General features: G+C 54.1%; 60 protein-coding genes and 2 tRNA genes (2 of these 62 running past the window's edge). 39 read left to right on the top strand and 23 right to left on the bottom strand.

Going from position 1 to position 55,217, the window contains the following annotated elements; genetic code table 11:
• From lptF to mtgA, 5 genes are all read left to right on the top strand, one after another.
• Window positions 1-686: the 3' portion of an LPS export ABC transporter permease LptF gene (gene lptF, locus ACMVME_RS16660; RefSeq protein ID WP_014171825.1), read on the top strand. Its footprint begins 415 nt before the window's first position; 686 of the gene's 1,101 nt are visible here — the last part of the coding sequence; its start codon lies off the left edge, out of view; it ends in the stop codon at window positions 684-686.
• A complete protein-coding gene (gene lptG / locus ACMVME_RS16655; RefSeq protein WP_014171824.1) occupies window positions 686-1,768 on the top strand; it encodes an LPS export ABC transporter permease LptG in 1,083 nt (360 codons plus the stop codon). The genes lptF and lptG overlap by 1 nt, the downstream gene beginning before the upstream one ends.
• A gap of 135 nt (window positions 1,769-1,903) precedes the next feature.
• Window positions 1,904-4,237 (top strand): aerobic respiration two-component sensor histidine kinase ArcB, encoded by a 2,334-nt coding sequence (gene arcB / locus ACMVME_RS16650; RefSeq protein WP_032679053.1) that lies wholly within the window; start codon window positions 1,904-1,906, stop codon window positions 4,235-4,237.
• A gap of 231 nt (window positions 4,238-4,468) precedes the next feature.
• Entirely contained in the window at window positions 4,469-5,122 is a 654-nt protein-coding gene (gene elbB / locus ACMVME_RS16645) for an isoprenoid biosynthesis glyoxalase ElbB (protein WP_032670144.1), read from the top strand.
• Window positions 5,119-5,844 carry a monofunctional biosynthetic peptidoglycan transglycosylase gene (gene mtgA, locus ACMVME_RS16640; RefSeq protein ID WP_025202922.1) on the top strand — a complete coding sequence of 242 codons (726 nt, stop codon included), beginning with the start codon at window positions 5,119-5,121 and terminating at the stop codon, window positions 5,842-5,844. The genes elbB and mtgA overlap by 4 nt, the downstream gene beginning before the upstream one ends.
• Window positions 5,845-5,882: 38 nt before the next feature.
• Here the strand turns inward: mtgA and npr are convergent, their stop codons facing one another.
• From npr to ACMVME_RS16585, 11 genes are all read right to left on the bottom strand, one after another.
• The gene (gene npr / locus ACMVME_RS16635) at window positions 5,883-6,155 is read right to left on the bottom strand and encodes a PTS phosphocarrier protein NPr (protein ID WP_003861872.1); all 273 of its coding nucleotides are present in this window, start codon (window positions 6,153-6,155) and stop codon (window positions 5,883-5,885) included.
• A complete protein-coding gene (rapZ, locus tag ACMVME_RS16630; protein WP_014171820.1) occupies window positions 6,152-7,006 on the bottom strand; it encodes an RNase adapter RapZ in 855 nt (284 codons plus the stop codon). Before rapZ ends, npr begins: the two co-directional genes overlap by 4 nt.
• 45 nt (window positions 7,007-7,051) lie before the next feature.
• Entirely contained in the window at window positions 7,052-7,543 is a 492-nt protein-coding gene (gene ptsN / locus ACMVME_RS16625) for a PTS IIA-like nitrogen regulatory protein PtsN (protein WP_014171819.1), read from the bottom strand.
• An 82-nt stretch (window positions 7,544-7,625) separates the two neighbouring features.
• The gene (gene hpf / locus ACMVME_RS16620; RefSeq protein ID WP_014171818.1) at window positions 7,626-7,913 is read right to left on the bottom strand and encodes a ribosome hibernation promoting factor; all 288 of its coding nucleotides are present in this window, start codon (window positions 7,911-7,913) and stop codon (window positions 7,626-7,628) included.
• 22 nt (window positions 7,914-7,935) lie between these two features.
• Complete coding sequence (rpoN, locus tag ACMVME_RS16615; protein ID WP_014171817.1) at window positions 7,936-9,369, bottom strand: RNA polymerase factor sigma-54; 1,434 nt, start codon at window positions 9,367-9,369, stop codon at window positions 7,936-7,938.
• 47 nt (window positions 9,370-9,416) lie between these two features.
• On the bottom strand, window positions 9,417-10,142 hold the full coding sequence (lptB, locus tag ACMVME_RS16610) for an LPS export ABC transporter ATP-binding protein (protein ID WP_014171816.1): 726 nt from the start codon (window positions 10,140-10,142) through the stop codon (window positions 9,417-9,419).
• A 6-nt stretch (window positions 10,143-10,148) separates the two neighbouring features.
• Window positions 10,149-10,703, bottom strand: a complete 555-nt coding sequence (gene lptA / locus ACMVME_RS16605; protein WP_068795054.1) for a lipopolysaccharide ABC transporter substrate-binding protein LptA — start codon at window positions 10,701-10,703, stop codon at window positions 10,149-10,151.
• On the bottom strand, window positions 10,672-11,247 hold the full coding sequence (lptC, locus tag ACMVME_RS16600) for an LPS export ABC transporter periplasmic protein LptC (protein WP_014171814.1): 576 nt from the start codon (window positions 11,245-11,247) through the stop codon (window positions 10,672-10,674). The genes lptA and lptC overlap by 32 nt, the downstream gene beginning before the upstream one ends.
• A complete protein-coding gene (kdsC, locus tag ACMVME_RS16595; protein ID WP_068795053.1) occupies window positions 11,244-11,810 on the bottom strand; it encodes a 3-deoxy-manno-octulosonate-8-phosphatase KdsC in 567 nt (188 codons plus the stop codon). Before kdsC ends, lptC begins: the two co-directional genes overlap by 4 nt.
• A 14-nt stretch (window positions 11,811-11,824) precedes the next feature.
• A complete protein-coding gene (kdsD, locus tag ACMVME_RS16590; protein WP_020883527.1) occupies window positions 11,825-12,811 on the bottom strand; it encodes an arabinose-5-phosphate isomerase KdsD in 987 nt (328 codons plus the stop codon).
• Window positions 12,812-12,824: 13 nt separating this feature from the next.
• A complete protein-coding gene (locus tag ACMVME_RS16585) occupies window positions 12,825-13,802 on the bottom strand; it encodes a calcium/sodium antiporter (protein WP_020883528.1) in 978 nt (325 codons plus the stop codon).
• Window positions 13,803-14,033: 231 nt separating this feature from the next.
• Here ACMVME_RS16585 and mlaF point away from each other — a divergent pair, with 231 nt between their 5' ends.
• The 7 genes from mlaF to murA all read left to right on the top strand — a co-directional run bounded on the left by mlaF (window position 14,034) and on the right by murA (window position 18,827).
• Window positions 14,034-14,846 (top strand): phospholipid ABC transporter ATP-binding protein MlaF, encoded by an 813-nt coding sequence (gene mlaF, locus ACMVME_RS16580; RefSeq protein ID WP_068795052.1) that lies wholly within the window; start codon window positions 14,034-14,036, stop codon window positions 14,844-14,846.
• A gap of 7 nt (window positions 14,847-14,853) precedes the next feature.
• Window positions 14,854-15,636 (top strand): lipid asymmetry maintenance ABC transporter permease subunit MlaE, encoded by a 783-nt coding sequence (gene mlaE / locus ACMVME_RS16575; RefSeq protein ID WP_010436044.1) that lies wholly within the window; start codon window positions 14,854-14,856, stop codon window positions 15,634-15,636.
• 4 nt (window positions 15,637-15,640) lie between these two features.
• A complete protein-coding gene (mlaD, locus tag ACMVME_RS16570; RefSeq protein WP_025202923.1) occupies window positions 15,641-16,189 on the top strand; it encodes an outer membrane lipid asymmetry maintenance protein MlaD in 549 nt (182 codons plus the stop codon).
• A gap of 18 nt (window positions 16,190-16,207) precedes the next feature.
• Entirely contained in the window at window positions 16,208-16,843 is a 636-nt protein-coding gene (mlaC, locus tag ACMVME_RS16565) for a phospholipid-binding protein MlaC (protein ID WP_014171807.1), read from the top strand.
• Entirely contained in the window at window positions 16,843-17,136 is a 294-nt protein-coding gene (gene mlaB / locus ACMVME_RS16560) for a lipid asymmetry maintenance protein MlaB (RefSeq protein ID WP_014171806.1), read from the top strand. The genes mlaC and mlaB overlap by 1 nt, the downstream gene beginning before the upstream one ends.
• A gap of 126 nt (window positions 17,137-17,262) precedes the next feature.
• Window positions 17,263-17,517, top strand: coding sequence for a BolA family iron metabolism protein IbaG (gene ibaG / locus ACMVME_RS16555; RefSeq protein WP_008501458.1), 255 nt, complete (start codon window positions 17,263-17,265; stop codon window positions 17,515-17,517).
• A gap of 50 nt (window positions 17,518-17,567) precedes the next feature.
• Window positions 17,568-18,827: a UDP-N-acetylglucosamine 1-carboxyvinyltransferase gene (gene murA / locus ACMVME_RS16550; protein ID WP_020883531.1), complete on the top strand. Its 1,260-nt coding sequence runs from the start codon at window positions 17,568-17,570 to the stop codon at window positions 18,825-18,827.
• Window positions 18,828-18,888: 61 nt separating this feature from the next.
• On the opposite strand, the gene sfsB is transcribed toward murA, so the two are convergent.
• Together sfsB and ispB are read right to left on the bottom strand one after the other, a co-directional pair.
• The gene (gene sfsB / locus ACMVME_RS16545) at window positions 18,889-19,176 is read right to left on the bottom strand and encodes a DNA-binding transcriptional regulator SfsB (protein WP_014171802.1); all 288 of its coding nucleotides are present in this window, start codon (window positions 19,174-19,176) and stop codon (window positions 18,889-18,891) included.
• A gap of 231 nt (window positions 19,177-19,407) precedes the next feature.
• The gene (ispB, locus tag ACMVME_RS16540) at window positions 19,408-20,379 is read right to left on the bottom strand and encodes an octaprenyl diphosphate synthase (RefSeq protein WP_020883532.1); all 972 of its coding nucleotides are present in this window, start codon (window positions 20,377-20,379) and stop codon (window positions 19,408-19,410) included.
• 256 nt (window positions 20,380-20,635) lie between these two features.
• Here ispB and rplU point away from each other — a divergent pair, with 256 nt between their 5' ends.
• The 4 genes from rplU (at window position 20,636) to cgtA (ending at window position 23,474) form a co-directional block, all read left to right on the top strand.
• Window positions 20,636-20,947 (top strand): 50S ribosomal protein L21, encoded by a 312-nt coding sequence (gene rplU, locus ACMVME_RS16535; protein WP_003025032.1) that lies wholly within the window; start codon window positions 20,636-20,638, stop codon window positions 20,945-20,947.
• A 19-nt stretch (window positions 20,948-20,966) separates the two neighbouring features.
• Window positions 20,967-21,224, top strand: a complete 258-nt coding sequence (rpmA, locus tag ACMVME_RS16530) for a 50S ribosomal protein L27 (RefSeq protein ID WP_004385076.1) — start codon at window positions 20,967-20,969, stop codon at window positions 21,222-21,224.
• A 96-nt stretch (window positions 21,225-21,320) separates the two neighbouring features.
• Complete coding sequence (locus ACMVME_RS16525) at window positions 21,321-22,286, top strand: DMT family transporter (RefSeq protein WP_014171799.1); 966 nt, start codon at window positions 21,321-21,323, stop codon at window positions 22,284-22,286.
• 15 nt (window positions 22,287-22,301) lie between these two features.
• Entirely contained in the window at window positions 22,302-23,474 is a 1,173-nt protein-coding gene (cgtA, locus tag ACMVME_RS16520) for an Obg family GTPase CgtA (protein ID WP_014171797.1), read from the top strand.
• A gap of 32 nt (window positions 23,475-23,506) precedes the next feature.
• Here cgtA and pmrB read toward each other — a convergent pair whose 3' ends face one another.
• Genes pmrB through dacB form a run of 3 tightly spaced genes read right to left on the bottom strand, consistent with a single transcriptional unit; the run spans window position 23,507 to window position 26,645 of the window.
• Window positions 23,507-24,550, bottom strand: a complete 1,044-nt coding sequence (pmrB, locus tag ACMVME_RS16515; protein ID WP_251858909.1) for a two-component system sensor histidine kinase PmrB — start codon at window positions 24,548-24,550, stop codon at window positions 23,507-23,509.
• A complete protein-coding gene (gene pmrA / locus ACMVME_RS16510; RefSeq protein WP_014171795.1) occupies window positions 24,547-25,209 on the bottom strand; it encodes a two-component system response regulator PmrA in 663 nt (220 codons plus the stop codon). The genes pmrB and pmrA overlap by 4 nt, the downstream gene beginning before the upstream one ends.
• Window positions 25,210-25,211: 2 nt before the next feature.
• On the bottom strand, window positions 25,212-26,645 hold the full coding sequence (gene dacB / locus ACMVME_RS16505) for a serine-type D-Ala-D-Ala carboxypeptidase (RefSeq protein WP_025202924.1): 1,434 nt from the start codon (window positions 26,643-26,645) through the stop codon (window positions 25,212-25,214).
• A gap of 227 nt (window positions 26,646-26,872) precedes the next feature.
• Here dacB and greA point away from each other — a divergent pair, with 227 nt between their 5' ends.
• Entirely contained in the window at window positions 26,873-27,349 is a 477-nt protein-coding gene (gene greA, locus ACMVME_RS16500) for a transcription elongation factor GreA (RefSeq protein ID WP_014171793.1), read from the top strand.
• Window positions 27,350-27,500: 151 nt separating this feature from the next.
• On the opposite strand, the gene yhbY is transcribed toward greA, so the two are convergent.
• Window positions 27,501-27,794: a ribosome assembly RNA-binding protein YhbY gene (gene yhbY / locus ACMVME_RS16495; protein ID WP_003861814.1), complete on the bottom strand. Its 294-nt coding sequence runs from the start codon at window positions 27,792-27,794 to the stop codon at window positions 27,501-27,503.
• A gap of 127 nt (window positions 27,795-27,921) precedes the next feature.
• Between yhbY and rlmE the strand changes: the two genes are divergently transcribed.
• The 6 genes from rlmE (at window position 27,922) to ACMVME_RS16465 (ending at window position 33,515) form a co-directional block, all read left to right on the top strand.
• Window positions 27,922-28,548 (top strand): 23S rRNA (uridine(2552)-2'-O)-methyltransferase RlmE, encoded by a 627-nt coding sequence (gene rlmE / locus ACMVME_RS16490; protein WP_014171792.1) that lies wholly within the window; start codon window positions 27,922-27,924, stop codon window positions 28,546-28,548.
• Window positions 28,549-28,650: 102 nt separating this feature from the next.
• A complete protein-coding gene (gene ftsH, locus ACMVME_RS16485; protein WP_025202925.1) occupies window positions 28,651-30,585 on the top strand; it encodes an ATP-dependent zinc metalloprotease FtsH in 1,935 nt (644 codons plus the stop codon).
• A gap of 99 nt (window positions 30,586-30,684) precedes the next feature.
• Window positions 30,685-31,533, top strand: a complete 849-nt coding sequence (gene folP / locus ACMVME_RS16480) for a dihydropteroate synthase (protein ID WP_020883535.1) — start codon at window positions 30,685-30,687, stop codon at window positions 31,531-31,533.
• Window positions 31,526-32,863, top strand: coding sequence for a phosphoglucosamine mutase (gene glmM, locus ACMVME_RS16475; protein WP_014171789.1), 1,338 nt, complete (start codon window positions 31,526-31,528; stop codon window positions 32,861-32,863). The genes folP and glmM overlap by 8 nt, the downstream gene beginning before the upstream one ends.
• A gap of 223 nt (window positions 32,864-33,086) precedes the next feature.
• Window positions 33,087-33,419: a preprotein translocase subunit SecG gene (gene secG, locus ACMVME_RS16470; protein WP_020883537.1), complete on the top strand. Its 333-nt coding sequence runs from the start codon at window positions 33,087-33,089 to the stop codon at window positions 33,417-33,419.
• 9 nt (window positions 33,420-33,428) lie between these two features.
• A tRNA-Leu gene (locus ACMVME_RS16465) sits at window positions 33,429-33,515 on the top strand.
• 152 nt (window positions 33,516-33,667) lie between these two features.
• On the opposite strand, the gene argG is transcribed toward ACMVME_RS16465, so the two are convergent.
• On the bottom strand, window positions 33,668-35,014 hold the full coding sequence (argG, locus tag ACMVME_RS16460) for an argininosuccinate synthase (RefSeq protein WP_047743771.1): 1,347 nt from the start codon (window positions 35,012-35,014) through the stop codon (window positions 33,668-33,670).
• 287 nt (window positions 35,015-35,301) lie between these two features.
• Between argG and ACMVME_RS16455 the strand changes: the two genes are divergently transcribed.
• The 12 genes from ACMVME_RS16455 (at window position 35,302) to mtr (ending at window position 48,985) form a co-directional block, all read left to right on the top strand.
• Window positions 35,302-35,378: transfer RNA gene (locus ACMVME_RS16455), tRNA-Met, on the top strand.
• Window positions 35,379-35,585: 207 nt separating this feature from the next.
• Entirely contained in the window at window positions 35,586-36,038 is a 453-nt protein-coding gene (gene rimP / locus ACMVME_RS16450) for a ribosome maturation factor RimP (protein ID WP_014833432.1), read from the top strand.
• 28 nt (window positions 36,039-36,066) lie between these two features.
• Complete coding sequence (gene nusA / locus ACMVME_RS16445; protein ID WP_014171785.1) at window positions 36,067-37,569, top strand: transcription termination factor NusA; 1,503 nt, start codon at window positions 36,067-36,069, stop codon at window positions 37,567-37,569.
• A 24-nt stretch (window positions 37,570-37,593) separates the two neighbouring features.
• Window positions 37,594-40,281, top strand: a complete 2,688-nt coding sequence (infB, locus tag ACMVME_RS16440) for a translation initiation factor IF-2 (protein WP_014171784.1) — start codon at window positions 37,594-37,596, stop codon at window positions 40,279-40,281.
• Between the two features lie 88 nt (window positions 40,282-40,369).
• A complete protein-coding gene (gene rbfA, locus ACMVME_RS16435; protein ID WP_014171783.1) occupies window positions 40,370-40,774 on the top strand; it encodes a 30S ribosome-binding factor RbfA in 405 nt (134 codons plus the stop codon).
• Entirely contained in the window at window positions 40,774-41,724 is a 951-nt protein-coding gene (truB, locus tag ACMVME_RS16430) for a tRNA pseudouridine(55) synthase TruB (protein ID WP_014171782.1), read from the top strand. The genes rbfA and truB overlap by 1 nt, the downstream gene beginning before the upstream one ends.
• Before the next feature lie 155 nt (window positions 41,725-41,879).
• Complete coding sequence (gene rpsO, locus ACMVME_RS16425) at window positions 41,880-42,149, top strand: 30S ribosomal protein S15 (protein ID WP_013098914.1); 270 nt, start codon at window positions 41,880-41,882, stop codon at window positions 42,147-42,149.
• Between the two features lie 242 nt (window positions 42,150-42,391).
• Window positions 42,392-44,530, top strand: coding sequence for a polyribonucleotide nucleotidyltransferase (pnp, locus tag ACMVME_RS16420; protein ID WP_014171780.1), 2,139 nt, complete (start codon window positions 42,392-42,394; stop codon window positions 44,528-44,530).
• A 110-nt stretch (window positions 44,531-44,640) separates the two neighbouring features.
• Window positions 44,641-45,525, top strand: a complete 885-nt coding sequence (gene nlpI, locus ACMVME_RS16415; protein ID WP_013098912.1) for a lipoprotein NlpI — start codon at window positions 44,641-44,643, stop codon at window positions 45,523-45,525.
• Between the two features lie 107 nt (window positions 45,526-45,632).
• Window positions 45,633-45,713: a protein YrbN gene (gene yrbN, locus ACMVME_RS16410; RefSeq protein ID WP_100122156.1), complete on the top strand. Its 81-nt coding sequence runs from the start codon at window positions 45,633-45,635 to the stop codon at window positions 45,711-45,713.
• Window positions 45,706-47,598: a DEAD/DEAH family ATP-dependent RNA helicase gene (locus ACMVME_RS16405; RefSeq protein WP_138614685.1), complete on the top strand. Its 1,893-nt coding sequence runs from the start codon at window positions 45,706-45,708 to the stop codon at window positions 47,596-47,598. The genes yrbN and ACMVME_RS16405 overlap by 8 nt, the downstream gene beginning before the upstream one ends.
• A 142-nt stretch (window positions 47,599-47,740) precedes the next feature.
• Window positions 47,741-48,985, top strand: coding sequence for a tryptophan permease (gene mtr / locus ACMVME_RS16400; RefSeq protein ID WP_025202927.1), 1,245 nt, complete (start codon window positions 47,741-47,743; stop codon window positions 48,983-48,985).
• Between the two features lie 45 nt (window positions 48,986-49,030).
• On the opposite strand, the gene ACMVME_RS16395 is transcribed toward mtr, so the two are convergent.
• From ACMVME_RS16395 to ubiU, 3 genes are all read right to left on the bottom strand, one after another.
• Window positions 49,031-50,038 carry a luciferase-like monooxygenase gene (locus ACMVME_RS16395; RefSeq protein ID WP_250369200.1) on the bottom strand — a complete coding sequence of 336 codons (1,008 nt, stop codon included), beginning with the start codon at window positions 50,036-50,038 and terminating at the stop codon, window positions 49,031-49,033.
• Between the two features lie 89 nt (window positions 50,039-50,127).
• On the bottom strand, window positions 50,128-51,006 hold the full coding sequence (locus ACMVME_RS16390; protein WP_251858910.1) for a U32 family peptidase: 879 nt from the start codon (window positions 51,004-51,006) through the stop codon (window positions 50,128-50,130).
• Between the two features lie 7 nt (window positions 51,007-51,013).
• Window positions 51,014-52,009, bottom strand: a complete 996-nt coding sequence (ubiU, locus tag ACMVME_RS16385; protein WP_047956158.1) for a ubiquinone anaerobic biosynthesis protein UbiU — start codon at window positions 52,007-52,009, stop codon at window positions 51,014-51,016.
• Window positions 52,010-52,220: 211 nt separating this feature from the next.
• Here ubiU and ubiT point away from each other — a divergent pair, with 211 nt between their 5' ends.
• Together ubiT and ACMVME_RS16375 are read left to right on the top strand one after the other, a co-directional pair.
• The gene (ubiT, locus tag ACMVME_RS16380) at window positions 52,221-52,745 is read left to right on the top strand and encodes a ubiquinone anaerobic biosynthesis accessory factor UbiT (protein ID WP_032679042.1); all 525 of its coding nucleotides are present in this window, start codon (window positions 52,221-52,223) and stop codon (window positions 52,743-52,745) included.
• Complete coding sequence (locus tag ACMVME_RS16375; protein WP_020883545.1) at window positions 52,739-53,242, top strand: GNAT family N-acetyltransferase; 504 nt, start codon at window positions 52,739-52,741, stop codon at window positions 53,240-53,242. Before ubiT ends, ACMVME_RS16375 begins: the two co-directional genes overlap by 7 nt.
• Here ACMVME_RS16375 and ACMVME_RS16370 read toward each other — a convergent pair.
• Window positions 53,229-53,558, bottom strand: coding sequence for a GIY-YIG nuclease family protein (locus tag ACMVME_RS16370; protein WP_014171769.1), 330 nt, complete (start codon window positions 53,556-53,558; stop codon window positions 53,229-53,231). The genes ACMVME_RS16375 and ACMVME_RS16370 overlap by 14 nt on opposite strands.
• Before the next feature lie 14 nt (window positions 53,559-53,572).
• Between ACMVME_RS16370 and ACMVME_RS16365 the strand changes: the two genes are divergently transcribed.
• Window positions 53,573-54,007: a YhbP family protein gene (locus ACMVME_RS16365; RefSeq protein WP_020883546.1), complete on the top strand. Its 435-nt coding sequence runs from the start codon at window positions 53,573-53,575 to the stop codon at window positions 54,005-54,007.
• On the opposite strand, the gene ACMVME_RS16360 is transcribed toward ACMVME_RS16365, so the two are convergent.
• Window positions 53,987-54,505: a type 1 glutamine amidotransferase domain-containing protein gene (locus ACMVME_RS16360; RefSeq protein WP_014171767.1), complete on the bottom strand. Its 519-nt coding sequence runs from the start codon at window positions 54,503-54,505 to the stop codon at window positions 53,987-53,989. The genes ACMVME_RS16365 and ACMVME_RS16360 overlap by 21 nt on opposite strands.
• Before the next feature lie 130 nt (window positions 54,506-54,635).
• Here ACMVME_RS16360 and ACMVME_RS16355 point away from each other — a divergent pair, with 130 nt between their 5' ends.
• Window positions 54,636-55,217, top strand: partial view of an NAD(P)H-binding protein gene (locus ACMVME_RS16355; RefSeq protein ID WP_020883547.1) — the 5' portion only. Its footprint extends 63 nt past the window's final position; the window shows 582 of its 645 coding nt (coding positions 1-582); it begins with the start codon at window positions 54,636-54,638; its stop codon lies off the right edge, out of view.

The following is a 55,217-nucleotide window of genomic DNA, read 5'->3' as shown; positions in this document are numbered from 1 at the left end:
CGGGTATGGCCGCACTGGCGCAGGGCCAGTTCCAGCAGGCGACTGACGGGAATTCTGTTCTCTTTATCGAGAGCGTGGATGGCAGCCGCTTTAACGATGTGTTCCTTGCGCAGCTCCGCACCAAAGGGAATGCCCGTCCTTCCGTCGTGGTGGCCGATTCGGGTCAACTGTCACAGCGTAAAGATGGCTCTCAGGTAGTGACGCTGAATAAAGGCACGCGCTTCGAAGGCACTGCGATGCTGCGCGATTTCCGCATCACCGATTTCCAGAACTACCAGGCCATTATTGGTCACCAGACCGTGGCGCTCGATCCAAGTGATACCGAGCAAATGGATATGCGTACCCTGTTCAATACGGACAACAACCGTGCGCGTGCCGAACTGCACTGGCGTATCACGCTGGTATTCGCCGTATTTATGATGGCTCTGATGGTCGTTCCGCTGAGTGTGGTTAACCCACGTCAGGGACGCGTGCTGTCAATGTTGCCAGCCATGCTGCTGTACCTGGTGTTCTTCCTGTTGCAGACCTCAATTAAGTCTAACGGTGGTAAGGGTAAAATTGACCCGTTCGTCTGGACCTGGGTGGTCAATGGTCTGTATCTGCTGCTGGCGGTGGGACTCAACCTGTGGGATACGGTGCCTGTGCGCCGCATTCGTGCCCGCTTCTCGCGTAAAGGAGCCCTCTAATGCAGGCGTTTGGCGTTCTTGACCGCTATATCGGTAAAACTATTTTTTCCACCATCATGATGACGTTGTTCATGCTGGTGTCGCTCTCCGGCATTATCAAATTTGTCGATCAGTTGAAAAAAGCCGGGCAGGGGAGCTATGACGCGCTGGGTGCGGGCATGTATACCCTGCTCAGCGTGCCAAAAGATGTGCAGATCTTCTTCCCGATGGCGGCCTTGCTGGGTGCGCTGTTGGGCTTAGGGATGCTGGCACAGCGCAGTGAATTGGTTGTTATGCAGGCTTCGGGCTTCACCCGTATGCAGGTTGCGCTGTCGGTGATGAAAACCGCGATCCCGCTGGTGCTGTTGACCATGGCAATTGGCGAGTGGGTGGCACCGCAGGGTGAGCAGATGGCGCGTAACTATCGTGCGCAGGCGATGTACGGTGGCTCACTGCTCTCAACGCAGCAAGGGTTGTGGGCAAAAGATGGTGACAGCTTCGTCTATATCGAACGTGTGAAGGGCGATGACGAACTGGGGGGCGTGAGTATTTACACCTTCAATAACGATCGTCGTTTGCTCTCCGTGCGTCACGCCTCTTCGGCCAAGTTTGACGCCGAGCATAAGCAGTGGCGGTTGTCGCAGGTGGATGAGTCAGACCTGACCGATCCAAAACAGATCTCCGGCTCTCAGACGGTGTCGGGCATGTGGAAAACCAAACTCACGCCCGACAAACTCGGCGTGGTGGCGCTGGATCCTGACGCTCTCTCCATCAGTGGTTTGCACAACTACGTGAAATACCTGAAGTCGAGCGGACAGGACGCCGGACGTTATCAGCTCAACATGTGGAGCAAAATCTTTCAGCCGTTGTCCGTGGCGGTGATGATGCTGATGGCACTGTCGTTTATCTTTGGCCCGTTGCGTAGCGTGCCGATGGGCGTGCGCGTGGTGACCGGGATCAGCTTCGGCTTTGTGTTCTACGTTCTCGATCAGATCTTCGGCCCGCTGACGCTGGTTTATGGTATTCCGCCTGTTATCGGCGCGCTGCTGCCGAGCGCCAGCTTCTTCCTGATCAGCCTCTGGCTGATGCTGAAACGCTCCTGACAGACCTCTCCTCGCTTCCGGAGAACCGGAAGCGAGGCTAATCTCCTGTTTCACTCCGCACTTTTTCTCACAACCTTCAACGCCCCGCCGCGAATTTGAGTATTATTGAGCGATAAAGTCGTGAAGGGATCCTCTATGAAGCAAATTCGAATGCTGGCCCAGTACTACGTCGATCTGATGATGAAGCTTGGGCTGGTGCGTTTCTCCATGCTGCTGGCACTGGCGCTGGTCGTTCTGGCCATTGTCGTGCAGATGGCCGTAACCATGGTTCTGCACGGTCAGGTCGAGAGTATCGACGTGATCCGCTCCATCTTCTTTGGCTTGCTGATTACACCCTGGGCGGTCTATTTCCTCTCCGTGGTGGTTGAACAACTGGAGGAGTCCCGACAGCGCCTGTCAAAACTGGTCGATAAACTGGAAGAGATGCGCGATCGCGATCTGAAGCTCAACGTTCAGCTAAAGGATAATATCGCCCAACTGAACCAGGAGATTTCGGATCGTGAGAAGGCGGAGGCTGAGCGCCAGGCGACGCTGGAGCAGCTGAAAATCGAAATGAAAGAGCGCGAGGTGACGCAGATCCAGCTTGAGCAGCAATCCTCTTTCCTGCGCTCGTTCCTTGATGCATCACCGGATCTGGTTTTCTACCGTAATGAAGATAAAGAGTTTTCCGGCTGTAACCGGGCGATGGAACTGCTGACCGGGAAGAGTGAGAAGCAGCTGATTCACCTGAAGCCGCAGGACGTATACTCCGAAGAGGCGGCCGCCAAAGTGATGGAGACGGACGAAAAAGTGTTTCGTCATAACGTTTCGCTGACCTATGAACAGTGGCTGGATTACCCGGACGGGCGCAAAGCCTGCTTTGAGATCCGTAAGGTGCCGTACTACGACCGCGTGGGGAAACGCCACGGTCTGATGGGGTTTGGCCGCGATATCACCGAGCGTAAGCGCTATCAGGATGCCCTTGAACGTGCCAGCCGCGATAAAACCACCTTCATCTCCACCATCAGCCATGAACTGCGTACGCCACTTAACGGAATTGTCGGCCTGAGCCGCATTCTGCTGGACACCGATCTCACCGCAGAACAGGAAAAATACCTTAAAACCATCCATGTCTCAGCGGTTACGCTGGGGAATATCTTCAACGATATTATCGATATGGATAAGATGGAACGCCGCAAAGTGCAGCTTGATAACCAGCCGGTTGATTTCACCGGTTTCCTTGCCGATCTGGAAAACCTGTCTGGCTTGCAGGCGCAACAGAAGGGGCTGAGCTTTGTCATGGATCCCACGCTGCCGCTGCCGCACAAGGTGGTTACCGACGGCACGCGTCTGCGCCAGATCCTGTGGAACCTTATCAGCAATGCGGTCAAATTTACCCAGAAGGGGCAGGTCTCGGTACGTATTCGCTACGACCAGGGCGACATGCTGCACTTTGAGGTGGAAGACTCCGGCATTGGTATTCCGCAGGAAGAGCAGGACAAAATCTTTGCGATGTACTATCAGGTGAAGGACAGCAACGGCGGCAAGCCCGCTACCGGCACGGGAATTGGTCTGGCGGTGTCTAAACGCCTTGCGAAGAGCATGGGCGGTGATATTACCGTCGCCAGCCATCCGGGCAAAGGCTCAACCTTCACGCTGACGGTGCACGCGCCGGCGGTGGCGGAAGAGGTGGAAGATACCTTCGAAAACGACGATATGCCGCTGCCCGCGCTGCATGTCCTGCTGGTGGAAGATATTGAGCTTAACGTAATTGTCGCACGCTCTGTCCTGGAAAAACTGGGCAACAGCGTGGATGTGGCGATGACCGGTAAAGCCGCGCTGGAGATGTTTAAGCCGGGTGAATATGATCTCGTTCTGCTGGATATTCAGTTGCCGGACATGACCGGGCTGGATATTTCCCGTGAACTGACGAGCCAGTACGCTGCCGACGAACTGCCGCCGCTGGTGGCGTTGACGGCGAACGTGCTGAAAGATAAAAAAGAGTACCTCGATGCCGGTATGGATGATGTACTTAGCAAGCCGCTGGCGGTGCCTGCCCTGACCGCCATGATCAAGAAGTTCTGGGATACCCATGATGAAGAGGAGAACACCATGACGTCTGTGGATAGCGCGAAAGCCCAAACGATACTCGATACCGCGATGCTGGAGCAGTACATCGATCTGGTTGGTCCAAAACTGATTACCGACGGTCTGGCGGTATTTGAAAAAATGATGCCGGGCTATCTGAGCGTGCTGGAATCAAATCTGACAGCGCGGGATCAGAAAGGCATTGTGGAAGAAGGGCATAAAATCAAAGGTGCGGCCGGCTCGGTCGGCTTACGTCACCTGCAGCAGCTGGGACAACAGATTCAGTCACCTGATTTACCTGCCTGGGAAGATAACGTAGGTGATTGGGTTGAAGAGATGAAACAAGAGTGGCAGAACGATGTGGCGGTGCTTAAAGCCTGGGTGGACGCCAGAAAAAAATGACCCCGGCTTAACCGGGGTGCGCGAATACTGCGCCAACACCAGGGAAATTGTGGCTGCGCCTGTTTTTTTGTGTTGTTTTCGTATGGACGCCGCCTGAAAATTTAGGCCGCACGCAAATAAGATAGCAAATCTTAAATGGTTTGTTACAGGAATCAGTGAAATGTGTGAAGCATAGCGTTTTAATCAAAATTAATTATGTGCTTCAGCGAGTTGCAGAGAAGGATCGTCATGATGAAAAAGATTGGTGTCGTACTGAGCGGATGTGGCGTTTACGATGGTTCTGAGATACACGAAGCCGTCATCACATTGCTGGCCCTGGCAAGAGAGGGGGCTGAAGTCATTTGCTTCGCGCCAGACAAAAATCAGGCTGATGTCATTAATCATCTGACCGGGGAGCCGATGGCAGAAACCCGTAACGTCCTGATTGAAGCCGCGCGTATTGCGCGTGGCGAAATTCATCCTCTGATTCAGGCGGACGCCGCAGAGCTTGATGCGTTAATTGTGCCGGGCGGGTTTGGGGCGGCTAAAAACCTCAGCACGTTTGCCACGCAAGGCGCCGGGTGTCAGGTTGATCCGCATTTAAAAGCGTTATCACAGGCCATGCATGCGGCGGGTAAACCGCAGGGCTTTATCTGCATCGCTCCGGCCATGCTTCCGACAATTTTTGATTTCCCGCTGCGCCTGACCATCGGGACCGATATTGATACAGCGGAAATCATCGAGGAGATGGGGGGCGAGCACATCCCTTGTCCGGTGGATGACATTGTGGTGGATGAAGACAATAAAATCGTCACCACACCCGCGTATATGCTGGCGCAGACTATCGCGGAAGCCGCTTCAGGCATTGAAAAGCTGGTGGCCAGAGTGCTGGTGCTGACTGAATGAGGCGTCAATTCGCCGCAGGCGCCTGGGTAAAACGTATTCTTTGGCGTGCCGTGCTGGTGCTGGCGGTGTTCTGGGGCGGCGGACTGGCATTATTCAGCATTCTGCCGGTTCCGTTTTCTGCCGTGATGGTTGAGCGTCAGCTGAGCGCGTGGTTCACCGGTGACTTCAGCTATGTTGCCCACTCTGACTGGGTGAGCACAGATGAAATCTCCCCGTGGATGGGACTGGCGGTGATAGCGGCGGAGGATCAGAAATTCCCGGAGCACTGGGGGTTTGACGTGGCGGCAATCGAGAAAGCGCTCGCCCATAATGAACGCCATGAAAACCGCGTGCGCGGCGCATCGACGCTGTCACAACAGACGGCCAAAAACCTGTTTTTGTGGGATGGCCGCAGCTGGGTGCGAAAAGGGCTGGAAGCCGGATTGACCCTGGGGATGGAAACTGTCTGGAGCAAGAAACGTATTCTGACGGTCTATCTGAACATTGCCGAGTTTGGTGATGGCGTGTTTGGTGTCGAAGCCGCCTCGCAGCGATATTTCAATAAACCTGCCAGCCGGCTGAGCCTCTCTGAAGCTGCGCTGTTGGCCGCGGTCTTGCCTAACCCAATTCGCTTTAAGGCCAATGCACCCTCAGGCTATGTGCGAAACCGACAGGCGTGGATCATGCGCCAGATGCGGCAGCTGGGAGGGGAAGGGTTTATGGCGAGAAATAAATTGATGTAAGGCGGGTAAGCGTAGCGCTACCCGCCATGAAAGAGGCGTTAGTCTTCGTCAAACCCGGCGTTAAACAGCGCAATCACCGCCGCCAGCGCTTCCTCTTCCTGTGGACCGGTAGCTTCTACTTCAATCTGGCGGCCTTTGGCGGAGTCCAGCATCAGCAGCGCAATTACGCTGTTCGCTTCCGCCTCGGTACCTTCATCGTTACGCAGCAGAACTTCTGCATCGAAACCCTGCATCAGCTCAAACAGTTTCATCGCCGGACGCGCATGCATGCCCAGCTTATTGGTGATCTCAACGGTTTGTTTTACGGTCATGTTTTACGTTTTTCCAGCGTGCGATGACGGGACTGAACGTTCTTTCCGCGTGAGCGGAAATAGTCGGCCAGCTGTTCGGCGATATAGACCGAACGATGTTTACCGCCGGTACAGCCAATCGCCACGGTCAGGTAGCTACGGTTGTTTGTCTCCAGCATAGGTAACCATAGCTCAAGGTAGCTTCGCGTCTGGTAGATAAAATTGTGAACTTCTGTGTGTCTGTCGAGGAAGGCCGCGACGGGTTTATCGAGACCGGTCATTGGACGCAGCTTCGGATCCCAGTGCGGATTCGGCAGGAAGCGCACGTCGAAAACATAATCCGCATCGATAGGAATACCGTGCTTAAAGCCGAATGACTCGAACACCATCGTCAGTTCACGCTCGCGTTTGCCCAGTAAACGGGTACGCAGCATTTCCGCCAGCTCATGCACGGACATTTCGGATGTATCGACAATCAGGTCAGCACGGGAACGCAGCGGTTCCAGCAGATCGCTCTCTTCGTCGATAGCACTTTCCAGCGAGAGGTTCTTGCTGGAAAGCGGATGCAAACGACGGGTATCGCTGTAGCGACGGATCAGAGTATTGCGGTCTGCATCGAGGAACAGCAGCTGAGGCGAGAATGAATCAGGCAGGTTGCTCATTGCCTGTTCAAAAATTTCTGGCGATTCAGGCATGTTACGAACGTCGATACTAACGGCGGCAGAGATTTGCCTCTCCGCAAGCGTGCGTGCCAGGTCGGGCAGCAGCACGACCGGCAGGTTATCTACGCAGTAAAACCCCATGTCTTCCAGCGCGCGCAGGGCCACGGATTTCCCGGACCCTGAACGGCCACTGACAATCATCAGCACCATGTTCCGTTTCTCCTCAGGACAACAGATGTGAAGGCCATCTCCTGGTTATGCATCATCCTGATTGCCTTCTGCTTCAGTGATAATTTGATATAGCTCTTCATCACTTTGGGCTGCGCGCAGTCGACGGCAAATGGTTTTATCGGCCAGGCGTTTTGCGACCAGCGAAAGCGTATGCAAATGGGTTTTCGTCTGGTCGGCAGGCACCAGCAGCGCGAAGAGGAGATCGACGGGCTGATTATCGATGGCATCGAAGGCGATAGGCGTCTCCAGCTGCACAAACACACCGACGGCACGCAGGGTGTCCTCTTCCAGTTTGCCGTGCGGGATCGCGATGCCGTTGCCGATGCCGGTACTGCCCATTTTTTCACGGGTCAGGATCGCTTCGAACACGACCTGCGGCGGCAGGCCCAGCTGTTTTGCGGCCAGTTCACTGATGATCTCCAGCGCACGTTTTTTGCTCTGGCAGTGAACAGCACTGCGCGTACATTCCTGGTTAAGGACATTGCTCAGTTGAAGAGCGGAATCGTTGTTCATCATAATTTCACCTAAGCGCTAACTGTACAAACGGCCTGTTGTGTTTCACAACAGGCCTTCCTGCACCCGTTAACTGCCCGGACAATTAGTGTTGTTTCAGTTTGTCTTTATGTTTATTGAGCTGTCGTGCAAGCTTATCAATCAAGCCGTCGATAGCAGCGTACATGTCTTGCCCTTCCGCACTGGCATGGAGCTCACCCCCGTTGACATGCAGGGTCGCATCCGAGATATGAGTCACTTTCTCCACTTTCAATACAACATAGACCTGGTTGATCCTTTCGAAATACTGCTCGAGTTTCGCGAATTTAGCATTCACAAAATCACGTAAAGCCTCAGTAATCTCGACGTTATGTCCTGTGATATTGAGCTGCATAGTGTCTTCCTTATCGGTTGTGTCAGACCAGCTGTTTACGCTGGTTAGACGGCGGAATGGATAAAGACTCTCGATACTTCGCAACAGTTCGGCGTGCCACCATAATACCCTGGTCGGACAGTATGGTGGTTAACTTACTGTCGCTCAGTGGCTTCGCGGGGTTCTCCGCGGCGATCAACTTCTTCACCAGGGCGCGAATGGCCGTTGACGACGCTTCACCGCCGCCCTCGGTATTCACATGGCTGGAGAAGAAATACTTAAGCTCAAAAATACCGCGTGGACTGTGCAGATACTTCTGCGTGGTCACGCGGGAAATGGTTGATTCATGCATCTCGACGGCCTGGGCGATATCCGCCAGCACCATCGGTTTCATATACTCTTCGCCCTGCTCAAAGAACGCCTGCTGCTGTTCGACAATACAGCGGCTTACGCGGAGCAGCGTATCATTTCGGCTCTCCAGACTTTTGATCAACCATCGCGCTTCCTGCAAATTGCTACGAATGTATTGATTATCGGAGTCGTTACGCACGCTGGTGCACATGGAGGCATACTGCTGGTTGATTTGCAGGCGAGGGATGCTGTCTGAGTTCAGTTCAACGACCCAGCGGTCATTGTGTTTTCTGACCAGCACATCCGGGATGACGTACTCGGGTTCGCTGGTCTGAATGGACTGACCGGGGCGCGGATCGAGGGACTGAATCAGATTGACCGCCTCTTTCAGCACCTCTTCTTTCAGGCGCGTGACGCGCATCAGGCTGCGGAAATCGTGATTGGCCAGAAGATCCAGATGGTCGCTGATGATCAAGCGGGCTTCATCAAGCCATGGCGTCTCTTTACTGAACTGAGAAAGTTGGATAAGCAGGCAGTCGCGCAGATCTTTTGCGGCCACCCCAACCGGATCGAAACGCTGAATGCGCTTCAGAACGGCTTCTATCTCCTCGAGTTCAATCTCTTCGTCACCCATGCTTTCCAGAATTTCGTCCAGCGTGACGGTCAGATAACCGGTGTCATCCACGGCATCGACAATGGATGTCGCTATCGCGCGGTCGGTATCGGAGAAGGGGGTAAGTTCCACCTGCCACATCAGGTAATCCTGCAGTGACTGGGTAGTTTCACCCTGATAAACCGGTAGCTCATCGTCCTGGTAGTCTGCACGCGTACCGGAAGGGGTTCCGGCGGTGTAGATTTCATCCCAGCTGGCATCCAGCGGAAGCTCGTCCGGCATCTCTTTTTGTTCGAGCGCATCGGCGGTGTCGAGTGCTTCAGTATCCTGCGACTGCTGGGTATCTACCTCTTCATGAAGATCGGCTTGCTCCAGCAACGGATTGCTATCCAGCGCTTGCTGGAGCTCCTGCTGGAGTTCTAAGGTGGACAGTTGCAACAGGCGAATCGCCTGCTGTAGCTGCGGCGTCATCGCCAGTTGTTGGCTGAGCCGTAATTGCAAACCTTGCTTCATGTTCAGAGCATTTTTCTCCGGTTCGGCGTTACATTACCTCTACCCTATCAGAGTCTGAAGTCTTCCCCAAGGTAGACACGCTTAACATGATCATCTTCGAGGATCTGCTGCGGCGTACCGTGGGCGATCAGATTGCCCTGGCTCACGATGTATGCGCGTTCGCACACGGCCAGCGTTTCACGGACGTTATGGTCAGTGATCAGTACGCCAAGCCCGCTGTCGCGCAGATGCTCAATGATACGTTTAATGTCGATAACGGAGATGGGGTCAACGCCTGCAAACGGTTCATCCAGAAGGATAAATTTCGGGTTTGCAGCCAGCGCACGCGCAATCTCAACGCGACGGCGTTCACCGCCGGACAGCGCCTGACCGAGGCTGTCGCGCAGATGTTCGATATGGAACTCTTCCATCAGCTCGTTAGCCCGGTCCTGACGCTGTTCGCTGGTCAGATCGTCACGAATTTGCAGGACGGCCATCAGGTTATCGAAGACGCTCAGGCGGCGGAAAATGGAGGCTTCCTGCGGCAGATAGCCGATACCGCGACGCGCACGCGCATGCAGCGGCAGAAGACTGATATCTTCATCATCAATGACGATGTTGCCCGCATCGCGCGACACGATACCAACGACCATGTAGAAGGTTGTGGTCTTGCCCGCACCGTTAGGGCCAAGCAGGCCTACAATTTCGCCGGAGTTGACGGTCAGACTGACATCTTCTACGACACGGCGGCCCTTATAGGCCTTCGCGAGATTTTTTGCAGTTAATGTTGCCATAACGAATTAGTTACTCTTCTTATGTGCCGGGGCCTGACCCTTACCTTTGTCCTGCAGCTGCGACGGAACCAGCACGGTGGTTACGCGTTTGCCTTTCTCGCTGGAGGCCTGCATTTTTTGCTCTTTCACCAGATAAGTGATCTGGTCGCCGGTGATGTTGCTGTCCAGCTGTTCCAGATAAGCGTTACCGGTCAGGATGACCAGGTCCTTCGCCAGCTCATAGTGCATATGTGTGGCGCGGCCTTTCACGGGTTTGCCGTTATCCTGCATCTGGTAGAAGGTTGCCGGGTTGCCATAGCCATCAATGATCTCTTTGCCTTGCTCGCCACCGGGACGGGTAACGACCACTTTGTCGGCGTTGATTTTAATGGTGCCCTGGGTCATGACGACGTTACCGGTAAAGGTAACGACATTGCCTTGCATATCAAGCGACTGCGTGTCGGACTCGATATGGATAGGCTGGTCAGTATCGCCCGTTACAGCAAGCGCGGGAAGACTGGTCGCCAGCATCGCACTGGCGATAATTACTTTAAGGCTGAGTTTGTTTGTTTTGAATTTCATAGGAGGTTCTAACCTTTTCAATCAGCTCGGCGTTTTTGCTGCGTAAGTTCCCGCGCATTCTTAAACCGCTGGAATTAAATGTTGTGCCATACAGTGTGACCAGATCCTGCGACGTCACGTCCTGGGTCACGAGGTTGATCTGTGCATTATCCGTCGTGATTTTGCGCAGTTGTGAGTCAGCGGTCAGGGCGTTGACTTCAACGTGGCCATACAGATAAAGCATACGGTCATTCGTCAGTTTTGCCCGGTCAGATTTAATCGACCACGTCGGCACTTTGTCTTTATCAAACGTGGTCATGACAGGCTGGGTAAACCACGAAATACCGTCATCTGAAAAATATTCAACATGCTGGGCAATCAGGCGATAGTTCAGCGCACCTTCCGGGCTGTAGACCACGGTGTCACTGTGATCGCTTTTATAGGTTGGCTCGCTCGTATTGACCACTTCCGTCTGCGTATCGTCGCGATCGGCAAGGTTCACGCCAATCAATACCAGTGCGACAAGCGAAAGCAGAATGATAACCCAACGTCTGGTTTTACTCATATCGATTGCCCTTTGGCCTCATCAAGCTTGCCCTGCGCCAGCAAAAGCAGATCGCAGACTTCACGTACGGCACCACGGCCACCGTTAATATGGGTGACATAGTCAGCGCGCGGGATCAGCAGCGGATGCGCATCGGCCACGGCGACACTCAGACCGACTTCAGCCATCACCGGCCAGTCAATCAGATCGTCCCCGACATAGGCCACGTTTTCCGGCGCGACAGCCAGTTTACCCAGTAAATCGTTGAACGCCGCCATCTTATCGGACTGACCCTGATACAGATGGGTAATGCCTAACGTTTCACAACGGTCTTCTACCAGTTTAGCTTTCCGACCGGTGATGATAGCAACGTCGATGCCTGATGTGAGCGCACAACGAATACCGTAGCCATCGCGAACGTTAAACGCTTTCAGCTCTTCACCATTATTGCCCATGTAAATCAGGCCATCAGAGAGTACCCCATCCACATCCAGGATGAGCAGGCGAATGTTTTCCGCCTTTGCCATCATATGGGTACTGACCGGACCATAACAGGTTGCAAGGGATGCACCCGCATTACTCATTGTCTTATCCTTCATTACACTACGCCTGCGCGCAGCAGATCATGCATATGTACCACACCCAGCAACTGGTCGCCATCGGCAACCATCACTGAGGTGATATGACGGGACTGCATCAGGTTCAGCACATCCACCGCCAGCGTACCCGGACGAACACGGATACCGCCGGACGTCATCACATCAGCGATGCCCAGCGTGCGAACATCAACACCCATGTCGAACACGCGGCGCAGGTCGCCATCGGTGAAGATCCCCTGGATCTTCATCAGGTCGTCGCACACAACCGTCATACCCAGATTCTTGCGGGTGATCTCCAGCAGCGCATCGCGCAGGGAGGCCTCTTTACTGACGTGAGGGATCTCATCGCCAGTGTGCATAATATCGTTAACCCGAAGCAGAAGCTTACGCCCGAGCGCGCCGCCTGGGTGGGAAAGCGCGAAATCTTCCGGCGTAAAACCGCGGGCTTCCAGCAACGCAACGGCAAGCGCATCGCCCATGACCAGCGCAGCGGTCGTACTGGACGTTGGAGCAAGACCCAGCGGGCAGGCTTCTTTAGGCACTTTCACGCACAGGTGAATATCCGCCGCGCGCGCCATGCTACTTTCCGGGCGGCTGGTCATGCAAATAAGCGGAACCCGCAGCCGCTTCAGCACGGGGATCAGCGCCAGGATCTCATTAGACTCACCGGAGTTCGATAGCGCGATGACGATATCCTGCGGCGTTACCATGCCCAGATCGCCGTGCGCGGCTTCCCCCGGGTGTACAAAGAAGGAAGAGGTTCCGGTGCTGGCAAACGTTGCCGCCATTTTGCGCCCAATGTGACCGGACTTGCCCATGCCCATCACCACGACTTTACCGGCACAGTAGAACATCTTCTCACATGCCAGACTAAAATCCTGATTAATGTACTGATCTAACTGCGCCAGACCTTCACGTTCAATCTCCAGAACCTCTTTGCCTGCTTTCTGAAAGTCAAAACCCGGCTGCAATTCTATTTGCGACATAATGCGTTTCCGTTTACCCAGAGAGAAGAGGCGAAAGCCAGTACAGCATCGCCATCCATACGATAAATCCACCCGTCAGCAGCGCCCCTGCGCCTTTGCCGATCTGTCGTTGCCGCCGCCAGCAGAGCAGGGCAAAAATGACGCTGACCAGCAACATCACCCCGTAATCGCGTGAGAATGCCAGGGGGTTAAAAGGCCCGGGCGTTATCAGGGCCGGCAGGCCCATCACGATGGCGATATTAAAAATGTTTGAACCGATAATATTGCCTATGGCAATGTCATCTTCACCTTTACGTGCCCCTGCGATAGCGGTGGCCAGTTCTGGCAGACTGGTGCCAATGGCAATGACCGTCAGGCCAATGGTGAGCTCACTCATGGCGAAATAGTTCGCCAGCACCGTGGCGTTATCGACGACCATGCGCGTGGCCATCGGCATGATGATCAGCGCGACGCCGAGCCACAGCAGCGCCACAGGCAGCGTGCCTTCACGCGGGAGCTCGGCGACCTGCTCTCGCGTCAGGCTGTCCTGGCCCTGTTTTTCTGCCAGACGGGCGATTTTAACACTATACAGCAGCCAGATAACGGCCAGCGCCAGCAAGAAAATGCCGTCACCGTAGCTCAGTACGCCATCATAAAATACGCACCCTGCCAGCAGGCTTACGATTAACATTAGCGGCAATTCACGGCGCAGAACATCAGAATGCACGCGAAATGGATGGAGCAGGGCCGCCAGGCCAAGGATCAGTAAGATATTGACGATGTTGGAACCAATCGCGGTGCCGACGGCAAGGTCTAACTGACCGTGCAGTGATGCCGTGACAGAGACGATGATTTCAGGAAGCGAGGTGCCGACACTGACCACGGTCATCCCGATGACGACAGGCGGTACGCCAGTCAGGCGGCACAGGATAGATGCAGCAAATACCAAACGGTCAGCACTGTAGACCACCAAAAGTAAACCAATTATTAACAGTGCTGTTGCTAAAAGCATCAAAAGTCCTTTCTTCAGGTATACTCGTCGGTCCATCGCGCAGGAATGGAATGGCAGGACTGCATACAGTCTGAGGCGTAACGAATTCCTAATTTTGACTTTATGCGCCGGAAAAGTAAAACAAATGCCAGCTTTCGCTAACCTCAACGGCTAATATTCTGTAAAAATGCTGAGTTTAGGGCTGATTCAGTCTGCATGCTTAACGTGAGCAGGGTAAGAAAGGAACCATAAATGAGCCACACTATGGCGAATTTAGTTGATGTCCGGGGTGTGAGTTTTTCTCGCGCCAACAGATTGATATTCGATGATATTTCGTTGACCGTACCGCGTGGCAAGATCACTGCCATCATGGGGCCGTCCGGGATCGGTAAAACGACCCTGCTGCGCCTTATTGGTGGCCAGATCCCACCTGATAGCGGTGAAATCCTCTTTGACGGCGAAAACATCCCGGAGATGTCACGATCGCGCCTGTATACTGTTCGTAAACGCATGAGTATGCTTTTCCAGTCGGGAGCGTTGTTCACGGACATGAACGTCTTTGATAACGTGGCCTATCCGCTGCGCGAACACACCAGTCTGCCGCCAGAGCTGCTGAAAAGTACGGTGATGATGAAGCTTGAGGCCGTGGGGCTGCGAGGGGCTGCAAAACTGATGCCCTCAGAGCTGTCCGGCGGTATGGCACGCCGCGCCGCGCTGGCACGCGCCATCGCCTTAGAACCCGATTTAATCATGTTCGACGAACCGTTCGTCGGGCAGGACCCTATCACGATGGGCGTGCTGGTGAAGCTCATCTCTGAACTGAACAGCGCGCTCGGCGTAACCTGTATAGTGGTTTCTCACGATGTACCGGAAGTGCTGAGCATCGCCGACTATGCCTACATTGTGGCAGACAAAAGGATCGTCGCGCATGGCAGCGCTCAGGCGTTGCAGGAAAACTGCGATCCGCGTGTACGGCAGTTCCTCGACGGCATTGCGGATGGGCCTGTGCCGTTCCGCTATCCGGCGGGCGACTATCGTGACGATTTACTGGGAATAGGGAGTTAAGCCACTGATGCTGTTAAATGCATTGGCCGCTCTTGGACACCGTGGCATAAAAACCATCAGGACGTTCGGGCGTGCCGGATTGATGTTGTTCAACGCGCTGGTCGGCAAGCCGGAATTTCGTAAGCATGCACCGCTACTGGTGCGGCAGCTCTATAATGTCGGCGTGCTGTCGATGCTCATCATCATTGTCTCCGGTCTGTTTATCGGCATGGTGCTGGGGCTGCAGGGCTACCTCGTTCTGACGACCTACAGCGCCGAAACCAGCCTCGGCATGCTGGTGGCGCTGTCGCTGCTGCGTGAACTGGGGCCGGTGGTGGCGGCGCTGTTGTTCGCCGGGCGTGCAGGGTCAGCATTGACCGCTGAAATTGGCCTGATGCGTGCGACCGAGCAGCTTTCCAGCATGGAGATGATGGCGGTCGACCCGCTGCGTCGCGTGATCTCGCCACGCTTCTGGGCGGGGGTGATTTCCTTACCGCTCCTGACGATCCTCTTTGTCGCCGTGGGTATCTGGGGCGGCTCGCTGGTTGGCGTTCACTGGAAGGGCATCGATGCGGGCTTCTTCTGGTCGGCCATGCAGGACGCCATCGATCTGCGAATGGATCTGGTGAACTGTCTGATTAAAAGCGTGGTATTTGCCATTACGGTCACCTGGATCGCCTTGTTCAATGGCTATGATGCGATCCCGACCTCGGCGGGCATCAGCCGTGCAACTACACGTACTGTCGTACATTCGTCGCTGGCCGTACTGGGTCTGGATTTTGTGCTCACCGCACTGATGTTTGGGAATTGAGTTCATGCAAACGAGAAAAAATGAAATTTGGGTCGGCGTGTTCCTGTTACTGGCGTTGCTGGCCGCGCTGTTTATCTGCCTGAGAGCGGCGGATATCACGTCTGTGCGCACCGAGCCGACTTATCGCATTTATGCGACGTTTGATAACATCGGCGGGCTGAAGGCGCGCTCGCCGGTACGTATAGGCGGGGTGGTCATCGGGCGTGTCTCTGACATTACGCTTGATGAGAAAACCTATCTGCCGCGCGTGTCGATGGATATTGAAGAGCGTTACAACCATATCCCGGACACCAGCTCGCTTTCTATCCGCACGTCCGGCCTCCTGGGTGAGCAATATCTGGCGCTTAACGTCGGTTTTGAAGACCCGGAGCTGGGAACGACTATCCTTAAAGACGGTAGCGTAATCCAGGATACGAAGTCCGCGATGGTACTGGAGGATATGATTGGTCAGTTCCTTTATAACAGTAAAGGAGATGATAAGAAGTCCGACGCTGCCCCTGCGCAGAGCGAAGATCCTGCCAGTGTCGCACCGACACCAGGCACGACGAATTAATTTCAGGAGAAGTCATTCATGTTTAAACGACTGTTAATGGTTGCCATGCTGGTCATTGCCCCTCTCACCGCGGCGCATGCTGCGGATCAGAGTAACCCGTACAAACTGATGGATGAGGCTGCGAAGAAGACCTTCGACCGGCTTAAAAACGAACAGCCGAAAATTCGTTCCAATCCTGATTATCTGCGCGACGTGGTTGATCAAGAGCTGCTGCCGTACGTGCAGATCAAATATGCGGGTGCGCTGGTTCTGGGCCGTTATTACAAAGACGCGACCCCGGCGCAGCGCGATGCCTATTTCGCCGCGTTCCGTGAATACCTGAAACAGGCTTACGGTCAGGCACTGGCGATGTATCACGGTCAGACCTATCAGATTGCGCCAGAGCAGCCGCTGGGCGACGCGACTATCATTCCTATCCGCGTCACGATTATCGATCCTAATGGCCGTCCGCCAGTACGCCTGGACTTCCAGTGGCGTAAAAACAGCCAGACCGGTCACTGGCAGGCCTATGACATGATTGCCGAAGGGGTGAGCATGATCACCACTAAACAGAACGAGTGGAGTGACCTGCTGCGCACCAAAGGCATTGATGGCCTGACCGCACAGCTGCAGTCTATCTCGCGTCAGAAAATCTCTCTGGACGAGAAGAAGTAATGTCGGATCAACTGAGCTGGTCGCGTGAGGGTGAGACGTTGAAGCTGACGGGTGAACTCGACCAGGATCTGCTGAACCCGCTCTGGGACAAACGTTTTGAAGCGATGCAGGGCGTGACGGTTATCGATCTGAGCGGCATTTCACGGGTGGACACGGCAGGCGTCGCGCTGCTGGCCCATCTTGTTGCCGTGGGGAAAAAGCAGGGGACAAGCGTTACGCTGCACGCGGCGAGCGATAATGTGGTCACCCTGGCCCAGCTCTATAATCTCCCTCAGGACGTACTGCCTCGTTAATATTTTCAGTGCGTTACTTCTGAAAGCCCTGACAGATTCAACGTCGGGGCTTTTTGCTTGTTTAAGACGACGCCACTTTGCTCTAAGATGTTGGGCTTGTTTTCACTATCAGATGATTAAGAACCCATGGAAAATCATGAAATCCAGACAGTGCTGATGAATGCACTCTCCCTTCAGGAAGCCCACGTCACTGGCGATGGCAGTCACTTCCAGGTTATTGCTGTGGGTGAGATGTTCGACGGTATGAGCCGTGTGAAGAAACAGCAGGCTGTATACGCGCCGCTGATGGAATACATTGCGGATAACCGCATCCACGCCCTGTCGATTAAAGCGTTCACCCCTCAAGAGTGGGCACGCGATCGCAAACTAAACGGTTTTTGAGTTGTGGGCGACACGCCCGCAGCACGGTTGAATTTATAAGAGAGCACACAATGGATAAATTTCGTGTACAGGGGCCAACGCGTCTCCAGGGCGAAGTCACAATTTCTGGCGCAAAAAATGCCGCGCTGCCCATCCTCTTTGCTGCGCTGCTCGCGGAAGAGCCGGTAGAAATTCAGAACGTACCGAAGCTGAAAGATATCGACACCACCATGAAGTTGCTCAGCCAGCTGGGCACCAAAGTTGAGCGTAACGGTTCCGTCTGGATCGACGCCAGCAACGTAAACAACTTCTCTGCACCTTACGATCTGGTGAAAACCATGCGTGCATCCATCTGGGCGCTTGGCCCGCTGGTGGCACGTTTTGGTCAGGGTCAGGTTTCCCTGCCGGGTGGCTGCGCAATCGGCGCACGTCCGGTTGACCTGCACATCTTTGGCCTGGAGAAACTGGGCGCCGAGATCAAACTCGAAGAAGGTTATGTTAAAGCGTCTGTGAATGGCCGCCTGAAAGGCGCGCACATTGTCATGGACAAAGTGAGCGTTGGTGCCACCGTCACCATCATGTCTGCGGCAACGCTGGCAGAAGGTACTACCATCATCGAAAACGCCGCGCGTGAACCGGAGATTGTGGATACCGCGAACTTCCTCGTAGCGCTGGGTGCGAAGATTACTGGCCAGGGCACCGACCGTATCACCATCGAAGGCGTTGAGCGTCTGGGCGGCGGTGTGTATCGCGTCCTGCCAGACCGTATCGAAACCGGCACGTTCCTGGTTGCTGCCGCGATTTCAGGCGGGAAAATTACCTGCCGCAACGCGCAGCCAGATACCCTGGATGCGGTGCTGGCGAAACTGCGTGACGCAGGCGCTGATATCGAAATCGGTGAAGACTGGATCAGCCTGGACATGCACGGTAACCGTCCAAAAGCGGTAAACGTGCGTACAGCTCCGCATCCTGCTTTCCCGACTGATATGCAGGCGCAGTTCACCCTGTTAAACCTGGTGGCGGAAGGGACGGGGTTCATTACCGAGACCATCTTTGAAAACCGCTTTATGCATGTACCGGAACTGATCCGTATGGGCGCACATGCTGAGATCGAGAGTAATACCGTGATTTGCCACGGCGTTGAGAAACTGTCTGGTGCTCAGGTGATGGCAACCGATCTGCGTGCATCTGCAAGCCTGGTGCTGGCGGGTTGTATTGCGGAAGGGACGACGGTCGTTGATCGTATTTATCACATCGATCGTGGCTATGAACGTATCGAAGATAAACTGCGCGCGCTGGGTGCGAATATCGAGCGTGTGAAGGGCGAGTAATCGTTCCGGCAGCCCCCTGCCAGAAATGACCGGGGGGTTGCTGTTCCTGTCAAAAAAACCGCTATTCCTGCGGGTCTTTCTTCACTTTCCTCTGGCGGATCATGCGCGATCTGTCGATAAATTCATGGGTAATGGGATCGTGGTAACGCGAAGGCCAGATCACCCACGGATGCGTATCCAGCGCCGTCGCAATGATCAATTCTCCCTTCGGCCAGGGGCGCGTCAGGGCATTTGCCAGGGTTGAAGAACTCAGGCCATGGCGGCGAGATTCCGCAGCCAGTGATGTGCCTTTTTTGCGCAGTGCCGCAATGATATCTGCTGTGTGCCAGTCGATAAATTTCGTATCCATAACGCTGTCCTTAAGTTCGGATTCACTTACGCCATTTCGTCTGAAACGACTGGCCTTACTATACCCATTTCAATTTCTTGTTCTAAAAAGTTCGCGTTACTGGTAGGGATATTCAGAATAAGGCATGGCTTTATTCATGCGGTCTGTAAACCGGTGCGTTTACGTGAAAGAGGAATATACAGGTGTGTACTGGAATCTCCCCGCGAGGGCCGCGGGGAGGGGAGAGCAGGATTAACGGTCGCGCTGAACGGCGATATGGGCAAGACCAATGAGCGCATCGCGCCATGGGCTGTCCGGGATGACCTGAAGTGCGGCGATGGCTTTATCCGCCTCTTCTTCAGCACGCTGACGCGTCCAGTCCAGCGATCCGCAAATGGCCATTGTTTCCAGCACGGGTTCCAGAAGATGACGACCATTTCCCTGCTCGATCGCTTCACGGATCATTTTCGCCTGGTCGGCTGACCCGTTGCGCATCGCATGGAGTAGCGGCAGCGTCGGTTTGCCTTCGTTCAGGTCATCACCCACGTTTTTGCCGAGCGTTTCGCCGTCTGCACTGTAATCCAGCAAATCATCAATCAGCTGGAATGCGGTACCCAGATAACGGCCATAGTCCTGCAGCCCTTTTTCCTGGGCTTCGCTACAGCCAGCCAGAATGCCGGAACACTGTGCAGCCGCTTCAAACAGGCGCGCAGTTTTGCTGTAAATCACGCGCATGTAGTTTTCTTCGGTGATGTCAGGGTCGTTGACGTTCATCAGCTGAAGCACTTCGCCCTCAGCAATCACGTTAACGGCTTCAGACATGACCTCCAGCACTTTCAGCGAACCCAGGCTGGTCATCATCTGGAAGGCACGGGTATAGATAAAATCCCCCACCAGGACGCTGGCAGCATTGCCAAAGGCGGCGTTGGCGGTGGCTTTACCCCGGCGCATGTCTGATTCATCCACAACATCATCATGAAGAAGCGTCGCAGTGTGAATAAATTCGATCAGTGCCGCGATCGTGACGTGAGCATTTCCCTGATAGCCGACGGCTCGGGCAGCCAGGATGGCAATCATCGGGCGAATGCGTTTACCGCCGCCGCTGACGATGTAATAGCCCAACTGATTGATCAGCTGAACGTCAGAATTGAGTTGCTCCAGGATTGCTGCATTCACACCCGCCATATCTTGCGCGGTTAACTCGTTGATTTTTTCTAAATTCATCGCAAAAGCCGGGCTTTTTATCCTGTTTATCCCATCTTCAATGGGGTAACGAAGGGTTAGGTTTATCAATAGTAGTGCTGATTGTACTGAAAAAACGGCTCAGATAAACGTTACCTTACGCGTTGTGTTTTTTTTCTTCATGTATTGATGGTAGCACTTGTCAAAGGCTCGCGTTTTGCGTAATATTCGCGCCCTATTGTGAATATTTATAGCGCACTCTGATTCATACGAGGATGTGCGCGGAAGCGGAGTTTATATGTACGCGGTTTTCCAAAGTGGTGGTAAACAACACCGAGTAAGCGAAGGTCAGACCGTTCGCCTGGAAAAGCTGGACATCGCAACTGGCGAATCTGTTGAGTTCGCAGAAGTTCTGATGATCGCAAACGGTGAAGAAGTCAAAATCGGCGTTCCTTTCGTTGATGGCGGCGTTATCAAAGCTGAAGTTGTTGCTCACGGTCGTGGCGAGAAAGTTAAAATCGTTAAGTTTCGTCGTCGTAAACACTACCGTAAGCAGCAGGGCCACCGTCAGTGGTTCACTGATGTGAAAATTACTGGCATCAGCGCCTAAGACCTGAGGAGAGATTTAAATGGCACATAAAAAGGCTGGCGGCTCCACACGCAACGGTCGCGATTCAGAAGCTAAACGCCTGGGCGTTAAGCGTTTCGGTGGCGAATCCGTTCTGGCGGGTAGCATCATTGTTCGTCAACGTGGCACCAAATTCCACGCTGGCAACAACGTAGGTTGCGGTCGTGACCACACTCTGTTTGCTAAAGCAGACGGTAAAGTGAAATTTGAAGTTAAAGGCCCGAACAACCGTAAATACATCAGCATCGTTGCTGAGTAAGGTTTTCTCGGTCCGGTAACGGATTAAAGCCCCGCAACCTGTTGCGGGGCTTTTTACATTGGAAACCCGGTAATTTTTTCTGTAGGGAAAACGGGCATGAAGCAGCAGGCCGGCATTGGTATTCTTTTGGCGCTCACGACCGCAATGTGCTGGGGTGCGCTGCCAATTGCAATGAAGCAGGTACTGGAAGTGATGGAGCCGCCAACGGTGGTGTTTTATCGCTTTCTGATGGCAAGTATCGGCCTTGGGGCCATCCTCGCGATCAAAGGTAAGCTTCCGCCGTTGCGTATCTTCCGTAAACCGCGCTGGCTGGTGTTGCTGGCTATCGCGACGGGTGGCCTGTTCGGTAACTTCATACTGTTCAGTTCTTCCCTGCAGTATCTTAGCCCCACGGCGTCGCAGGTGATTGGTCAGCTTTCACCGGTCGGCATGATGGTCGCCAGCGTCTTTATCCTCAAGGAGAAGATGCGTGGCACGCAAATTATCGGGGCGAGCATGTTGCTCTGTGGTCTGGTGATGTTCTTCAACACCAGTCTGATAGAGATTTTTACCCGACTAACGGATTACACCTGGGGTGTGATCTTCGGAGTGGGAGCAGCAACGGTTTGGGTGAGTTATGGCGTCGCGCAAAAGGTGTTATTGCGTCGTTTGGCCTCACAGCAGATCCTCTTTTTGCTGTACACTTTGTGTACAATAGCATTATTGCCGTTAGCAAAACCGGGTGTGATTACCCAGCTTAGCGACTGGCAACTGGCGTGCCTCATTTTTTGTGGGCTGAACACGCTGGTCGGTTATGGCGCGCTGGCCGAAGCGATGGCGCGCTGGCAGGCAGCACAGGTGAGCGCACTCATTACGCTTACCCCGCTGTTTACGCTGTTATTTTCAGATTTGTTATCAATGGCCTGGCCCGATGTCTTCGTCAGACCGATGCTCAACATGTTGGGCTATCTCGGTGCGTTTGTCGTGGTTGCGGGCGCGATGTATTCCGCCATTGGTCATCGTCTTTGGGGGCGTTGGCGCAAAAATGAAGCGGTCGTAGTAGTCCCCCGCTCAGGCGAATGAGTTACGGAGAGTAAAATGAAGTTTGTTGATGAAGCGACAATCCTGGTCGTGGCAGGTGATGGCGGCAATGGTTGCGTGAGCTTCCGCCGTGAGAAATATATTCCACGTGGCGGTCCTGACGGCGGTGACGGCGGGGACGGCGGTGACGTGTGGCTGGAGGCGGATGAGAACCTCAACACGCTGATCGACTACCGTTTCGAAAAATCCTTCCGCGCTGAGCGTGGTCAGAACGGTCAAAGCCGTGACTGTACGGGCAAACGCGGTAAAGACGTGACCATTAAGGTTCCGGTCGGTACGCGTGTGATTGACCAGGGGACGGGCGAAACCATGGGCGATATGACCAAACACGGTCAGCGTCTGATGGTGGCGAAAGGCGGCTGGCACGGTCTGGGTAACAGCCGTTTCAAATCGTCCGTTAACCGTACCCCGCGTCAGAAAACGATGGGTACGCCGGGCGACAAGCGCGATCTGCAGCTGGAGCTGATGCTTCTGGCCGATGTCGGGATGCTGGGTATGCCAAACGCCGGTAAATCGACGTTTATTCGCGCGGTCTCTGCAGCCAAGCCAAAAGTGGCGGATTATCCGTTTACCACGCTGGTACCAAGCCTGGGCGTTGTCCGTATGGATAACGAGAAGAGCTTTGTGGTTGCTGATATCCCGGGTCTGATTGAAGGTGCTGCAGAAGGTGCCGGTCTGGGTATCCGCTTCCTGAAACACCTTGAGCGCTGCCGCGTACTGCTGCATCTCATCGATATCGATCCAATCGACGGTTCCGATCCGGTAGAAAATGCCCGCATCATTATCGGCGAGCTGGAAAAATACAGCGAAAAACTGGCGAACAAGCCGCGCTGGCTGGTCTTTAACAAGATCGATCTGATGGATAAAGCCGAAGCGGAAGCGAAAGCGAAAGCCATTGCTGAAGCGATGGGCTGGGAAGATAAATACTACCTGATCTCCGCGGCAAGCCAGGTTGGCGTGAAAGATCTGTGCTGGGATGTGATGACCTTTATCATCGAGAACCCGGTTGTTCAGGCTGAAGAAGCGAAACAGCCAGAAAAAGTCGAATTCATGTGGGATGACTACCACCGCCAACAGCTCGAAGAGCTGGAAGTGGAAGAGGAAGAAGACTGGGACGACGACTGGGATGAAGACGACGAAGAAGGTGTCGAGTTCATCTACAAGCACTAATCGCAGTTTAAAGCCCCCGGAAGGGGGCTTTTTTATTGCAGGCTGGACGGCAACCAGCAGCTGGCGATTAAGCCGCCCTCAGCACCATTCTCCAGCGTCAGCTTGCCGTGGTGGAGCTGCACGATACGTTGCACAATACTCAGCCCCAGGCCGCTGCCACCGTAGCGCTGGTCAAGACGACGGAACGGTTCAGTAATCGACTGGCGGTGCGCTTCATCTATCCCCGGCCCCTGATCGATAACGCTGACCTGTGTCCCCTCGTCAACGTCGGCCAGAGTCACGCGAATCGTTGTGCCTGACGGACTGTAGCGCCCGGCGTTCTCAAGCAGATTGCGCAGCATCAAACGCAGAAGTACCGCATCACCCTGCACCGTGAGCGGACTTTTGTCCGGCCATATCACTGTATGCTCTTTGGCTTCATGTCCAAGACCGAGCGGCATGATGATATCGTCTGTCCAGTTGACGGTTTCATAGTGACCGCTCGCCATCGCCTGTCCGGCACGGGACAACATCAGCAGTTGCTCAACCGTGTGCATCAGCTGATCGATACGGGTAATTAACGTCGTGGCCTGGGGAGAGCCAGACTGTGCCATCAGTTCCAGATGCAGTCTGATCCCCGCAAGCGGCGTTCGCAGCTCGTGAGCGGCGTCCGCGGTGAAGAGACGTTCCTGTTGAATGGTGTGATCCAAACGGGCGAGGAGCTGGTTGAGCGAGGTTGTGACGGCACCAATTTCTTCCATGTCGGAATAGACAGGGAGCGGGGTTAAGTTATCCGCCGAGCGGTTCGCCAGGCTGACGCGCAGTTGATTCAGGGGCCGGGTTATCCAGGTGACCGCCCAGAATGAGAAGCACAGCGTAAAACCGACCATCACCAGAGAGGGGACCAGCAGCGAGGCAATCGCTTCACGGATCTCTTTCTCGACATGATTATTGCGCGATTTCGCCGAGAGCGTTTCGTTGACCAGAAAACCAATCTGTTCACGGCTTTCATGCCAGAGCCAGATCACGCTTATCAGCTGGAAAAATAACAGAATGACCGCCAGCAGAACCATTAATCGCCGACGCATGCTGTTCATTTCTGGCTCTCCAGACGATAGCCTACGCCACGGACAGTTTTAATCCGGTCTTTACCCAGTTTGCGACGCAGATTGTGAATATGCACTTCGAGGGTATTTGAGCCCGGATCGTCCTGCCAGGAGTAAATATCCTGCTGCAGGGTTTCGCGGTGTACCGTTTGTCCGCTGCGCATAATCAGGCGCGTCAGCAGCGCGAACTCTTTAGGGGTTACTTCAACCGGCAGGGACTGGCACAGCACCTGCTGGGTTTGCAGATTCAGCGTAATATCGCCGTCGGTCAGTAAGTTATCGCTGTGTCCCTGATAACGACGAATCAACGCCCGTACCCGCGCCTGAAGCTCCGCAAGGGCAAACGGTTTCACCAGGTAATCATCAGCGCCAGAATCGAGGCCGTTGATACGATCTTCAATGGCATCACGTGCCGTCAGGATCAATACTGGATTGGCGATACCCCGGCGGCGCCACTGGCTTAGCTGCGTAGCGCCGTCTTTATCCGGTAAGCCTAAATCGAGGATCACCAGACTGTATTCGCCGCTCTGGATCAGGGCATCCGCCTCAGCCGCCGTGGCGGCGCAGTCGAGGGCATATCCTTCATTGGCCAGCGCCAGAGCCAGCCCTTCCTGCAATAACAGATCGTCTTCAACTATGAGTAGTTTCATCGCTAGTTATTCTGGTAGATGTCCTTATAAAGCCTGCTTTCGAAGCGAACCAGTGGAATACGACGATTACGCTGGTCGGTCGGTTCGACGGCATAGCCGGAAAGATACTGCACGAATGCCATGCGTTGCCCGCTGGCGGTAGTGATGAAGCCTGCAAGGTTATAAACCCCCTGCAGTGAACCTGTCTTGGCTGAAACTTTTCCATCCACCCCGGCCGCATGAAGGCCGGCACGGTACTGAAGCGAACCGTCATGCCCGGCAAGTGGCAGCATCGAAATAAAGTTTAGCTCAGTGTCATGTTGTGCAATGTACTGAAGTACTTGCATCATCGTTGCCGGGGAGATCAAATTATGCCGCGATAACCCGGAGCCATCGACGGCAATGGTGTTGCCAAGATCGATCCCCGCCTGTTGGCGCAGGATCTGACGTACGGCGTCGGAACCCGCACGCCAGGTTCCTGGCACGCCGAAACGCGCGTGACCAATCATGCGGAACACCGTGTCAGCAATCATGTTGTCAGACTTTTTCAGCATAATCCGTAGCAAATCGTGCAGCGGCGCAGATTGTTTGCTGGCGATGACCGTACCGGGTTGATTAACCTGCGTCTGGCGCAGCAGGGTACCGGAATAGGTTATTCCCGCCTGCTTCAGTTCATCCTTGAGAATGGCACCCGCATAGCTTGCGCCATCCTGTATCGCAAAGGCCAGCGGCAGCGGGTCGGCGCGCTGTGTCAGGCACCCGGTCAGCGTGAAGCGGTTGAGATCGCCTGGCACCACGTCCAGCTCGCAATATTGCGCATCCGGGGAGCCTTTTGCGAGGGTACGAACCTGGCTGAACATCGTCACCGGGTAGTAAGACGCCACGCGAATAAACGCTAAGTCATCCGGTTTTGGCGCGCTGTAAAGTGAAATGGAGAAGCAGTTACGATCCACAATCGCGGCGGCTGGCGGAGCGCTAAAGCACTGCGTCATGTCGTTCCACGGCCATCCTGGCGCTTTATCGTGGCTGGCAAAAATAGAGGTGTCGATCAATACATTGCCATCAATCTTCTGTACGCCAGATTTTTTCAGCGACGCGACCATGTTGCGGATATCCTGGCGTTTAAACGTAGGATCTCCCCCGAAACGAGCGATAAGATCGCCTTTCAGTTCGCCACCCTCGATGTTGCCTTTGGTCTCGAGCGTGGTGGTAAAACGGAAGTCAGGCCCAAGCTGAAGCAGGGCGGCGAGTGCGGTGATCACCTTCTGGGTACTGGCAGGCAGCGCCATCTGTTGACTGTGATAGTCAATCTCTGGCGACTGCGCCCCGACCTTCTGCACCATCAAGGCAAGGTTGGCACCTGCGGGGAGCTGATTAATGTACTCATCAACATTCGCGGCCTGAACGCTGAACGCTATACTGGTAGTCAATCCGATGATAAATCTGGAAAATCGCATAATCTCGCGCTAACAACCCGAAAACAAACCGTCATACTACGGTGCATAGCACTGCAAAGTAAACGATGACCCATAGTGAACTTCGCGGTAAAATGCGTATCAAATTGAAAATTGTTGCTGACCTGGGGCTTCGCTCCCGGGTCGGTTTTCTTTTTGCTTCTGGCCCGCTCATGGGGGCCGGGGCAGGGAACACTGCTCCCAACAGGAATGTTTAAGAGGTATAACAAATGCAAGCTATTCCGATGACCTTACGTGGTGCCGAAAAACTGCGCGAAGAGCTGGATTTTCTGAAATCCGTTCGTCGCCCTGAAATCATCGCCGCTATCGCGGATGCGCGTGAGCATGGCGACCTGAAAGAGAATGCTGAATACCACGCGGCGCGTGAGCAGCAGGGCTTCTGTGAAGGGCGTATTAAAGATATCGAAGCAAAACTGTCCAATGCGCAGGTTATCGATATCACCAAAATGCCTAACAATGGCCGCGTCATTTTTGGTTCAACCGTTACCGTGCTGAACCTGGACAATGACGAAGAGCAGACTTATCGCATCGTGGGTGATGATGAAGCGGACTTTAAACAGAATCTGATTTCGGTGAACTCCCCGATTGCTCGCGGCCTGATTGGCAAAGAGCAGGATGATGTTGTCACTATCCGCACCCCGGGTGGCGAAGTGGAATACGAAATTATTAAGGTTGAATACCTGTAATTCGCATCTCGACTAAGATGTTGATACATTGTAAAGAAAAGAAAAAGGCCGCATAGCGGCCTTTTATCAACTCAAGGAGCGTGGCATTTTGCTCACCTGCTGACAGAAATCCCTCGTTTTACACAGAAAATGTGTTCGATTCAGGATATCCTTAGCGTGGCAGCGAGATTTTACGCTCTTTAGATGGGCGATAGAGCACCAGCGTTTTACCGATGACCTGTACATTACAGGCACCCGTTTCACGCACGATGGCTTCCACGATCAGGTTTTTAGTGTCTCGGTCTTCAGAGGCGATTTTCACCTTGATCAGCTCGTGGTGTTCCAGCGCTTGTTCAATCTCGGCAAGCACCCCTTCGGTCAAACCATTGTTGCCAAGCATGACTACAGGCTTGAGCGGATGTGCCAGACCTTTAAGGTGCTGTTTTTGTTTAGTACTCAGATTCATCGTATATTTTTGCTTACGTTGGGATTGAAAACGGTTCATTCTACCGCCATCTCCCTTATATCGCCAAATAGCTGCGTAGAAATTTACGTCACAGGCAAGTAACGATGAACCAGGACGGAAATGTTAAATGACAGGTAAAAAGCGTTCTGCCAGCTCCAGCCGCTGGCTTCAGGAACACTTTAGCGATAAATATGTTCAACAGGCACAGAAAAAGGGGTTGCGTTCCCGTGCCTGGTTTAAACTTGATGAAATACAGCAAAGTGACAAACTTTTTAAGCCGGGAATGACGGTTGTCGATCTCGGTGCAGCACCTGGCGGATGGTCCCAGTATGCGGTTACGCAGATCGGCGGAACGGGCCGAATCATCGCATGCGACCTTTTACCAATGGATCCCATCGTCGGTGTCGACTTCCTTCAGGGCGACTTTCGTGATGAATTAGTGCTGAAAGCGCTACTTGAGCGTGTAGGTGATAGTAAGGTCCAGGTTGTCATGTCAGATATGGCACCAAATATGTGTGGAACACCGGCGGTGGATATCCCCCGCGCCATGTATTTGGTGGAGCTAGCGTTAGAAATGTGTCGTGATGTACTAGCGCCTGGTGGTAGTTTTGTTGTGAAGGTGTTTCAGGGCGAAGGTTTCGAGGAGTATCTTAAGGAAATTCGCTCCCTGTTTGCGAAGGTTAAAGTTCGTAAGCCGGACTCTTCCCGGGCCCGTTCCCGAGAAGTGTATATTGTAGCGACCGGGCGAAAATGATAACCCGCGTCTTTCAGACGAAAGTTTGAATGACACGGGATATAGAGTATCCTGACGCTGTTTTTAACACAGTTGTAATATGAGGTTAATCCCTTGAGTGACATGGCGAAAAACCTAATACTCTGGCTGGTCATTGCCGTTGTGCTGATGTCAGTATTCCAGAGCTTTGGGCCCAGCGAGTCGAATGGCCGCAAGGTGGATTATTCTACCTTCCTGCAGGAGGTCAATCAGGACCAGGTTCGCGAAGCGCGTATCAACGGACGTGAGATCAACGTTACCAAGAAAGATAGTAACCGTTACACGACTTACATCCCGGTGAACGATCCTAAGCTGCTTGATAACCTTCTGACCAAAAACGTCAAGGTGGTAGGCGAGCCGCCAGAAGAACCAAGCCTGCTGGCTTCTATCTTCATCTCCTGGTTCCCGATGCTGCTTCTTATTGGCGTCTGGATCTTCTTTATGCGCCAGATGCAGGGCGGCGGTGGCAAAGGTGCCATGTCGTTCGGTAAGAGCAAGGCGCGTATGCTAACGGAAGATCAGATCAAGACCACATTTGCCGACGTTGCAGGTTGCGACGAAGCAAAAGAAGAAGTGGGCGAACTGGTTGAATACCTGCGCGAGCCGAGCCGTTTCCAGAAACTGGGCGGTAAGATCCCGAAAGGCGTTCTGATGGTAGGGCCTCCGGGTACCGGTAAAACCCTGCTGGCGAAAGCCATCGCGGGTGAAGCGAAGGTGCCGTTCTTTACTATTTCAGGTTCTGACTTCGTTGAAATGTTCGTGGGTGTTGGTGCATCTCGTGTGCGTGACATGTTCGAGCAGGCCAAGAAGGCAGCACCGTGCATTATCTTCATCGATGAAATCGACGCCGTAGGCCGCCAGCGTGGCGCAGGCCTGGGCGGTGGTCACGATGAACGTGAACAGACGCTGAACCAGATGCTGGTTGAGATGGATGGCTTCGAAGGTAACGAAGGTATTATCGTTATCGCGGCGACTAACCGTCCGGACGTTCTTGACCCTGCGCTGCTGCGTCCAGGCCGTTTCGACCGTCAGGTTGTGGTTGGTCTGCCGGATGTACGTGGTCGTGAACAGATTCTGAAAGTTCACATGCGTCGTGTACCGCTGGCACCTGATGTCGACGCGGCAATCATCGCGCGTGGTACGCCGGGCTTCTCCGGTGCTGACCTGGCAAACCTGGTCAACGAAGCTGCACTGTTTGCTGCTCGCGGTAACAAACGCGTTGTGTCGATGGTGGAGTTCGAGAAAGCGAAAGACAAAATCATGATGGGTGCGGAACGTCGCTCCATGGTGATGACGGAAGCGCAAAAAGAGTCCACGGCTTACCACGAAGCCGGTCACGCGATTATCGGTCGCCTGGTGCCGGAACACGATCCGGTGCATAAAGTGACGATTATTCCGCGCGGTCGTGCGCTGGGTGTGACGTTCTTCCTGCCGGAAGGCGATGCCATCAGCGCCAGTCGTCAGAAGCTGGAAAGTCAGATTTCAACCCTTTACGGCGGTCGTCTGGCTGAAGAGATTATTTACGGCGCGGAACATGTTTCGACCGGTGCGTCCAACGACATTAAAGTCGCGACCAACCTGGCGCGTAACATGGTGACCCAATGGGGCTTCTCCGAGAAGCTGGGTCCCCTGCTGTATGCGGAAGAAGAAGGCGAAGTGTTCCTGGGCCGCTCCGTGGCGAAAGCGAAACACATGTCCGATGAAACCGCACGTATCATTGACCAGGAAGTGAAGCTGCTGATCGAGCGTAACTACAATCGCGCCCGTCAGATCCTGAACGATAACCTGGACATTCTGCATTCGATGAAAGATGCGCTCATGAAATATGAAACCATCGATGCTCCGCAGATTGACGACTTGATGGCTCGCCGCGAAGTGCGTCCGCCAGCGGGTTGGGAAGACCCAGGCGCTTCCAACAATTCTGACAACAATGGCACACCGCGTGCGCCGCGTCCGGTCGATGAACCGCGTACGCCGAACCCGGGCAACACCATGTCAGAACAGTTGGGCGACAAGTAAGTCACTGCTGTTGAAGTCTATGTTTGCACCTCAAACCCTGGAGCTTGCTCCGGGGTTTTTCTTTTCTGTAAAACCATATTGATACCAGGGATTTTGACCATGAAACTATTCGCCCAGGACTCGCATCTCGATCTCTCACATCCGCATGTGATGGGTATCCTGAATGTCACGCCTGACTCCTTCTCTGACGGCGGCACGCATAACACGCTTATCGAGGCTGTGAAGCACGCAAATTTGATGATTAACGCGGGCGCCACCATCATTGACGTAGGCGGGGAATCGACGCGCCCTGGGGCGGCAGACGTTTCGGTTGAAGAAGAACTGGCGCGCGTGGTGCCTGTGGTTGAAGCTATCGCACAGCGGTTCGAAGTGTGGATCTCCGTCGATACGTCTAAACCTGAAGTGATCCGTGAAGTCGCGAGAGTGGGTGCTCACATCATCAATGATATTCGCTCGCTGACGGAGCCTGGCGCACTGGAGGCGGCCGCGGAGACCGGGCTACCGGTTTGCCTGATGCACATGCAAGGACAGCCGAAAACCATGCAGGAAGCGCCAAAGTATGACGATGTTTATGCCGACGTAAATCGCTTCTTTATTGAGCATATTGCACGTTGTGAACGTGCGGGTATCGCAAAAGAGAAATTGCTGCTCGACCCGGGGTTCGGTTTCGGTAAAAATCTCTCTCACAATTATGAGCTGCTTGCGCGCTTATCGGAATTCCATCATTTCGACCTGCCATTGCTGGTTGGTATGTCGAGAAAGTCGATGATTGGTCAGTTACTGAATGTAGGGCCGAGCGAACGTCTGAGCGGAAGCCTGGCCTGCGCTGTAATTGCGGCGATGCAGGGTGCGCACATTATTCGTGTCCATGACGTTAAAGAAACAGTAGAAGCCATGCGTGTAGTGGAAGCTACACTGGCAGCGAAGGAAAACAAACGCTATGAGTAATCGTAAATATTTTGGTACCGATGGTATTCGTGGGCGCGTGGGTGATGCGCCAATCACCCCTGATTTTGTACTGAAACTGGGCTGGGCAGCGGGTAAAGTCCTTGCGCGTCATGGCTCCCGCAAAATCATCATTGGTAAAGATACCCGTATCTCCGGGTATATGCTGGAGTCAGCGCTGGAGGCCGGTCTGGCTGCCGCGGGGCTTTCCGCTTCCTTCACTGGCCCAATGCCAACGCCTGCTGTGGCATATCTGACGCGTACTTTCCGTGCTGAAGCAGGGATTGTGATTTCGGCCTCGCATAACCCGTTTTATGACAACGGCATTAAATTCTTCTCCATCGACGGCACCAAGCTGCCGGATGAAGTGGAGGAGGCGATCGAAGCGGAGATGGAAAAAGAGATCACCTGTGTCGACTCCGCCGAGCTGGGTAAAGCGAACCGCATTGTCGATGCCGCGGGTCGTTACATCGAATTCTGTAAAGGTACTTTCCCGAACGAACTGAGCCTGGCCCATCTTAAAATTGTGGTGGACTGCGCCAACGGTGCGACTTATCACATTGCGCCGAATGTTTTCCGCGAACTGGGTGCGAACGTGATTACCATCGGCTGTGAGCCTGATGGCCTGAATATTAACGAACAGGTGGGGGCGACTGACGTTCGTGCTCTGCAGGCGCGCGTTCTGGCGGAAAAAGCCGATCTGGGCATCGCACTGGATGGCGACGGCGATCGCGTGATCATGGTCGATCACGAAGGTAATAAGGTCGACGGCGACCAGATCCTCTATATCATTGCGCGTGAAGGTCTGCGTCAGGGCCAGCTGCGCGGCGGTGCAGTAGGCACGCTGATGAGCAACATGGGTCTGGAGCTGGCGCTGAAACAGCTGGGTATTCCATTTGTCCGTGCAAAAGTGGGCGACCGCTATGTGCTGGAAAAACTGCAGGAAAAAGGCTGGCGCATTGGGGCTGAAAACTCAGGCCACGTGATCCTGCTGGATAAAACCACCACCGGAGACGGTATCGTCGCTGCGCTGCAGGTTGTTGCCGCCATGGCGCGCAACCATATGAGCCTGCACGATCTCTGCAGCGGCATGAAAATGTTCCCGCAGATCCTGGTGAATGTGCGTTTCACAGCCGGTAAAGGCGACCCGCTGGAAAATGAAAATGTGAAAGCGGTGATGGCTGACGTTGAAGCCGCCCTGGGCAACCGTGGGCGTGTTCTGCTGCGTAAGTCTGGAACCGAACCGCTGATCCGCGTAATGGTGGAAGGCGAAGACGAGGCGCAGGTGAATGAATTTGCACACCGTATTGCGGATGCCGTAAAAGCTGCATAGTTTTTCACGTTAAGTGATTAAAAAGGCGGCGCTTGCCGCCTTTGTTTTGAGCAATTGATGGCATTTTGCTGTTTTTTTCCGCAGTTGATACAATGCGTCAAAATTGCCCTTGCGAAGCACATTCGCTTTGGTTAGTATTCACACCCGCTTCAGTGGGAAACAAAAATCCTGCTAATTGGTCGAAGCATTGGTATGCGGCAAATCCGCAAGGAACAGGTTGATTATGTACGAAGCTCTTTTAGTTATTTTCCTTATTGTAGCCATCGCTCTCGTAGCGCTGATCATGCTGCAGCAAGGTAAAGGCGCTGATATGGGAGCCTCCTTCGGAGCAGGCGCTTCCGGTACGCTGTTCGGTTCAAGTGGTTCTGCGAACTTCATGACCCGCACAACGGCGATTCTGGCTACGCTGTTCTTCATCATCAGTCTGGCGCTTGGCAATATCAACAGCAACAAGACCAGCAAAGGAAGCGAGTGGGAAAATCTGAGCGCGCCAGCGAAAACTGAGCAGACTCAGCCAGCTGCACCGGCTAAGCCGACCAGCGATATCCCGCACTAAGTATTCAGTACCGAGGTGGTGGAATTGGTAGACACGCTACCTTGAGGTGGTAGTGCCCTAACGGGCTTGTGGGTTCGAGTCCCATCCTCGGTACCAATATTCCAGAAGAAAGACGTCGAAAGACGTCTTTTTTTTCGTCTGTAGAAGGAGCGTTTTCGTCGGCAGGTACGTTCGTGCCAGCGGGACCGGTTCTGCAGCGATCGTAAAAAAGGCGCCCACTGGGCGCCTTTTGCATTTCTGCGTAAGCCTTACTTCTTAACGCTGTGCTCCAGGTTTTCAACCTGCGGCAGGCCATTACCGGCGCTTGCGGAGAGCAGGCCATTCTCAACGTAGTTGAACAGCTTCTCACGGGTATCGGTGATGTCCAGGTTACGCATGGTCAGCTGGCCAATACGATCGTCCGGAGAGAACACGGATTCACCTTTCTCCATGGTCAGACGTTCTGCTTTATAAGTCAGGTTGTCGGACATGGTGTTCAGAATAGAGTAGTCATTCCCGCGACGCAGCTCCAGCGTCACTTCACCGGTGATCGCGCTTGCCACCCAACGTTGCAGTGCATCACGCAGCATCAGGGCCTGTGGGTCGAACCAACGGCCCTGGTACAGCAGTTTACCCAACTGACGACCATGAGAGTGATACTGCTCGATGGTGTCTTCGTTGTGAATACCGGTCAGCAGACGCTCATAAGCGATGTGCAGCAGCGCCATCCCAGGGGCTTCATAGATGCCACGGCTTTTTGCTTCGATAATACGGTTTTCAATTTGATCGCTCATGCCCAGACCATGACGGCCACCGATACGGTTAGCTTCCAGCATCAGTTCCACATCGTCAGAGAAGGTCTTGCCGTTCAGGGCAACCGGATGGCCGCGCTCGAAACGCACGGTAACTTCTTCCGCCTGGATTTTGACGTTTTCGTCCCAGAACTTCACACCCATGATCGGGTTAACGATCTTCACGCTGGAGTTCAGGAATTCCAGGTCTTTCGCTTCGTGCGTCGCACCCAGCATATTGGAATCGGTAGAGTAGGCTTTCTCAACGGACATCTTATAGTCGAAGCCACAGGCGATCATAAACTCGGACATTTCATGACGGCCGCCCAGCTCGTCGATAAAGTCGGTATCGAGCCACGGTTTATAAATCTGCAGCTCGGCGTTGGTCAGCAGGCCATAACGATAGAAACGTTCGATATCGTTTCCTTTATATGTACTGCCATCACCCCAGATGTTTACGCCATCTTCTTTCATGGCGGCAACCAGCATGGTACCGGTCACTGCACGGCCCAGCGGGGTGGTATTGAAATAGGTCAGGCCGCCGGTGGTATTATGGAAAGCACCACACTGAATAGCAGCAATACCTTCAGCGACCAGTTGCTTACGGCAGTCAATCAGGCGCGCGTTCTCTGCGCCATACTCTTTAGCGCGACGAGGGATTGCATCATAATCGTCCTCATCCGGCTGACCCAGGTTCGCAGTATATGCATACGGAACCGCTCCCTTCTGGCGCATCCACAGCAGTGCAGCGCTGGTATCCAGGCCGCCTGAAAAAGCGATGCCAATACGTTGTCCTACCGGAAGATGCTTGAGAATCGTCGTCATAAAATAAAACCCTGCTTGATTGACTGATTAAGAGACCGCTTTCGCTCTCGATGCATGTTTATGCAAAATAAGTGAGTATTCATTTAATCATCTTTTGTCGATGACCGGAAGAGACTCGTGCGTTTTTTGTAAAATTTTCCCTTTGTTTGACCTGGCGGAAACTGGCTTGACAGGTGGGGTTCACTATCAATATACTAAACGCCGATTTTACGTCCCGTCTTCGGTACCAAATCCCAGCATTATTTGCAAATTCTCTCCAAAACGCGTAGAATTTGCCACGTTTCAGGCGCGGGGTGGAGCAGCCTGGTAGCTCGTCGGGCTCATAACCCGAAGGTCGTCGGTTCAAATCCGGCCCCCGCAACCACTTTCCCATAAAGTTCTTTTTCAAATATACTGTGAAGACTTAGAGCCTTCGTAGCTGGATTTGAAAAAATTCTTTCGGAGAGTGCTCCAGGCCGCAGTTGCGGCTATAGGGTTCAGTTATCTAAAGCCCCGATTTATCGGGGTTTTTTGTTATCTGACTACAGAATAACTGGGCTTTACGCCCTTTTTTTATGTCTTGGGGGTGGGCTTGTCCACATTAGAGCAAAAATTAACAGAGATGATTACTGCACCGGTCGAAGCACTGGGCTACGAACTGGTCGGCATCGAATTCGTTCGCGGCCGTACATCGACGCTGCGCATCTATATTGATAGTGAAGATGGCATCAATGTTGATGATTGTGCTGATGTTAGCCACCAGGTGAGTGCGGTTCTTGATGTTGAAGACCCGATTACCGTTGCGTACAACCTGGAAGTTTCCTCACCCGGCCTCGATCGCCCGATGTTCACGGCCGAGCACTATGTGCGCTTTACCGGTGAAGAAGTGGCTCTCGTTCTGCGTATGGCCGTACAGAACCGCCGTAAATGGCAGGGAATTATCAAAGCCGTTGATGGTGAAATGATCACGGTTACAGTCGAAGGCAAAGATGAAGTGTTCGCGCTGAGTAATATCCAGAAGGCGAACCTGGTTCCCCACTTTTAACAGTCTGGATTGAGGTGAAAAGCCCGCGATGAACAAAGAAATTTTGGCTGTTGTTGAAGCCGTCTCCAACGAGAAATCACTGCCGCGTGAGAAGATTTTCGAAGCGCTGGAAAGTGCACTGGCTACAGCAACCAAGAAAAAATACGAACAAGAGATCGATGTTCGCGTAGAAATCGATCGTAAAAGCGGTGACTTCGATACATTCCGTCGTTGGGTAATCGTTGAAGAGGTGACCCAGCCGACGAAAGAGATCACCCTGGAAGCGGCGCGTTTTGAAGACGAAAGCCTGAACGTGGGTGACTATGTTGAAGATCAGATTGAATCTGTCACCTTCGACCGTATCACCACGCAAACCGCAAAACAGGTTATCGTCCAGAAAGTCCGTGAAGCTGAGCGCGCGCTGGTTGTCGATCAGTTCCGCGATCAGGAAGGTGAGATCATTACCGGCGTGGTGAAGAAAGTAAACCGCGACAACATCTCTCTGGAAATCAAATCGGAAGGGCTGCCAGGTAACGCTGAAGCCGTTATCCTGCGTGAAGACATGCTGCCGCGTGAAAACTTCCGCCCGGGTGACCGTATTCGTGGCGTTCTGTATGCCGTACGCCCTGAAGCGCGTGGTGCACAGCTGTTTGTGACCCGTTCCAAGCCAGAGATGCTGATTGAACTGTTCCGTATCGAAGTACCGGAAATCGGCGAAGAAGTTATCGAGATTAAAGCGGCTGCCCGCGATCCGGGTTCACGCGCGAAAATCGCGGTGAAAACCAACGACAAGCGTATCGACCCGGTCGGTGCTTGCGTAGGTATGCGCGGTGCGCGTGTTCAGGCGGTTTCTACCGAACTGGGCGGTGAGCGTATCGATATCGTCCTGTGGGACGACAACCCGGCGCAATTCGTGATTAACGCAATGGCTCCGGCGGATGTGGCGTCTATCGTTGTTGACGAAGACAAACACACCATGGATATCGCTGTTGAAGCGGGCAACCTGGCGCAGGCAATCGGCCGTAACGGTCAGAACGTACGCCTGGCGTCACAGCTGAGCGGCTGGGAACTCAACGTAATGACCGTTGATGACCTGCAGGCTAAGCATCAGGCTGAAGCCCATGCGGCGATCGATACCTTCACGAAATACCTGGATATTGACGAAGATTTCGCCACTGTTCTGGTTGAAGAAGGTTTCTCTACCCTTGAAGAACTGGCCTATGTGCCAATGAAAGAGCTGCTGGAAATCGACGGTCTTGATGAAGCCACCGTTGAAGCCCTGCGTGAACGCGCTAAAAACGCACTGACCACCCTGGCACTGGCTCAGGAAGAAAGCCTTGGCGATAAGAAGCCGGCTGATGACCTGCTGAATCTGGAAGGTCTTGATCGTGCGATTGCGTTCAAGCTGGCTGCCCGTGGTGTTTGTACGCTGGAAGATCTCGCTGAGCAAGGCGTTGATGACCTGGCCGATATCGAAGGTTTAACCGACGAGAAAGCCGGCGAACTCATCATGGCCGCACGTAATATTTGCTGGTTCGGCGACGAAGCGTAATAAACTGTAGCAGGAAGGAACAGCATGACTGATGTAACTGTAAAATCGCTGGCTGCCGAGATTCAGACCTCCGTGGACCGCCTGGTACAGCAATTTGCTGATGCAGGGATCCCGAAGTCCGCTGATGACTCGGTGAACGCGCAAGAAAAACAAACCTTGTTAGCGCACCTGAACCGTGAACACGGTTCGACGCCTGACAAGCTGACGCTGCAGCGCAAAACGCGTAGCACGTTGAATATCCCTGGTACCGGTGGTAAAAGCAAATCGGTACAAATTGAAGTCCGCAAGACACGCACCTTTGTAAAACGTGATCCGCAAGAGGCAGAACGCCTTGCTGCGGAAGAGCAGGCACAGCGTGAAGCGGAAGAACAAGCTCAGCGTGAGGCAGAAGCGACTGCCAAACGTGAAGCAGAATTAAAAGCTGAACGTGAGGCCGCAGAAAAAGCGAAACGCGACGCAAGTGATAAAGTGAAGCGTGAAGCTGCGGAAAAAGACAAAGTGAGCAATCAACAGACCGACGAAATGACAAAAACCGCCCAGGCTGAAAAAGCCCGCCGTGAAAATGAAGCTGCCGAGCTGAAGCGTAAAGCGGAAGAAGAAGCCCGCCGCAAGCTTGAAGAAGAAGCTCGCCGTGTAGCTGAAGAAGCGCGCCGTATGGCTGAAGAAAACGAGAAGAACGGTGTGAACCCTGCTGAAGCGTCTGAAGACACCAGCGATTATCACGTCACCACTTCTCAGCATGCGCGCCAGGCAGAAGACGATAACGACCGTGAAGTTGAAGGTGGTCGTGGCCGTACTCGCAGCACCAAAGCTGCTCGCCCAGCCAAAAAAGGCAACAAGCACGCTGAATCTAAAGCTGACCGTGAAGAAGCACGTGCAGCGATCCGCGGTGGTAAAGGCGGCAAGCGTAAAGGTTCCGCACTGCAGCAGGGCTTCCAGAAGCCAGCTCAGGCTGTTAACCGTGACGTAGTGATTGGTGAAACCATCACCGTTGGCGATCTGGCCAACAAAATGGCGGTTAAAGGCTCTCAGGTCATCAAAGCGATGATGAAACTGGGCGCAATGGCCACCATCAACCAGGTTATCGACCAGGAAACTGCGCAACTGGTAGCCGAAGAGATGGGCCACAAAGTTATCCTGCGTCGTGAAAACGAGCTGGAAGAAGCAGTAATGAGCGACCGTGACACCGGCGCAGCGGCAGAACCGCGCGCGCCTGTAGTGACCATCATGGGTCACGTTGACCACGGTAAAACCTCTCTGCTCGACTACATTCGTTCGACGAAAGTGGCCTCCGGTGAAGCGGGTGGTATTACCCAGCACATCGGTGCGTACCACGTAGAAACCGACAACGGCATGATCACCTTCCTGGATACCCCGGGCCACGCAGCGTTTACCTCTATGCGTGCTCGTGGTGCTCAGGCAACGGATATCGTTGTACTGGTTGTTGCTGCAGATGACGGCGTGATGCCACAGACCATTGAAGCTATCCAGCACGCGAAAGCGGCGCAGGTGCCTCTGGTGGTTGCAGTGAACAAGATCGATAAGCCAGAAGCTGACATGGATCGCGTTAAAAACGAACTCTCCCAGTACGGTGTTATGCCGGAAGAGTGGGGCGGTGAAGCGCAGTTCATCCCTGTATCTGCGAAAGCCGGTACCGGTATCGACGACCTGCTGAACGCTATCCTGCTGCAGGCTGAAGTTCTGGAGCTGAAAGCGGTTCGTAAAGGTATGGCGAGCGGCGCGGTTATCGAATCCTTCCTGGATAAAGGTCGTGGTCCGGTTGCAACCGTTCTGGTTCGTGAAGGTACGCTGCATAAAGGCGATATCGTTCTGTGTGGTTTCGAATACGGTCGTGTTCGTGCGATGCGTAACGAACTGGGTCAGGAAGTTCTGGAAGCAGGTCCGTCCATTCCAGTGGAAATCCTGGGCCTGTCCGGTGTGCCGGCTGCGGGCGATGAAGTGACCGTCGTACGTGACGAGAAGAAAGCGCGTGAAGTTGCACTGTATCGTCAGGGCAAATTCCGTGAAGTTAAACTGGCTCGTCAGCAGAAATCTAAACTCGAGAACATGTTTGCGAACATGACCGAAGGCGAAGTTCACGAAGTGAACATCGTTCTGAAAGCCGACGTTCAGGGTTCTGTGGAAGCGATCTCCGACTCCTTGCTGAAACTGTCTACTGACGAAGTGAAAGTGAAGATCATCGGTTCTGGCGTAGGGGGTATCACCGAAACCGACGCCACCCTGGCTGCTGCATCGAATGCAATCCTGGTCGGCTTCAACGTACGTGCTGACGCGTCTGCACGTAAAGTGATTGATGCTGAAAGTCTGGATCTGCGTTACTACTCCGTCATCTATAACCTGATCGACGAAGTGAAAGCTGCGATGAGCGGCATGCTGTCTCCAGAGCTGAAACAGCAGATCATCGGTCTGGCTGAAGTGCGTGACGTGTTCAAATCACCGAAATTTGGTGCGATCGCGGGCTGTATGGTTACCGAAGGTATCATCAAACGTCACAACCCGATCCGCGTACTGCGTGACAACGTGGTTATCTACGAAGGCGAGCTGGAATCCCTGCGCCGCTTCAAAGATGACGTTAACGAAGTCCGTAACGGCATGGAATGTGGTATCGGCGTGAAGAACTACAACGACGTTCGCGTTGGCGACATGATCGAAGTGTTCGAGATCATCGAAATTCAGCGTACGATTGCTTAATCATCGATGCAGGCCGGGTAAGCAAAGCGCCACCCGGTAATAATTTTAAAAGGGGCTTTTTGCCCCTTTTTTGTCTGGAGAATTTATTATGGCGAAAGAATTTGGTCGCCCGCAGCGCGTAGCGCAAGAAATGCAGAAAGAGATCGCTCTCATCCTGCAACGTGAAATTAAAGATCCACGCGTGGGTGTGATGACCACCGTGTCCGGCGTGGAAATGTCCCGTGACCTGGCGTATGCCAAAGTGTTCGTGACTTTCCTGAACGATCAGGACGAAGCCGCGGTAAAAAACGGCATTAAAGCGCTGCAGGAAGCCTCTGGCTACATCCGCTCTCTGCTCGGCAAAGCGATGCGTCTGCGTATCGTGCCTGAGCTGACCTTCTTCTACGACAACTCTCTGGTCGAAGGTATGCGCATGTCGAACCTGGTGACCAGCGTGGTGAAACATGACGACGAACGTCGTGTTAACCCAACGGACGACAGCAAGGAGGACTAATGAGTCGTCCTCGTCGTCGCGGTCGCGACGTGCATGGTGTGCTGCTGCTGGACAAACCCCAGGGCGCTTCCAGCAACGACGTGCTGCAAAAAGTTAAGCGTATTTTTAACGCCAACCGTGCGGGCCACACGGGCGCGCTCGATCCGCTGGCGACCGGCATGCTGCCGATCTGCCTGGGGGAAGCGACAAAGTTTTCCCAGTACCTGCTGGACTCCGATAAGCGCTATCGGGTCATCGCCCGATTAGGCCAGCGCACGGACACCTCCGATGCCGATGGTCAGGTGGTAGAAGAGCGTCCGGTGACCTTCAGCGCGGAGCAACTTGATGCCGCGCTGGAAAGTTTCCGTGGCGACACGCTGCAGGTACCGTCAATGTATTCGGCGCTGAAGTACCAGGGTAAAAAACTGTACGAATATGCACGCCAGGGCATTGACGTTCCTCGTGAACCCCGTCCGATTACCGTGTACGAACTGCTCTTTATTCGTCACGAAGGCGATGAGCTGGAGCTGGAAGTTCACTGTTCGAAAGGCACCTATATTCGTACCATCATCGACGACCTGGGTGAAAAACTGGGCTGCGGTGCGCACGTGATTTACCTGCGTCGCCTGGCCGTGAGCACGTACCCGGTTGAGCGAATGGTCACCCTTGAACATCTGCGCGAGTTGGTTGAGCAGGCGGAAGCGCAGGAGATTGCGCCGGCCGATTTGCTCGATCCGCTGCTGATGCCAATGGACAGCCCGGCGGCCGATTTCCCGGTTGTTAATCTTCCTTTAACATCCTCCGTTTACTTTAAGAACGGAAACCCGGTTCGTACCACCAGTGCTCCTTCTGAAGGTCTGGTACGCGTGACCGAGGGGGATGAAGGTAAGTTTATCGGCATGGGTGAAATGGATGGCGAAGGGCGCGTCGCGCCGCGTCGCCTGGTCGTTGAGTATCCGGTTGAAGCCTGATAGCGATAACGGCTCGCCTTGCGATAAGCAGGGGAGACGAGTAGAATATCGCGGCTTAACGTTCGGCAAATTGTTTAACATATTGCGGGACGTATACTGGGATTGCTGAATTAGAGATCGGCATCCTTACATTCTTTATATTCTGGAGTTTGAAAATGTCTCTAAGCGTTGAAGCTAAAGCTAAAATCGTTTCTGAGTTTGGTCGTGGTACTAACGACAGCGGTTCTACCGAAGTTCAGGTTGCACTGCTGACTGCACAGATTAACCACCTGCAGGGTCACTTTGCAGAGCACAAAAAAGATCACCACAGCCGTCGTGGTCTGCTGCGTATGGTTTCTCAGCGTCGTAAACTGCTCGACTACCTGAAACGTAAAGATGTTGCACGTTACTCCGCGCTGATCGAGCGTCTGGGTCTGCGTCGCTAAGTCTTGCGAGTTTCAGAAAAGGGGGCCTGATGGCCCCTTTTTTCAACCAGACGGCAGCAATTCACTGGAAACTATTGTATTGTTGCTATAAATGATCTTCATTGCAGAGGTTCGCGCGGCTAATGAGAGGCTTCACCCATGGGGGTGTTGGTTGTCATTAGTCGCGAGGATGCGAAGAAGGTCGGGTTAAATCGTCAGCACACCGGTGGTGTGCTGTCATACATTTAAGAAAGGACAGAACTTTGCTGAATCCGATCGTTCGTAAATTCCAGTATGGTCAACACACCGTCACGCTGGAAACCGGCATGATGGCACGTCAGGCTACTGCTGCCGTTATGGTAAGCATGGATGACACTGCGGTATTCGTAACCGTAGTTGGCCAGAAAAAAGCAAAACCAGGTCAGGACTTCTTCCCACTGACCGTTAACTACCAGGAGCGTACCTACGCTGCCGGTAAAATTCCGGGTGGCTTCTTCCGTCGTGAAGGCCGTCCAAGCGAAGGCGAAACCCTGATTGCGCGTCTGATTGACCGCCCGGTTCGTCCGCTGTTCCCGGAAGGCTTCGTGAACGAAGTGCAGGTTATCGCGACCGTTGTTTCCGTTAACCCACAGGTTAACCCGGATATCGTTGCGATGATCGGTGCTTCCGCGGCCCTGTCACTGTCTGGTATTCCATTCAATGGCCCAATTGGTGCTGCACGCGTTGGTTACATCAACGACCAGTACGTGCTGAACCCAACGCAGGAAGAGCTGAAAGAAAGTAAGCTGGACCTGGTTGTTGCTGGTACTGAAGCGGCTGTGCTGATGGTTGAATCCGAAGCTGAACTGCTGAGCGAAGACCAGATGCTGGGCGCGGTGGTCTTTGGCCACGATCAGCAGCAGATCGTTATTCAGAACATCAACGATCTGGTTAAAGAAGCGGGCAAACCACGTTGGGACTGGCAGCCTGAAGCCGTCAACGACGCGCTGAATGCACGCGTTGCTGCGCTGGCTGAATCTCGTCTGAGCGATGCTTATCGCATCACCGACAAACAGGAGCGTTATGCTCAGGTTGACGTGATCAAAGACGAAACTATCGCAACGCTGATTGCTGAAGACGAAACGCTGGATGCTAACGAGCTGAGCGAAATTCTGCACGCTATCGAGAAAAACGTGGTTCGTAGCCGCGTCCTGGCGGGTGAGCCGCGTATCGATGGCCGCGAAAAAGACATGATCCGTGGCCTGGACGTGCGTACTGGCGTTCTGCCACGTACTCACGGTTCTGCACTGTTCACCCGTGGCGAAACGCAGGCGCTGGTTACCGCGACCCTGGGGACAGCACGTGACGCGCAGAACATCGACGAACTGATGGGCGAGCGTACTGACAGCTTCCTGTTCCACTACAACTTCCCTCCATACTCCGTAGGTGAAACCGGTATGGTGGGTTCGCCTAAGCGTCGTGAAATTGGTCACGGTCGTCTGGCGAAGCGTGGTGTGCTGGCAGTGATGCCGGATGCTGACAAATTCCCGTACACCGTTCGTGTGGTTTCTGAAATCACCGAATCTAACGGTTCTTCTTCCATGGCTTCCGTGTGTGGCGCATCTCTGGCGCTGATGGATGCAGGCGTGCCAATCAAAGCCGCCGTTGCGGGTATCGCAATGGGCCTGGTGAAAGAAGGCGAGAACTTTGTTGTTCTGTCTGACATTCTGGGCGACGAAGACCACCTGGGCGATATGGACTTCAAAGTTGCGGGTTCCCGCGACGGTATCTCTGCGCTGCAGATGGATATCAAAATTGAAGGCATCACCAAAGAGATCATGCAGGTTGCGCTGAACCAGGCTAAAGGTGCTCGTCTGCACATCCTGGGCGTGATGGAACAGGCGATCAACGCGCCACGTGGCGACATTTCTCAGTTCGCTCCGCGTATCCACACCATCAAGATCAATCCAGACAAGATCAAAGATGTTATCGGTAAGGGCGGTTCCGTTATCCGTGCTCTGACCGAAGAGACTGGCACCACTATCGAAATCGAAGATGACGGTACGGTGAAAATTGCAGCGACCGACGGCGAGAAAGCGAAATTCGCTATTCGTCGCATCGAAGAAATTACTGCAGAAATCGAAGTGGGCCGTATCTACAATGGTAAAGTGACCCGTATCGTTGACTTTGGCGCGTTCGTTGCCATCGGTGGCGGTAAAGAAGGTCTGGTTCACATCTCTCAAATCGCTGACAAGCGCGTTGAGAAAGTGACCGATTACCTGCAGATGGGTCAGGAAGTCCCGGTTAAAGTTCTGGAAGTTGACCGCCAGGGCCGTATCCGTCTGAGCATTAAAGAAGCAACCGAGCAGTCTCAGCCGGCTGCTGCGCCAGAAGCATCGGCAGCAGAACAGCAAGGCGAGTAAGTGTTGCATTTGCCCTCCGCTTCGGCGGAGGGCCTATTATCAGGCAGGACGCCTTGTTAAGCCGCCGGGGGACAGGACGTTCATCCAATAGTTGTCTTCGGGAGTGGGAAATGAAGCCTTTTTTGCGCTGGTGTTTCGTTGCGACAGCTTTAACGCTGGCAGGATGCAGCAACTCTGCCTGGCGTAAGAGCGAAGTCCTCGCAGTGCCATTGCAACCGACTTTGCAGCAGGAAGTGATTCTGGCACGCATGGAACAAATTCTTGCCAGTCGGGCTTTAACCGATGACGAACGCGCACAGCTTTTATATGAGCGCGGAGTGTTGTATGATAGTCTCGGTCTGAGGGCATTAGCGCGGAATGATTTCTCACAAGCGCTGGCAATCCGACCTGATATGCCTGAAGTATTCAATTACTTAGGCATTTATTTAACGCAGGCAGGCAATTTTGATGCTGCCTATGAAGCGTTTGATTCTGTACTTGAGCTTGATCCAACTTACAACTACGCGCACTTGAATCGCGGTATCGCCCTGTATTACGGCGGTCGTGATAAGTTAGCGCAAGATGATCTGCTGGCGTTTTATCAAGACGATCCTAATGATCCTTTCCGCAGTCTGTGGCTATACATCGTTGAGCAGAAGCTCGATGAGAAGCAGGCAAAAGAAGCACTGAAACAGCGCTTCGATAAATCGGACAAGGAACAGTGGGGATGGAACATTGTCGAGTTCTACCTGGGCAACATTAGCGAAGCAACGCTGATGGAACGCCTCAAGGCGGACGCAACGGATAACACCTCGCTCGCTGAGCATCTCAGTGAAACCAACTTCTATTTAGGTAAGTACTACCTAAGTCTGGGGGATAAGGACAGCGCTACGGCACTGTTCAAATTAGCGGTTGCTAACAACGTACACAACTTCGTTGAGCACCGTTATGCATTGTTGGAATTATCGCTCTTGGGCCAGGAGCAAGACGACCTGGCAGAATCGGACCAGCAATAGCTGACGACATAAACATCAGCCCGTAATCTTTTGATTGCCATCACCTTAACTGGTGAGGGCGTTGTTGTTCGTCAATACATCTACTTTGAGCCGGTTCACACTTTTCAATGAAAATTGCTAATCATTTTCACGATGAGCTAAGTAGACTGGCCGCCATTGACATTGAGGCACTCGTACTACATGGCTGAATTCGAAACCACTTTTGCAGATCTGGGCCTGAAGGCTCCTATCCTTGAAGCCCTTACCGATCTGGGTTACGAAAAACCATCTCCGATCCAGGCAGAATGTATCCCACATCTGTTGTCTGGTCGTGACGTGCTGGGCATGGCCCAGACTGGTAGCGGCAAAACCGCAGCGTTCTCGCTGCCGCTGCTGCACAACATCGATCCGGAACTGCGCGCACCGCAGATCCTCGTCCTGGCTCCAACCCGTGAACTGGCTGTTCAGGTTGCAGAAGCTATGACTGATTTCTCTAAACATATGCGCGGCGTAAACGTGGTGGCCCTTTACGGTGGCCAGCGTTATGACGTGCAGTTACGTGCCCTGCGCCAGGGTCCACAGATTGTTGTCGGTACGCCGGGCCGTCTGCTGGATCACCTGAAGCGCGGTACTCTTGACCTCTCTAAACTGAGCGGTCTGGTACTGGATGAAGCAGATGAAATGCTGCGTATGGGCTTCATCGAAGACGTAGAAACGATTATGGCGCAGATCCCGGAAGGTCATCAGACCGCTCTGTTCTCTGCAACCATGCCAGAAGCGATTCGTCGCATTACCCGCCGCTTCATGAAAGAGCCGCAGGAAGTGCGCATTCAGTCCAGCGTGACCACTCGCCCGGACATCAGCCAGAGCTACTGGTCTGTATACGGTATGCGTAAAAACGAAGCGCTGGTTCGTTTCCTGGAAGCGGAAGATTTTGATGCGGCGATTATCTTCGTTCGTACCAAAAACGCGACCCTGGAAGTGGCTGAAGCGCTGGAGCGTAGCGGCTACAACAGCGCAGCGCTGAACGGTGACATGAACCAGGCTCTGCGTGAGCAGACGCTGGAGCGCCTGAAAGACGGTCGTCTGGATATCCTGATTGCAACCGACGTGGCAGCACGTGGTCTGGACGTTGAGCGTATCAGCCTGGTTGTTAACTACGATATTCCAATGGACTCCGAATCCTACGTTCACCGTATCGGTCGTACCGGTCGTGCGGGTCGTGCAGGTCGTGCTCTGCTGTTCGTTGAGAACCGCGAGCGTCGTCTGCTGCGTAACATTGAACGCACCATGAAGCTGACCATTCCAGAAGCGGAACTGCCAAATGCAGAACTGCTGGGCAAACGCCGTCTGGAAAAATTCGCCGCGAAAGTCCAGCAGCAGCTGGAAAGCAGCGACCTGGACCAGTATCGTGCGCTGCTGGCACAGATTCAGCCTACCGCTGAAGGCGAAGAGCTGGATATGGAAACACTGGCCGCAGCACTGCTGAAAATGGCACAGGGCGAACGTACCCTGATCGTGCCACCAGATGCACCGATGCGTCCTAAGCGTGAGTTCCGTGACCGTGACGAGCGTTTCGAACGTCGTGGCGACCGTAACGATCGTGGTCCACGTGCTGACCGTCCAGAGCGCAGTGGCGAAGAGCGTCCACGTCGTGAGCGTCGTGACGCTGGCGAAATGGAACTGTACCGCATTGAAGTGGGCCGTGATGATGGTGTTGAAGTTCGTCATATCGTTGGCGCGATCGCTAACGAAGGCGACATCAGCAGCCGTTACATCGGTAACATCAAGCTGTTCGCATCTCACTCTACCATCGAGCTGCCAAAAGGCATGCCGGGCGAAGTACTGCAGCACTTTACTCGTACCCGCATCCTGAACAAGCCGATGAACATGCAGCTGATGGGCGATGCCCAGCCACGTACTGACCGTCGTGGCGGTGGTCGTGGTTTCGGTGGCGAACGTCGTGAAGGCGGTCGTAGCGAAGGCAACCGCGCTGGCGCAGGCGAAGGTCGTCGTTTCTCTGGCGAGCGTCGCGAAAGCCGTGGCCCACGTCGTGAAGAAGGTACCGCTCGTCGTCGTTTCGGTGACGCGTAAGACTTTCGTTTCTGACGTAAAGTAATCTATACAGCCCCGATAAACACTGTCGGGGCTTTTTTTATTCCTTTTGTACTCTTGTACTGGTACAGTGCTGCACATTAACATGCATAACCGCATTATTGACTGGAGAAAAGGCTGTATGGCGACACTTACCACCACCCAAACGTCACCTTCGCTGCTTGGCGGCGTGGTGATCATCGGCGGAACCATCATTGGTGCCGGGATGTTCTCCCTGCCTGTGGTTATGTCCGGTGCGTGGTTCTTCTGGTCGCTGGCGGCACTGGTGTTTACCTGGTTCTGTATGCTTCATTCCGGGCTGATGATCCTCGAAGCCAACCTGAACTACCGCATTGGCTCCAGCTTCGACACCATCACTAAAGACCTGTTAGGCAAAGGCTGGAACCTGATAAACGGCCTCTCCATTGCCTTTGTGCTCTACATCCTGACTTACGCGTACATCTCAGCGAGTGGCTCCATTCTGCATCACACATTCTCGGAGTTGTCGCTGAACGTGCCGGCAAGAGTGGCGGGCTTGTGCTTCGCGCTTGGCGTCGCGTTTATCGTCTGGATGAGCACCAAAGCGGTGAGCCGCATGACGGCGATTGTGTTGGGCGCGAAGGTGATCACCTTCTTCCTGACCTTCGGCAGCCTGCTTGGGCACGTTACGCCGGCCACGCTGTTCAACGTGGCGGAGACGAATACCGCTTACACGCCGTACCTGCTGATGACCCTGCCGTTCTGTCTCGCATCATTTGGTTACCACGGTAATGTGCCGAGCCTGATGAAGTATTACGGTAAAGATCCACGCACGATTGTGAAGTGCCTGATCTACGGCACGCTGCTGGCGCTGGCGCTGTACGTGATTTGGCTGCTGGGGACGATGGGCAATATCCCGCGTCCTGAATTTATCGGCATTGCGCAGAAGGGCGGTAACATTGATGTGCTGGTACAGGCGCTGAGCGGCGTACTGAACAGCCGCAGTCTGGATCTGCTGCTGGTGGTGTTCTCTAACTTTGCCGTCGCGAGCTCTTTCCTCGGCGTGACGCTGGGCCTGTTTGACTACCTGGCCGATCTGTTTGGTTTTGATGATTCTGCCATGGGGCGCTTTAAAACCGCGCTGCTGACTTTCCTGCCACCGATTGTTGGCGGTCTGCTGTGGCCGAATGGTTTCCTCTATGCCATCGGCTATGCCGGGCTGGCGGCGACCATCTGGGCGGCGATTGTGCCTGCGCTGCTGGCACGCAAATCACGTAAACGCTTCGGCAGCCCGAAATTCCGCGTCTGGGGTGGAAAGCCGATGATTGCGCTGATTCTGGTGTTCGGTATTGGCAACGCGCTGGTGCATGTCCTGTCGAGTTTTAACCTGCTGCCGGTGTATCAGTAACACCACCTGTCACCCTCTCCCGACGGGAGAGGGGAACAAACCGCGCTAACCTGACACTTCCTCTTTCACCTGCATCGCCAGGTCAAACGAATGCAAGCGTGCCTGATGATCGAAAATCTGGCCGTTAACCATAATTTCATCCGCCTGCGTCTCACGCAGCACCGCCTCCAGCCCGTGACGCACTTTTGCCTTATCCCCCACCAGCGACATGCTCAGCGCCTGCTGAACGCCATACTGTTCGGATGCCGACCACAGCTGATGCATATTCTCCACCGGCGGCGGCAGCTGGCCGGTCTCACCGCGACGCAGCTTCACAAAAGCCTGTTGCATGGAGGTGAACAGGAATTCCGCATCGCGATTGCTGTCGGCGGCAACGATGTTGATGCACACCATCGCATACGGTTTTTCCAGACGCTCTGAAGGTTTGAAGTTTGTGCGATAGAGGTGAAGCGCCTGGTGGAGCATATCAGGCGCGAAGTGTGAGGCAAAGGCGAACGGCAGCCCCAGCTGCGCGGCAAGCTGCGCGCTGTACAGGCTTGAGCCCAGCAGCCACACCGGGATATTCTCACCGTAGCCTGGCACCGGGCGCACGTGCGGGTTAGGGTCACGCGCGTCAAACCAGTCCACCAGTTCAGCCACATCGCGCGGGAAGTTATCGATGTCGCCGCTCATATGGCGACGCAGGGCGCGCATGGTCGGCTGGTCGCTGCCCGGCGCACGGCCAAGACCCAGGTCGATACGGCCAGGATAGAGGGTATTCAGCGTACCAAACTGCTCGGCAATCACCAGCGGGGCGTGGTTCGGCAGCATCACGCCACCGGAGCCAAGGTGCAGCGTGGTGGTGTTCGCCGCCAGGTAACCAATCAGCACGGAGGTCGCCGCACTGGCGATACCAACCATATTGTGGTGCTCAGCCAGCCAGTAACGGTGATAACCGCGTTTTTCTGCCAGGCGAGCGAGATCGAGAGAGTGGGTAAAGGCTTCTCGTGCTGAGGACCCTTGAGGGATCGGCGCCAGATCCAGCACCGAAAACGGAATGGTTTTATCAGTCATAACAGCTCACTTTGTCGACGGTGAATCTTTTAATAGTGCATTAAAATTTAATAACCGTTGTTAACAAAGTGAGCTTTTACATTTCTTCTTCAGCCCTGTAACACCAACCCGGGGAGGCGTTTCCAGTAGCCGTTACAGTCGCTGTTAGCGGTTAACGGCAGCGGAGCATCACCGTTTTCATTGGCGCGGAAGGCATCCAGCATGGCGAATACGCCCGTATCCACCGGTGACAGGCGCACCATGTCGACCAGACCGTTCATCGACGCCAGTTCATTGCCGAGGTTATACACATAGCCGCTCATGGTCTGGATACCGTTCAGGACGAACACCTGCTGATTTTCCTGCGACAGCATGCTGCGCCCGTTCGGGTACTTGATGCAGCAGGTTTCACACTCGTCTTTCGGACGGTCTTCAGAGCGGGCGGTGAAACAGCGGGCAGAATAGGCCAGCGGCAGATGACCATAGCTCAGCACTTCCACCTCAAACTGATTGCGAATACCCAGTGTTTCGCACTGGTTGAGCAGGTTAGCCAGCCAGTCGCGCGAGAGTTCGACCGGCATGCACCAGCGCGTCATCCCCTGTTTAAGCAGCAGGCGCAGCGTCACGGCGTTATAGCAGTTCAGCGCATGGCCTGCGACAAACGGCAGCCTGCGTTCGGCGCACATGTTCACTACGCCCAGATCGCTGGCTTCCAGCAGGAATTCACCGTTCTCTACGTAGCGTTTGAGTTCACCCAGTTCGGAGGAGGCCTGGACGAGGGCGAGCGTTGAGAGCACCACCTGTTTACCGCTTCCGGCGAGGCTTTTCGCCATATCCAGCCAGCCGCCCACTTTGGTGGCGCGGCGCTTGCTGCATACCGCTTCCCCGAGGTAAATCACATCTGCGCTGCTGGTCGCGGCCTGGTGGTAAAAATCTTCCAGCGTCTCTTTTGGCCAGTAGTAGAGCACCGGCCCTAATGAATATTTCATGATTATCTCACTGCCATTTACGGTGATACGCGCCAAGCGTGGTTTGTGTACCCTCGGACATCGCACCGAGTGTCTCCATCCACGCCGGTTGCGGTGCGTAGTTCTGCGGGTCTGCCATGCAGCGATCGATAGCCTGGCGCCAGACTTTCGCCACCTGGCTTACGTACGCCGGGCTGCGCTGGCGGCCCTCAATTTTCACCGAGGCGATATTGGCGGCCAGCAGTTCTGGCAGCAGTTCCAGCGTATTAAGGCTGGTTGGCTCTTCCAGCGCGTGGTAACGCTCGCCGTCTACCAGATAGCGGCCTTTGCACAGCGTCGGGTAACCGGCATTTTCGCCATCCTGATAGCGGTCAATCAGCACGTCGTTCAGGCGCGATTCCAGCCCCTGCGGCGTCTGTTGCCAGCGAACAAAGCGGGCGGGTGAGCAGGCCCCAACGGTATTGGGGGACTCGCCGGTTAAATAGGAAGAGAGATAGCAACGGCCTTCGGCCATGATACACAGGCTGCCAAAGGCAAAAACTTCCAGTGGTACTGGCGTGACGCGCGCGAGTTGCTTAACCTGATGAATAGAGAGCACGCGTGGCAGCACCACGCGGGCAACATCAAAGTGACGATGATAAAAACGCACCGCCTCTTCGTTAGTGGCAGATGCCTGAACGGAGACGTGACGCTCAATATGGGGATAGCGTTCTGCCGCATACTCAAGCATAGCGAGGTCGGCGAGGATCAGCGCATCGGCGCCCAGCTGTGCTGCCATATCCACCGCGCGTTGCCAGCGGACGTAGCCATCAGGATGGGCGAAGGTATTGATGGCGATATGCAGTTTGCGGCGGTGCTGGTGGACGAAGGTAACGGCTTCCTGAAGCTTTTTCTCCGTAAAGTTGAGGCCAGCAAAATGGCGGGCGTTGGTATCATCTTTCAGCCCGATATAGACCGCATCGGCCCCATTTTCGATGGCCGCCTTAAGCGCCGGAAGATTTCCGGCTGGGCAGAGCAGCTCCATAATTTATCCTGATGTAGTCGATCGCAAATTTGTTAACGAGCTGGGATTTTAATTAACCCATACGCGACAATTTTTGATTTAAGGCAGCTAATGGCGTATTGATGGCACCAATAATGAGGTACACCTGACGACAGTTTGTTGATTTACGCCGCTATGTTGTGCTTCGGATATGGCAAAATAGCAGGACTATAGCTATCAGGGAGTAAAGCTCGTGCTGGATAAACTGCGTTCACGTCTCGTACAATTTGGTCCATCAATGCTGAGCGTGCCGGTAAAACTGGCCCCGTTCGCGCTTAAACGCCAGGTGCTGGAGCAGGTGCTGAGCTGGCAATTCCGCCAGGCACTGCAGGACGGTGAGCTGGCGTTCCTGGAAGGGCGCTGGTTAAGCATTGACGTCCACGATATCGGGCTGCGCTGGTTTACCTCTGTTGAGAATGACCAACTGATCGTCCGTGAGTCCGCCGAGGCGGATGTGAGCTTTAGCGCCAGCGCCAGCGATCTGCTGATGATCGCCGCGCGTAAGCAGGATCCGGACACACTCTTCTTCCAGCGCCGCCTGGTTATCGAAGGCGATACGGAACTTGGTCTGTACGTGAAGAATTTAATGGATGCCATTGAGCTGGAGCAGATGCCGAAAGCGCTGCGTGTGATGTTGATGCAAATGGCAGATTTCGTTGAGGCGGGGCTGAAAACCCCGCCGGAAAGTAAACACACTTCAGTAGGTGAGCCATGCTGATTCGAGTCGAAATTGGGATTGATGCACCGGGTATCGATGCGTTGTTACGCCGCTCTTTTGCGCGGGATGACGAAGCGCAACTGGTCCACGATCTCCGCGAAGACGGCCTGATTACGCTGGGGCTGGTTGCCACCGATGACGAAGGTCAGGTGGTGGGCTACGTTGCCTTCAGCCCGGTTACCGTTCAGGGCGAAGAGCTACAGTGGGTAGGAATGGCACCGCTAGCGGTTGATGAACACTACCGCGGCCAGGGGCTGGCGCGCCAGCTGGTTTACGAAGGGCTGGACTCGCTCAACGAATTTGGCTATGCCGCCGTGGTGACGTTGGGGGATGCTACGTTCTATGGCCGTTTAGGCTTTGAACCGGCAGCGCATTACGATCTCCGCTGCCGCTGGCCGGGAACGGAATCCGCCTTCCAGGTGCACCGTCTGGCGGATGACGCGCTTAACGGTGTGAACGGTCTGGTTGAGTACCACGACCATTTCAATCGCTTTTAATCAGGCTCTCGCGAAGCGCCTCAAAGGAGCCGTCTCCGGTGACGAGGCGCTCTTTCTGACGCTTCGTCAGTTGCTTAATGCGGTATTCCATTCTGAGCGCCAGCGATCTGTCGCCAACGGGCGCTGAAAAGGCGAGCTGTAATTCCCCTTTCCCCCGCAGCGCTTTGGCACCTTTCCCCGTTTGATGTTGCAGAAAACGCCGCGCCACATCGGTAGTGATCCCGGTGTACAGGGCGTTATCGGCGGTACGAACAAGATAGAGAAACCAGCACACGGTAAACAGATTCAGTATGTTAAGGTGAACGCACCTTAGCATGAGAGAGAGCGAAAATGGAAACTCTGACCACCATTAACCGCTGGCTGGCAAAACAGCATGTCGTCACCTGGTGCGTGTATGACGAAGGTGAAATGTGGTGTGCAAACGCGTTTTATTACTACGATCCAGAGCGCGTCGCCTTTTATGTCCTGAGCGAGGATAAAACCCGTCATGCGCAAATGTCGGGTCCGCAGGCGAAGGTGGCGGGCACGGTGAACGGCCAGCCTAAAACGGTCGCGCTGATTCGTGGCCTGCAGTTTAAAGGGGAGATCCGCCGCCTGGACGGAGAAGAGAGCGACGCGCAGCGAAAACGCTACACGCGCCGCTTTCCGGTTGCCATTGCGCTAAAAGCTCCGGTGTGGGAAATCCGCCTTGATGAGCTGAAATTTACCGACAACACCCTGGGCTTTGGCACAAAGCTTCACTGGCTACGCGCCGAGCAGGCGTAGCGCTTCACGGTTAAACGCGGGCAGATCGTCCGGGGTCCTGCTGGTGATCAGCTGGTCTTTGTCGTTCACAACCTCCTGATCGTAAAACTCAGCCCCTGCATTTTTCAGATCGATAACGATCGGTTTCACGGCCGTGAGTTTACGCCCGCGCACGACATCTGCGCTGATGAGCAGCTGCGGACCGTGGCAGATGGCAAAGACCGGTTTGCCCGTCGAGACAAAGTCTCGCGTGAAGGTCACGAACCGTTCATCCCCACGCAGGGAATCCGGTGAATGACCGCCGGGTAACAGCAGGGCATCGAAATCTGACGGGCTGACGTTATCGATGGTTTCATCGATGGTCACGCTGGCTTCGCCCTTATGGCCTTTCACCGTTTTACCCGCCTCTTTCTCAATGGTGATGACCTCATGTCCTGCCTTGCGAAATGCCTCGGCTGGCGAGGTGAATTCTGAATCTTCAAACTCGTCGGTGATCAAGACTGCGATTTTCTTGCCCATGCTTCCTCCGTTGTTTTGGCTTCAGACAGATTTTTCTCCGCTTGTGGTAAATACTTACCTGTAACAGACTTCTAAGTGTGGTCGACGACGCTGAGTTCGCAAACGGACAATTCTGTAAAGGGGAGATGAGATGAGTCAGGTACTGATTACCGGCGCGACCGGGCTGGTGGGCGGACATCTGCTGCGGCTGCTGCTTCAGGAGCATCGGGTTAACTATATTGCCGCCCCGACGCGTCGGCCTCTCGCGGATATCTCCGGCGTCTTTAACCCCCACGACCCGCAGCTTACCGATGCACTGGCGCAGGTACAGGATCCTGTTGATATCGCCTTTTGCTGCCTCGGTACAACGCTGCGTGAAGCGGGCAGTAAAGAGGCCTTTGTGCATGCGGACTACACGCTGGTGGTCGATACGGCGCTGACGGCTAAAAAGCTGGGGGCAACACATTTTGTGGTAATCAGTTCGCTCGGTGCCAATGCCGGGTCACCTTTTTTCTACAACAAGGTGAAGGGCAAAATGGAAGAGGCGCTGATTGCCCAGAAGTGGGAGCAACTGACCATTGTTCGCCCCTCCATGCTGCTCGGGCATCGGGATGAACGCCGTTTTAACGAATCGTTTTTCGCGCCTCTGTTCCGCATCCTGCCGGGTAACTGGAAATCCATTGAGGCAGCGGACGTGGCGCGTGCGATGCTAAAAGAAGGGCTCTCGCCATCG

The organism is Enterobacter cloacae complex sp. 2024EL-00711, from assembly GCF_047529885.1.
Classification (GTDB): domain Bacteria; phylum Pseudomonadota; class Gammaproteobacteria; order Enterobacterales; family Enterobacteriaceae; genus Enterobacter; species Enterobacter ludwigii.
The sequence above is the reverse complement of the archived record's forward strand: the minus strand, read 5'-3'. Positions and strand labels throughout refer to the sequence as shown.

Coding starts and splice junctions, on each gene's coding strand:
- lptG (WP_014171824.1), top strand. CDS start 686: ATGCAGGCGTTTGGCGTTCTTGACCGCTATATCGGTAAAACTATTTTT.
- arcB (WP_032679053.1), top strand. CDS start 1,904: ATGAAGCAAATTCGAATGCTGGCCCAGTACTACGTCGATCTGATGATG.
- elbB (WP_032670144.1), top strand. CDS start 4,469: ATGAAAAAGATTGGTGTCGTACTGAGCGGATGTGGCGTTTACGATGGT.
- mtgA (WP_025202922.1), top strand. CDS start 5,119: ATGAGGCGTCAATTCGCCGCAGGCGCCTGGGTAAAACGTATTCTTTGG.
- npr (WP_003861872.1), bottom strand. CDS start 6,155: ATGACCGTAAAACAAACCGTTGAGATCACCAATAAGCTGGGCATGCAT.
- rapZ (WP_014171820.1), bottom strand. CDS start 7,006: ATGGTGCTGATGATTGTCAGTGGCCGTTCAGGGTCCGGGAAATCCGTG.
- ptsN (WP_014171819.1), bottom strand. CDS start 7,543: ATGATGAACAACGATTCCGCTCTTCAACTGAGCAATGTCCTTAACCAG.
- hpf (WP_014171818.1), bottom strand. CDS start 7,913: ATGCAGCTCAATATCACAGGACATAACGTCGAGATTACTGAGGCTTTA.
- rpoN (WP_014171817.1), bottom strand. CDS start 9,369: ATGAAGCAAGGTTTGCAATTACGGCTCAGCCAACAACTGGCGATGACG.
- lptB (WP_014171816.1), bottom strand. CDS start 10,142: ATGGCAACATTAACTGCAAAAAATCTCGCGAAGGCCTATAAGGGCCGC.
- lptA (WP_068795054.1), bottom strand. CDS start 10,703: ATGAAATTCAAAACAAACAAACTCAGCCTTAAAGTAATTATCGCCAGT.
- lptC (WP_014171814.1), bottom strand. CDS start 11,247: ATGAGTAAAACCAGACGTTGGGTTATCATTCTGCTTTCGCTTGTCGCA.
- kdsC (WP_068795053.1), bottom strand. CDS start 11,810: ATGAGTAATGCGGGTGCATCCCTTGCAACCTGTTATGGTCCGGTCAGT.
- kdsD (WP_020883527.1), bottom strand. CDS start 12,811: ATGTCGCAAATAGAATTGCAGCCGGGTTTTGACTTTCAGAAAGCAGGC.
- ACMVME_RS16585 (WP_020883528.1), bottom strand. CDS start 13,802: ATGCTTTTAGCAACAGCACTGTTAATAATTGGTTTACTTTTGGTGGTC.
- mlaF (WP_068795052.1), top strand. CDS start 14,034: ATGAGCCACACTATGGCGAATTTAGTTGATGTCCGGGGTGTGAGTTTT.
- mlaE (WP_010436044.1), top strand. CDS start 14,854: ATGCTGTTAAATGCATTGGCCGCTCTTGGACACCGTGGCATAAAAACC.
- mlaD (WP_025202923.1), top strand. CDS start 15,641: ATGCAAACGAGAAAAAATGAAATTTGGGTCGGCGTGTTCCTGTTACTG.
- mlaC (WP_014171807.1), top strand. CDS start 16,208: ATGTTTAAACGACTGTTAATGGTTGCCATGCTGGTCATTGCCCCTCTC.
- mlaB (WP_014171806.1), top strand. CDS start 16,843: ATGTCGGATCAACTGAGCTGGTCGCGTGAGGGTGAGACGTTGAAGCTG.
- ibaG (WP_008501458.1), top strand. CDS start 17,263: ATGGAAAATCATGAAATCCAGACAGTGCTGATGAATGCACTCTCCCTT.
- murA (WP_020883531.1), top strand. CDS start 17,568: ATGGATAAATTTCGTGTACAGGGGCCAACGCGTCTCCAGGGCGAAGTC.
- sfsB (WP_014171802.1), bottom strand. CDS start 19,176: ATGGATACGAAATTTATCGACTGGCACACAGCAGATATCATTGCGGCA.
- ispB (WP_020883532.1), bottom strand. CDS start 20,379: ATGAATTTAGAAAAAATCAACGAGTTAACCGCGCAAGATATGGCGGGT.
- rplU (WP_003025032.1), top strand. CDS start 20,636: ATGTACGCGGTTTTCCAAAGTGGTGGTAAACAACACCGAGTAAGCGAA.
- rpmA (WP_004385076.1), top strand. CDS start 20,967: ATGGCACATAAAAAGGCTGGCGGCTCCACACGCAACGGTCGCGATTCA.
- ACMVME_RS16525 (WP_014171799.1), top strand. CDS start 21,321: ATGAAGCAGCAGGCCGGCATTGGTATTCTTTTGGCGCTCACGACCGCA.
- cgtA (WP_014171797.1), top strand. CDS start 22,302: ATGAAGTTTGTTGATGAAGCGACAATCCTGGTCGTGGCAGGTGATGGC.
- pmrB (WP_251858909.1), bottom strand. CDS start 24,550: ATGAACAGCATGCGTCGGCGATTAATGGTTCTGCTGGCGGTCATTCTG.
- pmrA (WP_014171795.1), bottom strand. CDS start 25,209: ATGAAACTACTCATAGTTGAAGACGATCTGTTATTGCAGGAAGGGCTG.
- dacB (WP_025202924.1), bottom strand. CDS start 26,645: ATGCGATTTTCCAGATTTATCATCGGATTGACTACCAGTATAGCGTTC.
- greA (WP_014171793.1), top strand. CDS start 26,873: ATGCAAGCTATTCCGATGACCTTACGTGGTGCCGAAAAACTGCGCGAA.
- yhbY (WP_003861814.1), bottom strand. CDS start 27,794: ATGAATCTGAGTACTAAACAAAAACAGCACCTTAAAGGTCTGGCACAT.
- rlmE (WP_014171792.1), top strand. CDS start 27,922: ATGACAGGTAAAAAGCGTTCTGCCAGCTCCAGCCGCTGGCTTCAGGAA.
- ftsH (WP_025202925.1), top strand. CDS start 28,651: ATGGCGAAAAACCTAATACTCTGGCTGGTCATTGCCGTTGTGCTGATG.
- folP (WP_020883535.1), top strand. CDS start 30,685: ATGAAACTATTCGCCCAGGACTCGCATCTCGATCTCTCACATCCGCAT.
- glmM (WP_014171789.1), top strand. CDS start 31,526: ATGAGTAATCGTAAATATTTTGGTACCGATGGTATTCGTGGGCGCGTG.
- secG (WP_020883537.1), top strand. CDS start 33,087: ATGTACGAAGCTCTTTTAGTTATTTTCCTTATTGTAGCCATCGCTCTC.
- argG (WP_047743771.1), bottom strand. CDS start 35,014: ATGACGACGATTCTCAAGCATCTTCCGGTAGGACAACGTATTGGCATC.
- nusA (WP_014171785.1), top strand. CDS start 36,067: ATGAACAAAGAAATTTTGGCTGTTGTTGAAGCCGTCTCCAACGAGAAA.
- infB (WP_014171784.1), top strand. CDS start 37,594: ATGACTGATGTAACTGTAAAATCGCTGGCTGCCGAGATTCAGACCTCC.
- rbfA (WP_014171783.1), top strand. CDS start 40,370: ATGGCGAAAGAATTTGGTCGCCCGCAGCGCGTAGCGCAAGAAATGCAG.
- truB (WP_014171782.1), top strand. CDS start 40,774: ATGAGTCGTCCTCGTCGTCGCGGTCGCGACGTGCATGGTGTGCTGCTG.
- rpsO (WP_013098914.1), top strand. CDS start 41,880: ATGTCTCTAAGCGTTGAAGCTAAAGCTAAAATCGTTTCTGAGTTTGGT.
- nlpI (WP_013098912.1), top strand. CDS start 44,641: ATGAAGCCTTTTTTGCGCTGGTGTTTCGTTGCGACAGCTTTAACGCTG.
- yrbN (WP_100122156.1), top strand. CDS start 45,633: ATGAAAATTGCTAATCATTTTCACGATGAGCTAAGTAGACTGGCCGCC.
- ACMVME_RS16405 (WP_138614685.1), top strand. CDS start 45,706: ATGGCTGAATTCGAAACCACTTTTGCAGATCTGGGCCTGAAGGCTCCT.
- mtr (WP_025202927.1), top strand. CDS start 47,741: ATGGCGACACTTACCACCACCCAAACGTCACCTTCGCTGCTTGGCGGC.
- ACMVME_RS16395 (WP_250369200.1), bottom strand. CDS start 50,038: ATGACTGATAAAACCATTCCGTTTTCGGTGCTGGATCTGGCGCCGATC.
- ACMVME_RS16390 (WP_251858910.1), bottom strand. CDS start 51,006: ATGAAATATTCATTAGGGCCGGTGCTCTACTACTGGCCAAAAGAGACG.
- ubiU (WP_047956158.1), bottom strand. CDS start 52,009: ATGGAGCTGCTCTGCCCAGCCGGAAATCTTCCGGCGCTTAAGGCGGCC.
- ACMVME_RS16375 (WP_020883545.1), top strand. CDS start 52,739: ATGCTGATTCGAGTCGAAATTGGGATTGATGCACCGGGTATCGATGCG.
- ACMVME_RS16370 (WP_014171769.1), bottom strand. CDS start 53,558: ATGCTAAGGTGCGTTCACCTTAACATACTGAATCTGTTTACCGTGTGC.
- ACMVME_RS16365 (WP_020883546.1), top strand. CDS start 53,573: ATGGAAACTCTGACCACCATTAACCGCTGGCTGGCAAAACAGCATGTC.
- ACMVME_RS16360 (WP_014171767.1), bottom strand. CDS start 54,505: ATGGGCAAGAAAATCGCAGTCTTGATCACCGACGAGTTTGAAGATTCA.